This is a genomic window from Pseudoclavibacter sp. RFBI5, from assembly GCF_002931395.1.
Lineage (GTDB): Bacteria > Actinomycetota > Actinomycetes > Actinomycetales > Microbacteriaceae > Pseudoclavibacter.
The window spans coordinates 57,337-115,007 of sequence record NZ_PSYA01000008.1 but is presented as its reverse complement, the minus strand read 5'-3'; the positions used below and the strand labels follow the sequence as shown (position 1 = coordinate 115,007).

Annotated in this window: 46 protein-coding genes (2 of these 46 only partly in view); 12 read left to right on the top strand and 34 right to left on the bottom strand. The window is 68.7% G+C overall.

What is annotated here, in order from left to right; all coding sequences use genetic code 11:
- A protein-coding gene (gene hflX, locus C5E06_RS06505; protein WP_104240876.1) for a GTPase HflX crosses the window boundary here: on the bottom strand, positions 1 to 1,285 show its 5' portion. Its footprint begins 242 nt before the window's first position; the window shows 1,285 of its 1,527 coding nt (coding positions 1-1,285); it begins with the start codon at positions 1,283 to 1,285; its stop codon lies beyond the left edge, outside the window.
- 36 nt (positions 1,286 to 1,321) lie between these two features.
- Here hflX and C5E06_RS06500 point away from each other — a divergent pair, with 36 nt between their 5' ends.
- Positions 1,322 to 1,933, top strand: coding sequence for a class I SAM-dependent methyltransferase (locus C5E06_RS06500; protein WP_104240875.1), 612 nt, complete (start codon positions 1,322 to 1,324; stop codon positions 1,931 to 1,933).
- On the opposite strand, the gene dapF is transcribed toward C5E06_RS06500, so the two are convergent.
- Genes dapF through miaB form a run of 3 tightly spaced genes read right to left on the bottom strand, consistent with a single transcriptional unit; the run spans position 1,902 to position 5,306 of the window.
- Entirely contained in the window at positions 1,902 to 2,813 is a 912-nt protein-coding gene (dapF, locus tag C5E06_RS06495; RefSeq protein ID WP_104306366.1) for a diaminopimelate epimerase, read from the bottom strand. The two genes, C5E06_RS06500 and dapF, sit on opposite strands and share 32 nt — an antisense overlap.
- 55 nt (positions 2,814 to 2,868) lie before the next feature.
- Positions 2,869 to 3,786 (bottom strand): tRNA (adenosine(37)-N6)-dimethylallyltransferase MiaA, encoded by a 918-nt coding sequence (miaA, locus tag C5E06_RS06490; protein ID WP_104240873.1) that lies wholly within the window; start codon positions 3,784 to 3,786, stop codon positions 2,869 to 2,871.
- A complete protein-coding gene (gene miaB / locus C5E06_RS06485; RefSeq protein WP_104306365.1) occupies positions 3,783 to 5,306 on the bottom strand; it encodes a tRNA (N6-isopentenyl adenosine(37)-C2)-methylthiotransferase MiaB in 1,524 nt (507 codons plus the stop codon). The genes miaA and miaB overlap by 4 nt, the downstream gene beginning before the upstream one ends.
- Before the next feature lie 67 nt (positions 5,307 to 5,373).
- Here miaB and C5E06_RS06480 point away from each other — a divergent pair, with 67 nt between their 5' ends.
- A complete protein-coding gene (locus C5E06_RS06480; RefSeq protein ID WP_146081322.1) occupies positions 5,374 to 6,315 on the top strand; it encodes a hypothetical protein in 942 nt (313 codons plus the stop codon).
- On the opposite strand, the gene C5E06_RS06475 is transcribed toward C5E06_RS06480, so the two are convergent.
- The 10 genes from C5E06_RS06475 to lepA form a co-directional block, all read right to left on the bottom strand.
- Complete coding sequence (locus C5E06_RS06475) at positions 6,277 to 6,909, bottom strand: regulatory protein RecX (protein ID WP_181057868.1); 633 nt, start codon at positions 6,907 to 6,909, stop codon at positions 6,277 to 6,279. The two genes, C5E06_RS06480 and C5E06_RS06475, sit on opposite strands and share 39 nt — an antisense overlap.
- Positions 6,910 to 7,115: 206 nt before the next feature.
- The gene (recA, locus tag C5E06_RS06470) at positions 7,116 to 8,195 is read right to left on the bottom strand and encodes a recombinase RecA (RefSeq protein ID WP_104240869.1); all 1,080 of its coding nucleotides are present in this window, start codon (positions 8,193 to 8,195) and stop codon (positions 7,116 to 7,118) included.
- Positions 8,196 to 8,453: 258 nt separating this feature from the next.
- Positions 8,454 to 8,684, bottom strand: a complete 231-nt coding sequence (locus tag C5E06_RS06465) for a DUF3046 domain-containing protein (protein WP_104240868.1) — start codon at positions 8,682 to 8,684, stop codon at positions 8,454 to 8,456.
- A 72-nt stretch (positions 8,685 to 8,756) separates the two neighbouring features.
- Complete coding sequence (locus tag C5E06_RS06460) at positions 8,757 to 9,068, bottom strand: helix-turn-helix domain-containing protein (RefSeq protein ID WP_104240867.1); 312 nt, start codon at positions 9,066 to 9,068, stop codon at positions 8,757 to 8,759.
- A gap of 169 nt (positions 9,069 to 9,237) precedes the next feature.
- Positions 9,238 to 9,777: a CinA family protein gene (locus C5E06_RS06455; protein ID WP_104240866.1), complete on the bottom strand. Its 540-nt coding sequence runs from the start codon at positions 9,775 to 9,777 to the stop codon at positions 9,238 to 9,240.
- The gene (pgsA, locus tag C5E06_RS06450) at positions 9,774 to 10,406 is read right to left on the bottom strand and encodes a CDP-diacylglycerol--glycerol-3-phosphate 3-phosphatidyltransferase (RefSeq protein WP_104240865.1); all 633 of its coding nucleotides are present in this window, start codon (positions 10,404 to 10,406) and stop codon (positions 9,774 to 9,776) included. The genes C5E06_RS06455 and pgsA overlap by 4 nt, the downstream gene beginning before the upstream one ends.
- A gap of 14 nt (positions 10,407 to 10,420) precedes the next feature.
- Positions 10,421 to 13,276 (bottom strand): DNA translocase FtsK, encoded by a 2,856-nt coding sequence (locus C5E06_RS06445; protein ID WP_104306362.1) that lies wholly within the window; start codon positions 13,274 to 13,276, stop codon positions 10,421 to 10,423.
- Between the two features lie 85 nt (positions 13,277 to 13,361).
- On the bottom strand, positions 13,362 to 15,035 hold the full coding sequence (locus C5E06_RS06440) for a ribonuclease J (protein WP_104240863.1): 1,674 nt from the start codon (positions 15,033 to 15,035) through the stop codon (positions 13,362 to 13,364).
- A gap of 48 nt (positions 15,036 to 15,083) precedes the next feature.
- Positions 15,084 to 16,058 carry a 4-hydroxy-tetrahydrodipicolinate synthase gene (dapA, locus tag C5E06_RS06435; protein WP_104240862.1) on the bottom strand — a complete coding sequence of 325 codons (975 nt, stop codon included), beginning with the start codon at positions 16,056 to 16,058 and terminating at the stop codon, positions 15,084 to 15,086.
- A 55-nt stretch (positions 16,059 to 16,113) separates the two neighbouring features.
- Entirely contained in the window at positions 16,114 to 17,958 is a 1,845-nt protein-coding gene (gene lepA / locus C5E06_RS06430) for a translation elongation factor 4 (protein ID WP_104240861.1), read from the bottom strand.
- A gap of 109 nt (positions 17,959 to 18,067) precedes the next feature.
- On the opposite strand from lepA, the gene C5E06_RS06425 reads away from it, so the two are divergent.
- From C5E06_RS06425 to C5E06_RS06415, 3 genes are all read left to right on the top strand, one after another.
- Entirely contained in the window at positions 18,068 to 19,681 is a 1,614-nt protein-coding gene (locus tag C5E06_RS06425; protein WP_104306361.1) for an ABC-F family ATP-binding cassette domain-containing protein, read from the top strand.
- 114 nt (positions 19,682 to 19,795) lie between these two features.
- Positions 19,796 to 20,056, top strand: coding sequence for a 30S ribosomal protein S20 (gene rpsT / locus C5E06_RS06420; RefSeq protein WP_068493103.1), 261 nt, complete (start codon positions 19,796 to 19,798; stop codon positions 20,054 to 20,056).
- A 10-nt stretch (positions 20,057 to 20,066) separates the two neighbouring features.
- On the top strand, positions 20,067 to 20,657 hold the full coding sequence (locus C5E06_RS06415) for a DUF1697 domain-containing protein (protein ID WP_104306360.1): 591 nt from the start codon (positions 20,067 to 20,069) through the stop codon (positions 20,655 to 20,657).
- 287 nt (positions 20,658 to 20,944) lie between these two features.
- Here the strand turns inward: C5E06_RS06415 and holA are convergent, their stop codons facing one another.
- From holA to C5E06_RS06375, 8 genes are all read right to left on the bottom strand, one after another.
- Positions 20,945 to 21,958, bottom strand: coding sequence for a DNA polymerase III subunit delta (holA, locus tag C5E06_RS06410; protein ID WP_104298950.1), 1,014 nt, complete (start codon positions 21,956 to 21,958; stop codon positions 20,945 to 20,947).
- 99 nt (positions 21,959 to 22,057) lie between these two features.
- Positions 22,058 to 24,526 (bottom strand): ComEC/Rec2 family competence protein, encoded by a 2,469-nt coding sequence (locus tag C5E06_RS06405; RefSeq protein ID WP_104306359.1) that lies wholly within the window; start codon positions 24,524 to 24,526, stop codon positions 22,058 to 22,060.
- A 26-nt stretch (positions 24,527 to 24,552) separates the two neighbouring features.
- Positions 24,553 to 25,224: a ComEA family DNA-binding protein gene (locus C5E06_RS06400; protein ID WP_258063087.1), complete on the bottom strand. Its 672-nt coding sequence runs from the start codon at positions 25,222 to 25,224 to the stop codon at positions 24,553 to 24,555.
- A gap of 444 nt (positions 25,225 to 25,668) precedes the next feature.
- Positions 25,669 to 28,218, bottom strand: coding sequence for a leucine--tRNA ligase (gene leuS, locus C5E06_RS06395; RefSeq protein WP_104306358.1), 2,550 nt, complete (start codon positions 28,216 to 28,218; stop codon positions 25,669 to 25,671).
- Between the two features lie 111 nt (positions 28,219 to 28,329).
- Positions 28,330 to 30,009, bottom strand: a complete 1,680-nt coding sequence (gene cydC / locus C5E06_RS06390) for a thiol reductant ABC exporter subunit CydC (RefSeq protein ID WP_104306357.1) — start codon at positions 30,007 to 30,009, stop codon at positions 28,330 to 28,332.
- Complete coding sequence (gene cydD, locus C5E06_RS06385) at positions 30,006 to 31,679, bottom strand: thiol reductant ABC exporter subunit CydD (protein ID WP_104306356.1); 1,674 nt, start codon at positions 31,677 to 31,679, stop codon at positions 30,006 to 30,008. The genes cydC and cydD overlap by 4 nt, the downstream gene beginning before the upstream one ends.
- A gap of 3 nt (positions 31,680 to 31,682) precedes the next feature.
- Positions 31,683 to 32,711, bottom strand: a complete 1,029-nt coding sequence (gene cydB, locus C5E06_RS06380; protein ID WP_104240853.1) for a cytochrome d ubiquinol oxidase subunit II — start codon at positions 32,709 to 32,711, stop codon at positions 31,683 to 31,685.
- Positions 32,711 to 34,138, bottom strand: coding sequence for a cytochrome ubiquinol oxidase subunit I (locus C5E06_RS06375; protein WP_104240852.1), 1,428 nt, complete (start codon positions 34,136 to 34,138; stop codon positions 32,711 to 32,713). The genes cydB and C5E06_RS06375 overlap by 1 nt, the downstream gene beginning before the upstream one ends.
- A 249-nt stretch (positions 34,139 to 34,387) precedes the next feature.
- On the opposite strand from C5E06_RS06375, the gene C5E06_RS06370 reads away from it, so the two are divergent.
- Positions 34,388 to 35,125 carry a DedA family protein gene (locus C5E06_RS06370; RefSeq protein ID WP_104306355.1) on the top strand — a complete coding sequence of 246 codons (738 nt, stop codon included), beginning with the start codon at positions 34,388 to 34,390 and terminating at the stop codon, positions 35,123 to 35,125.
- A gap of 4 nt (positions 35,126 to 35,129) precedes the next feature.
- Positions 35,130 to 36,278 carry a phosphatase domain-containing protein gene (locus C5E06_RS06365; RefSeq protein WP_308471415.1) on the top strand — a complete coding sequence of 383 codons (1,149 nt, stop codon included), beginning with the start codon at positions 35,130 to 35,132 and terminating at the stop codon, positions 36,276 to 36,278.
- Here C5E06_RS06365 and C5E06_RS06360 read toward each other — a convergent pair.
- Both C5E06_RS06360 and C5E06_RS06355 read right to left on the bottom strand, forming a co-directional pair.
- On the bottom strand, positions 36,275 to 36,781 hold the full coding sequence (locus C5E06_RS06360; protein ID WP_104240850.1) for an HtaA domain-containing protein: 507 nt from the start codon (positions 36,779 to 36,781) through the stop codon (positions 36,275 to 36,277). The two genes, C5E06_RS06365 and C5E06_RS06360, sit on opposite strands and share 4 nt — an antisense overlap.
- 53 nt (positions 36,782 to 36,834) lie before the next feature.
- Positions 36,835 to 37,764, bottom strand: coding sequence for an AEC family transporter (locus tag C5E06_RS06355; protein ID WP_104240849.1), 930 nt, complete (start codon positions 37,762 to 37,764; stop codon positions 36,835 to 36,837).
- A gap of 262 nt (positions 37,765 to 38,026) precedes the next feature.
- Here C5E06_RS06355 and C5E06_RS06350 point away from each other — a divergent pair, with 262 nt between their 5' ends.
- Positions 38,027 to 38,371, top strand: a complete 345-nt coding sequence (locus C5E06_RS06350; protein ID WP_104306354.1) for an Lsr2 family protein — start codon at positions 38,027 to 38,029, stop codon at positions 38,369 to 38,371.
- A gap of 158 nt (positions 38,372 to 38,529) precedes the next feature.
- On the opposite strand, the gene C5E06_RS06345 is transcribed toward C5E06_RS06350, so the two are convergent.
- The 8 genes from C5E06_RS06345 to C5E06_RS06310 all read right to left on the bottom strand — a co-directional run bounded on the left by C5E06_RS06345 (position 38,530) and on the right by C5E06_RS06310 (position 46,296).
- The gene (locus tag C5E06_RS06345; protein ID WP_104306353.1) at positions 38,530 to 39,372 is read right to left on the bottom strand and encodes a universal stress protein; all 843 of its coding nucleotides are present in this window, start codon (positions 39,370 to 39,372) and stop codon (positions 38,530 to 38,532) included.
- A 31-nt stretch (positions 39,373 to 39,403) separates the two neighbouring features.
- A complete protein-coding gene (locus C5E06_RS06340; RefSeq protein ID WP_104306352.1) occupies positions 39,404 to 40,576 on the bottom strand; it encodes a hydroxymethylglutaryl-CoA synthase in 1,173 nt (390 codons plus the stop codon).
- Positions 40,577 to 40,602: 26 nt separating this feature from the next.
- The gene (locus C5E06_RS06335) at positions 40,603 to 41,649 is read right to left on the bottom strand and encodes a hydroxymethylglutaryl-CoA reductase (protein ID WP_104240845.1); all 1,047 of its coding nucleotides are present in this window, start codon (positions 41,647 to 41,649) and stop codon (positions 40,603 to 40,605) included.
- Entirely contained in the window at positions 41,646 to 42,731 is a 1,086-nt protein-coding gene (gene fni / locus C5E06_RS06330; RefSeq protein WP_104306351.1) for a type 2 isopentenyl-diphosphate Delta-isomerase, read from the bottom strand. Before fni ends, C5E06_RS06335 begins: the two co-directional genes overlap by 4 nt.
- A complete protein-coding gene (locus tag C5E06_RS06325) occupies positions 42,724 to 43,812 on the bottom strand; it encodes a phosphomevalonate kinase (protein WP_181062903.1) in 1,089 nt (362 codons plus the stop codon). Before C5E06_RS06325 ends, fni begins: the two co-directional genes overlap by 8 nt.
- Positions 43,809 to 44,816 carry a diphosphomevalonate decarboxylase gene (gene mvaD / locus C5E06_RS06320; RefSeq protein ID WP_219819561.1) on the bottom strand — a complete coding sequence of 336 codons (1,008 nt, stop codon included), beginning with the start codon at positions 44,814 to 44,816 and terminating at the stop codon, positions 43,809 to 43,811. The genes C5E06_RS06325 and mvaD overlap by 4 nt, the downstream gene beginning before the upstream one ends.
- Positions 44,813 to 45,760: a mevalonate kinase gene (gene mvk / locus C5E06_RS06315; protein ID WP_104306381.1), complete on the bottom strand. Its 948-nt coding sequence runs from the start codon at positions 45,758 to 45,760 to the stop codon at positions 44,813 to 44,815. The genes mvaD and mvk overlap by 4 nt, the downstream gene beginning before the upstream one ends.
- Before the next feature lie 125 nt (positions 45,761 to 45,885).
- Complete coding sequence (locus C5E06_RS06310) at positions 45,886 to 46,296, bottom strand: VOC family protein (protein WP_104240842.1); 411 nt, start codon at positions 46,294 to 46,296, stop codon at positions 45,886 to 45,888.
- Positions 46,297 to 46,409: 113 nt separating this feature from the next.
- Between C5E06_RS06310 and C5E06_RS06305 the strand changes: the two genes are divergently transcribed.
- Positions 46,410 to 46,838, top strand: a complete 429-nt coding sequence (locus C5E06_RS06305; RefSeq protein WP_104306350.1) for a YdeI/OmpD-associated family protein — start codon at positions 46,410 to 46,412, stop codon at positions 46,836 to 46,838.
- 33 nt (positions 46,839 to 46,871) lie between these two features.
- Here the strand turns inward: C5E06_RS06305 and C5E06_RS06300 are convergent, their stop codons facing one another.
- Positions 46,872 to 47,444, bottom strand: a complete 573-nt coding sequence (locus C5E06_RS06300) for a TetR/AcrR family transcriptional regulator (RefSeq protein ID WP_104306349.1) — start codon at positions 47,442 to 47,444, stop codon at positions 46,872 to 46,874.
- Positions 47,445 to 47,514: 70 nt separating this feature from the next.
- Here C5E06_RS06300 and C5E06_RS06295 point away from each other — a divergent pair, with 70 nt between their 5' ends.
- Positions 47,515 to 48,108 carry an NAD(P)H-dependent oxidoreductase gene (locus tag C5E06_RS06295; protein WP_104306348.1) on the top strand — a complete coding sequence of 198 codons (594 nt, stop codon included), beginning with the start codon at positions 47,515 to 47,517 and terminating at the stop codon, positions 48,106 to 48,108.
- Here the strand turns inward: C5E06_RS06295 and C5E06_RS06290 are convergent.
- Positions 48,072 to 50,840 carry a rhomboid family intramembrane serine protease gene (locus C5E06_RS06290; RefSeq protein WP_104306347.1) on the bottom strand — a complete coding sequence of 923 codons (2,769 nt, stop codon included), beginning with the start codon at positions 50,838 to 50,840 and terminating at the stop codon, positions 48,072 to 48,074. The two genes, C5E06_RS06295 and C5E06_RS06290, sit on opposite strands and share 37 nt — an antisense overlap.
- A 118-nt stretch (positions 50,841 to 50,958) precedes the next feature.
- Here C5E06_RS06290 and C5E06_RS06285 point away from each other — a divergent pair, with 118 nt between their 5' ends.
- Positions 50,959 to 51,195 (top strand): hypothetical protein, encoded by a 237-nt coding sequence (locus tag C5E06_RS06285; RefSeq protein WP_104240838.1) that lies wholly within the window; start codon positions 50,959 to 50,961, stop codon positions 51,193 to 51,195.
- Between the two features lie 105 nt (positions 51,196 to 51,300).
- Positions 51,301 to 57,671, top strand: the 5' portion of a protein-coding gene (locus C5E06_RS06280; RefSeq protein WP_104306346.1) for a non-ribosomal peptide synthetase. The gene runs 4,069 nt beyond the window's last position; the window shows 6,371 of its 10,440 coding nt (coding positions 1-6,371); its start codon is at positions 51,301 to 51,303; the stop codon falls past the right edge of the window.

The following is a 57,671-nucleotide window of genomic DNA, read 5'->3' as shown; positions in this document are numbered from 1 at the left end:
AGAGGCCGTCGGGGGCGAGCCCCTGGAGCTCGAGGCGTCGATCGCTATCGACCAGGTCGGCCTTCGTGAAGACCACGATCTCGGGAACATCGTGGGCTTCGACCTCTCCGATGACGTCTCGCACCGTGGCGAGCTGCGCGGCGGGATCCGGGTGGGAGGCATCGACGGCATGCACGATGACATCGGCAGCCTGCAGCTCCTCGAGCGTCGAGCGGAAGGCTTCGACCAGCTGGTGGGGCAGGTTACGCACGAAGCCGACCGTGTCGGCAATCGTGTAGGGGCGGCCGTCTTCCGTCGCCGCCTTGCGCACCGTCGCGTCGAGGGTCGCGAAGAGAACGTTCTCGACCAGGACGCCCGCATGCGTGATGCGGTTGAGGAGGCTCGACTTGCCGGCGTTCGTGTACCCCACGATCGCGACGGCCGGAACCTGGTTGCGCTGTCGGGTCGCGCGCTTCACGTCACGCGAATCCTTCATGTCGGCGATCTGGTGGCGAAGCTTGGCCATCTTCGTGCGGATGCGCCGACGGTCGAGCTCGATCTTGGTCTCTCCAGGGCCTCGTGACCCCATGCCGGCACCGCCGGAGCCGACCTGGCCACCGGCCTGCCGGGACATCGACTCGCCCCATCCGCGAAGGCGCGGGAGCATGTACTCCATCTGCGCCAGCTCGACCTGCGCCTTGCCCTCGCGGCTCTTGGCGTGCTGGGAGAAGATGTCGAGGATCACCGCGGTGCGGTCGATGACCTTCACCTTGATCTCGTCTTCGAGCGCGCGACGCTGGCTGGGCGCGAGCTCGGTGTCGGCGACCACCGTGTCGGCTTCGAGCGCCGCGACGATCTCCTTGAGCTCAGCGACCTTGCCTCGGCCGAGGTACGTGGCGGGGTCGGGGTTCGGCCGACGCTGCAGCACGCCGTCGAGGACGACGGCTCCCGCAGTTTCGGCGAGCGCGGCTAGCTCCTGCATCGAGTTCTCGGCCTCCTCGAGGGAGTTCCTGCGGTAGACGCCGACGAGCACGACCCGCTCGAGGCGCACCTTGCGGTACTCGACCTCGGTGACGTCCTCGAGTTCCGTTCGCAGGCTCTCGACTCGTCGCAGCGACTGCCTGGCTTCTCGTTCGAGCTGGTCGCCGTCGGCCTCGCCGTCATAGCTCGTGCTGGCGCCGTCCTGCAGCGCCTGCGCTCTGCCGGAGGAGAACAGGGTCATCGTGGCGCCCGGTTCCTTCGCGGCTCGGAGGATTCGGTCGATCGCGTCGTTGCTCTCGCCTGGAGGAGTCTCAGAATCTCGCATATTCGTACTATTCTACGCCGGTGCTAGCGTCTAGGGGTGACCGCTCAGCATTACTTCTCAGCAACCCCGGACGGGCCTCTCGAGCGGCGACGCGTCGTCGCCAACCTCCGGGGCCGAACGGTGACCGTCATCACGGCAGGCGGTACCTTCAGCCCTGAGCACGTGGACCGCGGCACCCAGGCGCTCCTGCACGCAGCACCCCCGCCGCCCTCGACCGGAACCGCGCTGGACCTCGGGTGCGGCTGGGGACCGATCGCACTCGCACTCGCACTCGAGTCGCCCGAACTGGACGTGCGGGCCGTCGACGTCAACGAACGGGCGCTGCTGCTCACCGGTGAGAACGCGCAGGCCCTCGGACTCGACAACATCACGCCGACACGCCCCGAGGATGTCCCCGAGGACACGACCTTCGACCTCATCTGGTCGAACCCGCCCATCCGAATCGGCAAAGAGGCCCTGCACGAGCTGCTCTCCGCGTGGCTGCCGCGCCTCAGCGCCGAGGGAGAAGCCTGGCTCGTCGTCGCCAAGAAGCTCGGCGGCGACTCACTGCAGTCCTGGATCGCGGCGCAGTTCGGACCAGAGCTGTCCGTCGAGCGGCACTCGACGGACGCGGGCTTCAGAGTGCTGCGGGTGAGGCGAGTTCGCTAGCGAGCTCGTCCTCGATACTGCCCGTGAAGGCGATCTCGGCCGGCCCCGCCAGGAAGACATGCTCGACGCCGTCGACAGCTCCGACCGTCACCTGCAGCACACCACCCGGCACACCGACCGACCAGGCATCCGGCGCGCCAGCGCCCGCCCAGTAGCGAACCGCCAGTGCTGACGCGACGGCCCCGGTGCCGCAGGAGAGGGTCTCGCCGACGCCCCGCTCGTGCACGCGCATCCGGATGTGCCCGACGCCGTCCTGCACGAGCTGGTCGTGCGGGACGACGAACTCGACGTTGGCTCCCAGCTCAGGGGCTGGATCGATGAGCGGTGCATGGAAGAGCTCGAGCCGCTCGAGCTCTTCCTCGCTCGAGAGCGCGACGACGACGTGAGGGTTTCCGACATCGATCCCGAGCCCCGGGCGTGAGACGCCGATGTGCGGGACGGTGACGAGCGGCTCGCCACCTTCGAGGCGCCACGGCCCCATGTCGACCTTGAAGCCCGTGCCGTCTCGCTCGACGACCCGCAGACCGGCACGCGTGCCGATCTCCAGCCGGTCACCCGCCTCAAGGGTCACCAGCCCTGTTTCCGTGAGGAAGCGCGCGAACGCGCGCACCCCGTTGCCGCACATCTCCGCGATCGATCCGTCGCCGTTGCGGTAGTCCATGAACCATTCGGCCAGGGGGTGGGCTGCCTGCAGCTCGCGCCCTTCAGCGAGGTTCTGCGAGCGAACCGCTCGGATGAGACCGTCTGCGCCGACACCGAAATTGCGATCGCACAGCCGCGCCACGCGCTGAGGCCCGAGGTCCAGCTCCCCGTCCGGGTCGGAGACGAGGACGAAGTCGTTGCCGGTGGCCTGCGCCTTGGTGAACGCGAGTTGTGTCATGGGGCCAATGCTACGGAACTCTCGATCCCCGTGTGCGCCGTGCGTGGTCTCCCGGTCAGAGTCCGGCGGCCTGGAGGATGCGCTGCGCTGCGAACCCCTCCCCGCTCTGGGCGCGGACCGCGCTCTCGTAGCGTCGGAACCAGGAGACCTGGCGCCTGGCGTACTTCCGGGTCAAGAGCTGCGCCTCTGCGATCGCCTCGGCACGGCTCATCTCGCCCCGAAGCTCCGCGAGTGCCTGCTGGTACCCGATCGCGCGCTTGGCGGTGCCGCCCTGCTCCAGCCCGGCCTCGGCAAGCGCCTGCGTCTCCTCCAGCAGCCCCGACTCCCACATGCGCTCGACGCGGGCGTCGAGCCTGGGGGTGAGCACCTCCCGGTGCTCTTCGACGACGGCGAACGTCACGTCCCGCCATCTGGCTTCCTGGTCAGGCAGCTGAGCGCTGAACGGCTCCCCCGTGACCTCGATCACCTCGAGCGCCCGTACGAGGCGCCGTCCGTTGCGCGCGTCGATGGTGGCCGCGGCCTGGGGGTCGAGTGCACGGAGCCGCGCGAAGAGCGGACCGGGACCCTCGAGCTGCAGCTCCGCCTCGAGTTCGGCTCGCACGGCGGGGTCGGTCCCTGGAAAGCGCAGATCGAAGCAGACGGCCGCGATGTAGAGCCCAGAGCCCCCGACGAGGATGGGCACATCTCCCTCGGCCTCGATCTCCTCGATCAGCCCTCGAGCCCGCTCTTGATACCAGGCGACACTCGCGTCTTCCGTGACATCGAGCACGTCGAGCAGGTGATGCGGCACCCCCTCACGGTCTTCGGGGGCGAGCTTGGCGGTTCCGACATCCATGCCCCGATAGAGCTGCATGGCGTCGGCGTTGATGACCTGAGCTCCGCGCCCGGAGGCACGCAGGCGGGCGGCGATGTCCAGCGACAGCTGCGACTTCCCCGTGCCGGTTGCTCCCCCGATGGCGATGAACACGCTCAGCCGCGCCGGATCGTCGGGAGTCCGAGCGAGACGCGAGCAGGTGCCCCGGCCGGCGCGGGGACTGCGCAGCTCTCGGCAAGCGAGCGGTCCCAGGCGTCCCCCGCTCTCGTGCGACGGACGTCGAGGCGGCTCGATGTGGCATCTGCGACGAGGTGGAACGATGCCGCTCCCGTGATCTCAGCGGTGACGACATCACCGGGTCGTGGACGTTCTGCGCCGTCTGGGAGCGAGAAGTGCACAAGCCGGTTGTCCTCCGAGCGTCCCGACATGCGGTGTGTCTCGTCGTCCTTCTTGCCTTCTGCTGCGCTGACCAGGATGCGCTGGACGCTGCCGATCAGCTTCTCGTTCTCTTCCCGGCTGATGCGATCCTGCAGCTTCATGAGTCGCTCGTAGCGCTCCTGCACGACTGCCTTCGGCACCTGATCGGGCATCGTCGCGGCCGGGGTTCCTGGCCGGATGGAGTACTGGAAGGTGAATGCGCTCGCGAATCTGGACGCCTCGACGACACGCATCGTCTCTGCGAAGTCTTCCTCGGTCTCGCCGGGGAAGCCGACGATGATGTCCGTCGTTATCGCGGCGTGAGGCATCTGCTCGCGGACGCTGTCGAGGATGCCGAGGAACTTGGCGCTCCGATAGGAGCGCCTCATGGCCTTCAAGATGCGGTCGGAGCCCGATTGCAGCGGCATGTGCAGCTGGGGCATCACGTTGGGCGTCTCGGCCATGGCATCGATGACGTCCTGCGTGAAGGCCGCCGGGTGCGGGCTGGTGAAGCGCACCCGCTCGAGCCCATCGATGTTGCCAGCGGCACGGAGGAGCTTGCTGAACGCCTGCCGGTCGCCGAACTCGACTCCGTACGAGTTGACGTTCTGCCCGAGGAGGGTGACTTCGATGGCGCCATCGTCGACGAGCGCCTGGATCTCGTTCAGGACATCGCCTGGCCTGCGGTCCTTCTCCTTGCCCCGCAGAGATGGGACGATGCAGAACGTGCAGGTGTTGTTGCAGCCGACGGAGATCGAGACCCACCCCGAGTAGGTCGAGTCACGCTTCGTCGGAAGTGTGGAGGGGAACACGTCGAGGGACTCGAGGATCTCGAGCTGTGCTTCCTCGTTGTGGCGGGCTCGCTCGAGGAGACTCGGGAGCGCACCCATGTTGTGCGTGCCGAACACGACGTCGACCCATGGGGCCTTGTCGAGGATCGTCCCGCGGTCCTTCTGCGCGAGGCATCCGCCGACGGCGATCTGCATGCCCTCGTGCTCGCGCTTGATCGCGGCGAGCTGGCCGAGGTTGCCGTAGAGCCGGTTGTCGGCGTTCTCTCGAACCGCACAGGTGTTGATGACGACGATGTCCGGGTCGGCTCCGTCGGCTTCGACGTAGCCTGCCGCACGAAGGGATCCGGACATGCGCTCGGAGTCGTGCACGTTCATCTGGCAGCCCAGAGTGCGCACCTCGTAGCTCCGCGGAGTACCGTCCGGCTTGAGTGCTGCCGGGGATGATGCGATGGGTGTGGCTGTCTCGCTCATGATCCGTCAATTCTACGTTCGCTTCACGCCTGACCATTCCCACCGCTACGCTGACGGGATGCGAGCCATGACCTCAGATGACGGCGTCACGCCAGCAACTTCTCTTGCTCTTCAGCGAGGTCTGCTGCAGACCGATGCCGGCCCAGTGGAGGCTCATGGTGCGCGGGTCGCTGCGATCTCGGCCCCGAGCGGGGCTCTGTACGTAGGTCCCGCTGGCGGTGAGAACGGTGTCGATGGCCTGGTCCTCCGGACGAGCGGCGGCCCGCTGGCTGCGACGACGACGGTGGTGTCGGATGCGTCTGGGGCCTCGCGAGTGGAAGCGCTCACGGTCTCGACGAACGACGAGCCCGAGCGCTGGCGCGATGCGCCCCGCGAGGAGGCGTACTGGCATTCGCTGCCTGGCGAGCTGCAGGGCGAGATACCGGTGGTCGAGCCCCGTCACGGTCTGCTGATCGTGTGCGACGCGGGGCTGCGCGACCAGTACCGGCAGAGTGATTTCGCGTGGGATCGCTGGGTCGACGAGGTCGTGGCCCCCGCCGCAGCCGCGAGCTCGGAAGCGGCGGTTGCTGTGGCGTTCGCTGGTCGAAGTGAGGTGCTCCTGGCCCTGTCGTCCGTCTCGTTTCCGTCGGGTGCCGCGGTTTTCGCCGGGTTCGATGCTGGCCTGCAGATCGCTGCAGTGCATCTTGCGCCGGTTGCCGAGCATGAGCAGGAGGCTGCGATCGTTCTGGTGCGGCGAGCGCGCGCCTCGTTGCGTGACGGAGACCCGGCAGGGGCGACGGCTCAGGCTATGGCGGCGATCTCTGCGCTCGAAGCGGAACGTGATCTGCGCGCCGCTGGCCGAGTCGGATTCGTGCTCGCAGAGGCGCATGACCGTGCCGGTGCCCCGGCTGCCGCCCGCCGAGCCCTCGAGGAGGCGCTTGTCCGCCTCGAGGTGACGCGCGACGCCGAGGGCCAGCGAGTGGCGCTGGCGCTACTCGACGGGCGTGGCGCCGAAGAACACGCCGGCTGAACCGCTCGAAGACCTGCCTGACCTCGGTCCGCCCTGCACGACTTCGCGTGCCGCGTTGAAGGCAACACCAGCGGAATAGCCGCGTCGTGACAGGAAACCGGCGATGCGCCGGATCGCGACGTCGGGCTCCAGGCCCTTGACACGTCGAAGCCGGTCGGCGGCGAGGTCGCGAGCCCGTTCGAGCTCGTCGTCACGGTCGACTTCGGCGAGGGCCTCCGTCATGGCCTCAGCCGAGATGAAGCGCTCTCGGAGCGCGCGCTCGACTCCCTGGATGCCGGAGTGCTTCTTGTCTCGCGCCTTGTGAACAAGCAGCTCGGCGAGCCGCAGGTCGTCGAGGTAGCCGAGTTCCGTGCACCGTTCGATGACCTGTTCGATCTCGTCGTCGTCGAGGCGAAGGGACTCTTCGAACTCGGCGGCTTCCTCGGTGCCGTCCTCCGGAGCATGCGCACCCTTGGGATCTTCACCACGCCAAGCCCGGAGGAGGCGTCGCGCCTCCTCCGTGGACCGGTCGCTGCGAGCAAGGGCCCGCACGAGCGTCTCCTGCGCCTCCGCGGTGAGCCGCTCTCGAGCTTCCGAGTCCATCCCAGCGGGCACGACGGCCGTGAAAGCCTGTGTATCGCCTTGCCCGCCAGGGATGGAAACGAGTCTTGGAGCGCTCTCCGCTGCGGTGTGAACGCCCGACGCCGGGGCCTCAGGCGCCGAGGGGCGTGTTTCAGCCGGAGCTTCAGCGGCAGCGGGGCCGCGTTTGCGCCCCTCCGGTGACGCCCCGAAGAGGGGCGTCACCGGAGCGAGGTCGTCGGTCATGCGCCGCGCCGCTGAGCGACCTTCGCGTCGGCGACGGGCGCCAGTGGTGCCTCGACTGCCTCGGCAGGAGCCTCGGCAGACTGCCCGACGCCGAGCTTCGCCAGGATCTTGCGTTCGATCTCCTCAGCGATCTCGGGGTGCTGGATGAGGAAGTTGCGGGCGTTCTCCTTGCCCTGGCCGAGCTGGTCACCCTCGTAGGTGTACCAAGCGCCGGACTTGCGCACCAGGCCGTGCTCGACACCGAAGTCGATGAGCGAGCCCTCGCGAGAGATTCCGACGCCGTAGAGAATGTCGAACTCCGCCTGCTTGAAGGGCGGCGCCATCTTGTTCTTGACGACCTTGACTCGCGTGCGGTTTCCGACGGCTTCCGTGCCGTCCTTGAGGGTCTCGATACGACGGATATCGAGGCGGACGGAGGCGTAGAACTTCAGCGCCTTGCCACCGGCGGTCGTCTCGGGGCTGCCGAAGAAGACACCGATCTTCTCGCGCAGCTGGTTGATGAAGATGGCTGTGGTCTTGGTCTGGCTGAGACCACCCGTCAGCTTGCGGAGCGCCTGGGACATGAGGCGTGCCTGCAGGCCGACGTGGCTGTCGCCCATCTCGCCCTCGATCTCGGCCTTCGGCACGAGTGCTGCGACGGAGTCGATGACGACCAGGTCGACCGAGCCCGAGCGGATCAGCATGTCGGTGATCTCGAGCGCCTGCTCTCCGGTGTCTGGCTGAGCGACGAGGAGGGCGTCGATGTCGACACCGAGCTTCTTCGCGTACTCGGGGTCGAGGGCGTGCTCGGCGTCGATGAACGCCGCGATGCCGCCCGCTCGCTGGGCGTTCGCGATGGCGTGCAGCGTGAGGGTCGTCTTACCCGAGGACTCGGGACCGTAGATCTCGACGATACGTCCGCGAGGGAGTCCGCCGATGCCGAGGGCGACGTCGAGCGCGACGGAGCCGGTCGGGATGGTCTCAACGGGTGCGCGCTCGTCGCTTCCGAGGCGCATGACCGACCCCTTGCCGAACTGGCGGTCGATCTGAGCGAGTGCGGCGTCAAGCGCCTTTTCGCGGTCTGCTGGGTTTGGCATGGTGGTGATCCTCTCGGGATGTGGCGGTCGCCTCTCGGCTGTCGCGCGCTGATGGAGAGCGCTGACGACAAGGCGGATCGGGTTCCTTGGCTACTCGAGTTTCACGGTAGAGGCGACCACCGACATTCGGTGATCGAGACCCTGCAACTGTGGACAAGTCTCCGAGGAGTCCGACAGGAACACCCTACGCGCTTAGAACACGACTTCGAACATTCCGCAGGCGTGTCGGATCCGACACGGAGTCGCGCGGGCCGGAGATCAGCCTCGACGGTCGGGATCTATCGTGCCGACTCCGTGGCGCCTACCCTCGGGAACACCGGTGTCGATGCAGAGCGCGAGCCAGATCGCACGCGGCTCGACGCCATCGTCGAGGGCCTGCTTCGCGGTGCGATCGCCGAGGGCCCCCAACACGAGGTCTCTCATCAGCGAGCGCCCGTAGGCCTCGCCGAACTCATCGACCACGGCCCTGTCGAACTCGCTCTTGCGCATCCCCCAAGCGTACGCCGACGGCGCCGCAGCAGATGCTGCGACGCCGTTGGACGTACCTTCGAAGCCGTCCCGCTAACGAGTGACGAGCGGCTTGCGCATGCCGAGCAGCAGGTCGTCCGGAACCGTGTCCGGGATGCTCGTCTCAAAGCGCTCATGAACGGCCAGACGGTCGCCCACTTCGCGGTAGATGGTTGAGAGGGGGGTCTCGAGGGCTTCGGCCACCGAAGCGAGGATCTCGCTCGAGGCTTCCTTCTGCCCGCGCTCGACCTCACTCAGGTACCCGAGTGCAACCGAGGCGCGACCCGCGACCTGCCGGAGCGTGTGCCCCTTGCGCAGGCGCACATCGCGCAGGACTTCACCGATCTCTTGACGCGCTAGGACCATAGCGGGGTCCTCCTTACTGCCGTGTGCCAAGAACTGTAACTTACGAGACTTCGTGGAGACTTCGTCACGCTGAGAACAACCAAGCAAACCCCGATGGTATTCCTGAAAGAAAGCCGAATGTTGAGGCGATCCGACTCAACCTTCGTGTGGCTCCGACCACGATACCTCGTCAGTGTTCCACGAGCATTTCGAGCACGTTGTGAACAGCCGCCTCGACCGTCGCCCCACGCACGCGCTGCCGACTGCCCTCGGGGTCGTCGAGTCGAACGAGCGAGGAGAAGTCCAGGTCGATCACCCGATCGCCGAAGAGCGAGGAGATACCCACGAAGACGATGCCGGGCGCTCGCCCGGCCTGCGCCTGCGGACCGGCGACCCCCGTCGTCGACAGCCCGATGTCGAGGCGATCGGCGCGACCCGCTGCGAGCGCTGTCCGAGCGCCGAGCGCCATCGCCGCAGCGACGTCAGGATCGACCGGGCCCCGCTCCGCGAGCAGGTCCTCGTCGACTCCGAGCAGCGAGTGCTTGAGCTCTGTGCGATAGGCAACGATTCCGCCCGCCAGCGACGCCGAGATCCCAGGGATCTTCACGAGTTCGGCGACGAGCGCCCCGCCGGTCAGGGACTCCGCGACGCCGATGCTGAGGCCGGCCTCGAGGAGGACACGCCCCAACTCGACCGTCTGTGGGAGTGCTGGTGTGATTCCGCCGGTCATCGCAGGGTGCTCCCATCATCGGCCCGCAGTTCGGGCGCCTTCTTCTTCTGTGGCCGGTAGGCCTCCCACAGGTAATCGAGACCAGACCACACCGTGAGGATGAACGCCGCGGACATGAGGATCCCGTTGACCCAGTGCACCCAATCCCCGAACACGACCCAGAGCGGGAGCAGGGCGAGCGAGATGGCGATGGCCTGGACCAGGGTCTTGAGCTTCCCGCCGCGTCCGGCCGGGAGCACGCGCTTCTTGGCGACGGCGAGACGCCAGAAGGTGATGCCGAGCTCGCGGACGAGGATGATGATCGTCACCCACCACGGCAGCTCTCCGAGCACCGACAGCATGACGAGTGCCGTGCCGGTGAGCGCCTTGTCTGCGATGGGGTCGAGCAGCTTGCCGAGGTCCGTGATGAGGTTCCTGCTGCGCGCGATGTGCCCGTCAAGGCTGTCGGTGGCGATCGCGACGATGAAGAGCACCGCGGCCGCCCAGCGCCAAGGGCCATCGCTCGATTCGTCGAGGAGGAGGAACCAGACGAAGACCGGCACGAGCAGGATGCGCGCGATGGTGATGAGGTTCGGCACGCACCAGTTGCTCACCGGTCCATCGCCCCCGCGGAGTATTCGGCCGGTCATCGTTATGCCTCTCGCTAGTCGCGCCCTGTCAGACTCCAGGCGTCGTCGTCGCCGCTTTCGGCTTCGACTTCTTCCAGCCCATCGTATTGGGCCGCGACGGCGTCGAACGACGCGGCCATGCCATCCTGCTCGGCCATCGACGCCGCATTGGATGCCGGAGCACCTGCCGCCGGGTCCTGGCCGCGGATGCGCGCGAGCACGCCGGGGAGTTCCTCGGCGGTGACGAGGACGTCTCGCGCCTTGGACCCCTCGGAGGGACCGACGATCTCTCGGGATTCCATGAGGTCCATGAGCCTGCCGGCCTTCGCGAATCCGACGCGCAGCTTGCGCTGCAGCATAGAGGTCGAGCCGAACTGCGAGTTCACGACCAGCTCGGCTGCCGCGAGCAGGAGCTCGAGATCGTCGCCGATGTCGGCATCGATCTCCTTCTTCTCCACGACCTGCGCGACGTCGGCTCGATATTCGGGCTGCGCCTGGCGCTTGACGTGCGCCACGATCTCCATGATCTCTTTGTCGTTGACCCAGGCACCCTGCACGCGGGCGGCCTTGTTGGCTCCCGATGGGAGGAAGAGGGCGTCGCCCTGGCCGATGAGCGACTCGGCGCCGACCTGGTCGAGGATGACGCGCGAGTCGGTGGAGCTGGTCACCGCGAACGCGAGGCGGCTCGGCACGTTGGCCTTGATGAGACCGGTGACGACATCGACGCTGGGGCGCTGCGTCGCGAGTACGAGGTGGATTCCGGCGGCACGCGCGAGCTGGGTGATGCGGACGATCGAGTCCTCGACGTCGCGCGGGGCAACCATCATCAGCTCGGCGAGCTCGTCGACCACGACAAGCAGGTAGGGGTACGGCTTGAGCTTCCGCTTCGAACCCTCAGGGAGGACGATGCCGCCCGAGCGGATGGCCGCGTTGAAGTCGTCGACGTGGCGGTAGCCGAAGCTCTCGAGGTCGTCATAGCGCATCTCCATCTCCTTCACGACCCACTGCAGCGCTTCCGCCGCCTTCTTGGGGTTCGTGATGATGGGGGTGATGAGGTGCGGGACGCCGCTGTACGGCGTGAGCTCGACGCGCTTCGGGTCGACGAGGACCATTCGCACCTCGGCAGGGGTCGCGCGCATGAGCAGCGACACGATCATGGAGTTGACGAAGCTCGACTTTCCGGCCCCCGTGGCACCCGCCACGAGGAGGTGCGGCATCTTGGCGAGGTTCGCGAGCACGAAGCCGCCCTCGACGTCCTTGCCGACGCCGATCGTCATGGGGTGGCGCGCTGCGATCGACTCCGGGGACTGCAGGACGTCTCCGAGCGAGACCACCTCGCGGTCGGAGTTCGGGATCTCCACGCCGATGGCGCTCTTTCCGGGAATCGGCGAGAGGATGCGGACCTGATTGCTCTTGACCGCGTAGGCGATGTTGTTGGAGAGCTGAGTGACGCGCTCGACCTTGACGCCGGGGGCCACCTCGACCTCGTAGCGCGTGACGGTCGGGCCGCGCGAGAAGCCCGTGACCTTCGCGTCGACCTTGAACTGCGCGAACGTCGAGTTGAGCGCCTCGACGATGAGGTCATTGGCTTCGGTGCGCGCGAGTGCCGGCGCACCGCGCGAGAGCATCGACTGCACCGGGAGGCTGTATGCCTGGCCCGGGGCGCCCGCGTCGCGGGAATCCCACTGCTCGGCTCCGTCTTCCGCCGAGGCCGAAGGCTCTGCCGTCGCGGCTGTCGGCGCCGGTGTGGCCGGCGCCGCGGCTGCGGGTGGCCCGAAGAGATCGGCGAACTCGTCCGGATCGGTCGGCGTCGAGTCGTCCTGGATCCCTGTGGCCGAGAAGAGCGTGGGCTCGGCGACGTCGATGACATCGGTGGCGTCGTCCATCCGCACTCCGGAGAGGACCGCGGTCGGCTGCGGTCCGGTCACCGCGTTGTCCGGGTCCTCGGAGGTGAGACCGCGCAGGACGGTCGTCGTCGCCTCCGGGTCGATGCGGTGGTGCTCGTGCTTCTTGGTGTCGGCGACAGCGGTGTCGTACGGCTGCTCCTCGTAGTCGACGTCCTCTTCGCGGCCGGAGTCGTTGCGTCGCCACCACGGGAGGCGGTCCGACTCCGACGAGCGTCCGCGGTCTTCTCCGCCGAGCAGGCTCTCGTCGTCGCCGGACGCCGCCTTGCCGGCCTTCGCCGAGCGGGCGTGGGCTGCGGACTCCTCGTCGATGCCGAACATCCAGGCCCACAGCTCGCGAAGCCTGACGACGACCTTGTGCGGCGGGGTCTTCGTGATGATGAAGACGGAGAGCAGGATGAGGAGACCCGCGACGATGGCCGCACCGATGGGGGTGATGACAACACCGAGAGTGCCGCCGAGGAGCCAGCCGAGGACTCCGCCGCCCAGGGCGAGCGCTGGCATGCCGTTGACGGGGTCGGGGCTGTCCGCGAGCACGTGGCAGATCGCGGAGCTCGAGACGATCCCGAGGAAGAGGCCGACGCCGATGCGCCCGTTGTCGCTCACGGAAGAGGGATGCCGGAAGAGCCAGAGCGCGAAGAACGCGAGCACGACGGGCAGCGCATAGGAGACGCGGCCGAAGAACCCGCCGAACGTGTAGTCGTTCAGGGCCGTGGCGACGCCGTTCCCGGGGAAGAACCAGACGACCACGCCGCCGATGACCGCGAGCAGGAGGAGCAGGAACGGGAATCCGTCGCGCCGCTGGTCCTTCTCGAGCGTCTCGGGCCCGAGCGCCCGAGCGGTCTGGCCGGCGACGTTCGCGGCGGCCATCCAGGCGCGGGTCGCGATGCCCGGCTTCTCGGTCTCCGCCGGCGCCTTCGCGGCTGCCGCGCTCGCCCGCTTCTTGGGCGCGGGGGTTCGCTTGGTGTTGGACGGAGTTGTGGCCATGGTGCCCAAGGTACCTGCGGCCACCGACAGGATCGAGGATGACGCCCCGAGAGCCGCCGAGATCGGCGACTCCCGGGGCCTGAGGTCAGGCCTCGATGACCACCGGGATGATCATCGGGTGACGGCGGTGCTTCGTGTTGACCCAGCGGCCGATCGTGCGTCGCACGACCTGCGAGAGCTGGTAGGAGTTCGAGTTGCCCGCCTCGACGGCTTCCTTGAGCGCCTTCTGGATGCCCGGGATGATGTCGTCGAAGACGGCCTCGTCCGGCGCGAACCCGCGCGCGTGGATCTCCGGGCCGACGAGGATGTTGCCGGTGGCCGCCTCGACGACGGTGAAGATGGAGATGAACCCCTCTTCAGCGAGGATGCGGCGGTCCTTGAGATCCGCGTCGGTGATGGTGCCGACCGTGGATCCGTCGACGTAGATGAAGCCGATGTCGAGCTGCGCGACCTGGCGCGCGATGCCGTCCCGCATATCGATGACGGCGCCGTTCTCGACGACCAGCACGTTCTCGTCCGCGATGCCGGACTTCTTCGCGATCTCGGCGTTGGCGACGAGGTGTCGGATCTCGCCGTGCACGGGCATGACCTGACGCGGCTGCAGGATGTTGTAGCAGTAGAGCAGCTCGCCTGCCGCGGCGTGACCAGACACGTGCACGTTCGCGTTCGCCTTGTGCACCACGTTCGCGCCGAGCTTGATGAGCGCGTTGATGACGCGGAACACCGAGTTCTCGTTGCCCGGGATGAGGCTCGAGGCGAGGATGACGGTGTCGTCCTCCCCCACCTCGATGGCGTGCGTCTTGGACGCGATGCGGCTGAGGACGGCCATGGGCTCGCCCTGCGACCCCGTCGACATGAAGACGATCTGGTCGTCGGGCAGATTGAGCGCCTTCTTGTGGTCGATGAGCACGCCCTGCGGCACGTTGAGGTAGCCGAGCTCGGACGCGATGCCCATGTTGCGCACCATGGAGCGGCCCATGAGCGCGACGCGACGACCGTTGGCCGCGGCGGCGTCGATGACCTGCTGCACGCGGTGCACGTGGCTCGAGAAGCTCGCGACGACGACCTTGCCCTTGGTCCGCGAGATGACGTCCTCGATGACCGGGCCGATGTTGCGCTCGGTCGGCGTGAAGCCCGGGACCTCGGCGTTGGTGGAGTCGGCCATGAAGAGGTCGATGCCCTCCTCGCCGAGGCGAGCGAAGGCGCGGAGGTCCGTGAGGCGACCGTCGAGCGGCAGCTGGTCCATCTTGAAGTCGCCCGTGTGGAGCACCGTGCCGGCGTCCGTCGTGATGTGCACGGCGAGCGCATCCGGGATGGAGTGGTTGACGGCCACGAACTCGAGCGTGAAGGGCCCCATCTCCTCGATCTGCCCTTCGGCGACCGTGAGCGTGTACGGCTTGATGCGGTGCTCCTTGAGCTTCGCCTCGACGAGGGCGAGCGTCAGCGTGGAGCCGATCAGCGGGATGTCCGGCTTGAGGCGGAGGATGTACGGCACCGCTCCGATGTGGTCCTCGTGTCCGTGCGTCAGCACGATGCCCACGACGTCGTCCAGACGAGCGCGGATCGAGTCGAAGTCGGGCAGGATCAGGTCGACGCCGGGCTGCGTCTCTTCTGGGAAGAGCACGCCGCAGTCGACGATGAGGATCTTGCCGTCGATCTCGAACGTCGCCATGTTGCGGCCGACCTCGCCCAGTCCGCCGAGCGGGATGATCCGCATCGAGCCTGGTGCGAGCTTGGGAAGGTGTTCGGTCTTTGTCATATGAGCCTTCAGGAAGTCAGCGTTGCCGCTGGTGAGGTGAGGGTCGAATCAGCGGGTTGTGCCTGGGATGCGCGGGAGCGCACCACCCGCGGCCGCGTTGCGGTCAGGCCGGAAGTTCGTGAAGCTCGCGCCTTCGACGTCGCGAACCAGGTCGAGCTCGTCCTCGATGAGGGCGGCTTCCCACTCCTCCGGGCCGACGAGCGGCAACCGGACGCGGGGGGACTGGATGCGGCCGAGGCCGTGCAGGATGTACTTGGTCGCCACGGTTCCCGGAACGTGGGTCATGGTGGCTCGCACGAGCGGCTCGAGGCGCTGGTGCGCGTCCGTCGCGGTGCGCAGGTCGCCCGCGTTGACGGCGTCGACCATCATGCGGTACGGCTGCGACGCGATGTTGGCGGTCACGCCGATGAGGCCCGTCGCGCCGATCGAGAGCAGCGGGAGTGTGTTGGCGTCGTCTCCCGAGAAGTAGAGCAGCTCGGTCTGGTTGAGCACGCGGGACACCTGAGCGAGGTCGCCCTTCGCGTCCTTCACCGCGATGATGTTCGGGTGCTTGGCGAGGCGCAGGATCGTCTCGTAGGTGATCGGGATGCCCGTGCGGCCCGGGATGTCGTAGAGGATGAGCGGCAGGTCGGTCGCGTCCGCGATCATGCGGAAGTGCGTGAGCACCCCAGCCTGCGTCGGCTTGTTGTAGTACGGCGTGACGGCCATGACGCCGTCGGCGCCGGCATCCGCCGACTGCTTCGCGAGCTGGATGGCGTGTGCCGTCTCGTTCGACGGTCCACCCGTGATGATCTTCGCGCGCCCGGCCGAGACCTCTTTGCCCACGACGACGAGCTTGAGCTTCTCGGCGTCCGTGAGCGTCGACGTCTCACCGGTCGTGCCGGTGACGACGATGCCGTCAGCGCCGGCCGAGATGACGTCGTCGATGTGCTTCTCGACTCCCGCCCAATCGACTTCGCCGTCGTGCGTCATCGGAGTCACGAGTGCAACGAGCACCTGGCCGAAAGGGTTGTCCTGTTCCATCACGTCTCTCAGGCTACTTCCACTAGGTAAAGACTGGGTCTTGGTGTCGAGCTTGCTATTTCTTCTTCTCTACATCGCCGCTCAGCGCCGCGATGAAGGCTTCCTGCGGCACTTCCACGCGTCCGACCATCTTCATGCGCTTCTTGCCGGCCTTCTGCTTCTCCAGCAGCTTGCGCTTGCGGGAGATGTCGCCGCCGTAGCACTTCGCGAGCACGTCCTTGCGGATGGCGCGGATCGTCTCGCGGGCGATGATGCGGGCGCCGATGGCGGCCTGGATGGGCACCTCGAACTGCTGGCGCGGGATGAGCTTGCGGAGGCGCTCGGTCATCAGCAGCCCGTAGGCGTACGCCTTGTCCTTGTGGATGACGGCACTGAACGCGTCCACGCGCTCGCCCTGCAGCAGGATGTCGACCTTCACGAGGTCGGCGACCTGGTCGCCCATCGGCTCGTAGTCGAGGGACGCGTACCCCTGCGTCCGGCTCTTGAGCTGGTCGAAGAAGTCGAAAACGATCTCGCCGAGCGGCATCGAGTAGCGCAGCTCGACGCGCTCCTCGCTGAGGTAGTCCATGCTGATGAGCGCTCCGCGCTTGCCCTCGCACAGCTCCATGATCTTGCCCACGTAGTCCTTCGGAGCGAGGATCGCGGCGCGCATCATCGGCTCGCGAACCTCGAGGATCTTGCCCTCTGGGTACTCGCTGGGGTTCGTGACGGTGTGGAGCTGCTTGTCCTCCGTCTTGACCTCGTAGACGACCGAGGGCGCGGTCGTGATGAGGTCGAGATCGAACTCGCGCATGAGGCGCTCGGTGACGATCTCCAGGTGGAGGAGGCCGAGGAATCCGACGCGGAACCCGAAGCCGAGCGCCACCGATGTCTCGGGCTCGTAGTTGAGCGCCGCATCCGAGAGCTTGAGCTTGTCCAGCGCCTCGCGGAGCTCGGGGTAGTCGCCCGCGTCGATCGGGTACAGGCCGGAGAAGACCATCGGCTTCGGCTCCGTGTAGCCGGGGAGCGGGTCGTCGGATGGACGCGTGCTGCCCGTCACGGTGTCGCCCACCTTCGAGAGACGCACGTCCTTCACGCCCGTGATGAGGTAGCCGACCTCGCCGACGCCGAGGCCCTTGGCCACGGTGGGCTCTGGCGACGAGACGCCGATCTCGAGCATCTCGTGCGTGGAACCGGTCGACATCATCTTGATCTTGTCGCGCGCCTTGAGCTCGCCGTCGACGACGCGGACATACGTGACGACGCCGCGGTAGGCGTCGTAGACCGAGTCGAAGATCATCGCGCGAGCGGGGGCATCCGCCACACCGACCGGCGCTGGGATGCGCTCGACGACACGGTCGAGCAGCTCCTCGACTCCCATGCCGGTCTTGCCGCTCACGCGCAGCACGTCGTCGGGGTCGCCGCCGATGAGGTTCGCGATCTCTGCCGCGAAGCGATCAGGGTCGGCGGCAGGCAGGTCGATCTTGTTCAGGACCGGGATGATCTCGAGGTCGTTCTCCATCGCCAGGTACAGGTTCGCGAGCGTCTGGGCCTCGATGCCCTGCGCCGCATCCACCAGCAGGATGGCTCCTTCGCAGGCCGCGAGCGAGCGCGAGACCTCGTAGGAGAAGTCGACGTGGCCGGGCGTGTCGATCATATTGAGCGCGAACGTGTCGCCCTCGACGGCCCACGGCATGCGGACCGCCTGGCTCTTGATCGTGATGCCGCGCTCCCGCTCGATGTCCATGCGGTCGAGGTACTGTGCACGCATGGCGCGGTCGTCGACGGAGCCCGTGAGCTGCAGCATCCTGTCGGCCAGGGTGGACTTGCCGTGGTCGATGTGGGCGATGATGCAGAAATTGCGGATCCGGGCGGGGTCGGTCTGAGCCGGCTCGAGCGGAGTGGAGGCGCGTGGTGACATGGTGTCGCCTATTCTCCCATGAGCCGCGCACCCAGCGCTCATCGCCCGGCGCTTCAGCGCGCAGCCAGCGTGCGCACCGCCAGAGAACGGCCCAGGAAGGCACCACCGCATGAGTCTCATCCGCCTCAACGACGTCGAGGTCGGCTTCGGCCCCTCCCCCGTGCTCAAGGAGATCTTCCTCACCCTCGACCGGGGGGATCGAGTCGGACTCATCGGGCAGAACGGCTCAGGGAAGTCGACGCTGCTGAAGCTCATCCTCGAGCAGGTCTCGCCCGACACGGGCACCGTCTCGATCGATGACGGCGTGCGCATCGGCTACTTCTCGCAGTTCTCCGAGCTGGACGGCTCGTCGACGATCCTCGAGACGCTGGAGACGCTCTTCTCGCACGTGCACGACATGGAGGCGGAGCTCGCCGAGATCGACGCCGCCATCGCCGCCGAGCCAGACGCCGATACGCTCGACCGCCTCATCCTGCGCCAATCCGAGCTCTTCGAGGAGATGGACCGCGCGGACGGCTGGGACTACAAGCGCCACATCGACACCGCCCTCACGAAGCTCGGCTTCAACGAGGCACACCGCACGAGCCCCATCGAGAAGCTCTCCGGCGGCTGGCGCAACCGCGCGGCGCTCGCCAAGCTCCTGCTCGAGCAGCCCGACGTGCTGCTCCTCGACGAGCCCACCAACTTCCTCGACGTCGCAGGCGTCGAGTGGCTCGAGACCTGGTTCCGCTCGTTCCGCGGCGCCGCGATCATCGTGTCGCACGACCGCACGTTCCTGGACGCGGTGGTCACGCGCATCCTCGAGGTCGAGAACCTGCACCTGCACGAATACCCGGGCGACTTCGGCGAGTACGTCATCCAGAAGCAGTTCCGGCTCAAGACCCTGCAGGCGCAGTTCGTCCACGAGGCCGAGCTGCTCGCCTTCGAGGCGGAGGGCATCTCCGACCGCCGCGAAGCAGCGAAGGCTGGCGGCAAGGGACTCGGCAAGCGCCTCTCGAGCATCAAGAAGAAGCGAGCGCCGCGGCCCGTCGACGAGATCGTGACCGAGATCTACGGCTCGCTGCACGTCAAGGATGTGCTCGCCCGCGTCTCGGGCCTCGGCAAGAGCTACGGCGACCGGACCCTCTTCGACGACGTGACCTTCGAGGTGCACCGCGGCGACCGCATCGCCGTCATCGGGCCCAACGGCAGCGGCAAGTCGACGCTCCTGCGCGTCCTCACGGGCGAGGAGTCCGGCGACGTCGGCCGGGTCGACTGGCCGAACGGCGTGAAGGTCGTCTCGTACAACCAGGTGCTCGCGGAGCTCGACGAGTCCGACACGGTGTCGCACTCGGTGAACGCCATGCCGGACAGCATCGCGCTGCGGGCGACGAAGAAGTCCGTCGCCCGGTTCCTCAGCATGTTCCGCTTCAGCGAGGCCGAGCTGAAGTCCCGCATCGGCACCCTCTCGGGTGGCCAGCGGGCGCGAGTCGCGATGGCGCAGTGCCTGCTGTCGGGCGCATCCGTGCTGGTGCTCGACGAGCCGACGAACCACCTCGACCTGCCGAGCACGCAGGTCATGGAGCGCGCGCTCGTGCACTTCCCCGGCGCCGTCATCGTCGTCAGCCACGACCGGTTCTTCATCGACAAGGTCGCCACGGGGACCGTCGTGTTCGGCACGAAAACGGATGCTCCAGCCGAGCTCGAGATCACCATCGCCGATTCAGGTACCGACGTCGCCTGAAGCCTGGTAGAGTTTCTGTTTGGCTTACGCGTCGCCCACTCGGCGCGGATTGGCGGCACGGCCCTCTTCCGTGCGGCACCGTTCCAGTACACCTTCCTGTAAGAAAGAAGCAACGTGGCAAATATCAAGTCGCAGATCAAGCGCATCGGCACCAACCGCAAGGCGACCGAGCGCAACCGCGCCTACAAGAGCGAACTCCGCACGGCTATCCGTCGCGTTCGCTCGGCTGTCTCCGAGGGCAACAAGGAGCAGGCTGAGCTCGCGCTCACCTTCGCTGCCAAGAAGCTCGACAAGGCCGTCTCCAAGGGCGTCATCCACAAGAACCAGGCAGCGAACCGCAAGTCGGCCATCGCCAAGACGGTCGCAGCGCTCTAAGCCTCCTGTCATGCCGACATCGACCCCCGCATCCTCTTCCGAGGTGCGGGGGTCGATTCGTCGTATCGCGCTCCTGCAGAGCATCAACCTCGGCCAGCATCGAAAGCTGCCGATGGCCGAGCTCAGGCATGCCCTCGAGGCCGCCGGGCACACCAGCATCGCGACGGTCCTGCAGACCGGCAACGTGCTGCTCGACGCTCCGGCAGCGGTCACGAACACCGAGCTCGAGACGCGGCTCCGGACCGAGATCGCGGCCGCCTTCGACCTCGACGTGCCCACGCTCGTCCGCGACGCCGACGAGTGGCGGGCGGTCGTCGAACACGATCCGTTCCGCCAGTTCGATCCCCACCCGAGCCGCCTCGTCGTCGTGTTCTGCGCCGAGCCGCCGCTGGAACGTGTCGAGGCGCTGCTCGAGGGCATCGACCTCAAGGATGATCGGTGGGTCGCGCGCGGACGCGAGCTGTACGTGTCCTGCCCGAACGGGCAGATCGAGAGCCCGGTGCTGCAGCGCCTCGGCCGCCCGAAGAGCTCGGACACGTCGAGCGGGCCGGCCACGGTGCGCACCTGGGGCACGGTGCTGCGGGTCGCGGCCAAGCTCTAGCGTCAGTGCATCCGCGGCCCACCTTCAGGCGACGGAGCATCCCGGCCACCACCTGACCAACTTGCGTGATCAGAAGCGCTCCCAGCGACGCTGGTGCCCCGCGAGCGCCGTTCCATCACGGAAGTTGGCCCGCGGACCCGCCGGAGGTGGCCGGAACCGCCGCACAGACCATCCCGGCCACCACCAGACCACCTGACCAACTTGCGTGATCAGAAGCGCTCCCAGCGACGCTGGTGCCCCGCGAGCGCCGTTCCATCACGGAAGTTGGCCCAGGTGCGCGGCTGCGGTCAGACGTCGCGCAGGGCGATGCAGCGCAGCATCCGCTCGACGGCGAACTGCGGGTCTCTCCCCGCCCCCTTGACGGCGTGGTCGGTCTCAGCGACCAGCGTGATCGCGCGTCCGAGGGATGCGTCGTCCCAGTCGCGGAGTTCGCGGCGAGCCTGGCCGACCTGCCACGGCGACGCGCCTGCGCGGCTGGCGATCTGCGCGTCCGAGCCGCTGAGTCCCTGCACCTTCGCCATGATGCGCAGCTTCGAGGCGACGGCCGAGACGATGGGCACCGGGTGCAGGCCGGTCGAGAAGCCGTGGCGCACCAGCGCCAGCGCGTCGCGGACTCGCCCAGCGAGTGCGGCGTCCGCGATCTTGAACCCGGTCGTCTCGACGCGGCCGCCGAAGTACTTGTCGACGTGCTCGTCGGTGATGGTGTCACTCGTGACGGTCAGCAGCTGGCGAGCAGCGCCGATGAGCTCAGCGAGGTCGGTGTTGAATGCGGCAACAAGCAGCGAGGCAGCCTGCGGCTCGATGCGTCGGCCAGCGTTGCGCACCTCGGCGACGACGACGTCCACGAGCTCGCTCGGCTTTGGCTTCTGGCAGTCGATCTCGACGGCGACATCCTTCGCGCCCCGCACGGCATCCAGGAGCTTCTTCCCGCGCACTCCCCCACCGTGCCGGAGCACGAGCGTCGCGCCTTCGACGGGCATCTTCGTGTAGGCGACCACGTCGGCGATGAGTGCGTCCGTGCACTGCTGCACGCCTCGGATGATGACCAGGCGCGGTTCGAAGAACAGCGATGGGCTGACGAGGGTCGTGAGGTGCCCGCCTGCGTAGCCGGAGGCCTCGATCTCCGTGATCTCGAGGTCAGGTGACTCTGCACGGAGCACATCGCGGAGCCGTGTGATCGCGGTCTCGGCGAAGTAATCCTCCGGGCCGCTCACCAGCACGATGCCAGCAGGCCGCACCTCCCGGTGGGTGAGGACGGGAATCGCCCTCTTGGGGGTGCTCGCCCGCTTCGCCTGTGCCATAGCTCAATGGTAACGACGCGCATCTGGCCGTGCGACCGAGGCCTCGATCTGTTGAACCGGGCTAGGAGGATTCGACGCGTCGGTTGTGGGCGGCGAGGATCACCCTGACCGCGCTCTGAGTGCGGGCGGCGGCGCGAATCGCCCTCGGGCTCGCGGGGCCGTGGCGACTCCCGCCACAGCGGGAGGGTCCGAACCTCCGTGACCTCCCTCGCCGATGACGATGGTGCCGAGCTCGTCGGTGCGCAGCGGCCGCGTGCCTGCCGCGGTGAGCATCCCGAGGGCCGCGTCCGTCGGGTGGCCATAGCCGTTGTCTGCTCCCACCGAGACGAGTCCGATCGACGAGGAGAGCTCTTCGTAGAGCTGCGCGCTCTGGTCGCGCGAGCCGTGGTGCGCCATCTTGACGATGTCGGCCCGCGGGTGCGGGTGCTCGCGCAGCAGGCCGCGCTGCGCTTCCTCTCCCAGGTCGGCGAGGGCGGCGAGCGACAGGCAGACCGTCACGCAGGACGTCGTCGGTTCGAGCAGCGTCACGAGACTCCCCTCGTTGCCACCGACACTCGCCGGTTCCCCGCCGCTCCCGCGCTTCGGCCACAGGACGCTCCATGCGAGGTCGCCGAGCGTCCAGGAGTCGCCACTGGCGGCGTAGTGCACCTGGGCACCGGTCACGCGCAGCTCGTCGACGAGCGGCTCCGCTCGCGCCTCGGCAGTATCGGGGACGACAAGCGACCCGACGCCGACGCCGGACTCGAGCAACGCCGTCGCCGCCCCGGTGTGGTCCAGATCAAAGTGCGTGAGCACGAGCAGACGCAGCTCGTCGACGCCGAGCGTCCTCAGACAGGCCAGCAGCGCTTCGGGCTCCGCACCGGTGTCGATGAGCGCCGAGCCGCTCCACGTGGTGACGAGCAGCGCATCCCCCTGTCCGATATCGCACGCCGCATAGCGCCATGCACTTGGGATGCTTCTGCTGAGGTGGACCGCCTGCCCGATGACCGTGCCGACATACGCCACCAGGGCGACGCAGAGCAGGAGCGCCAGCCACGCTCTCCAGCAGTGGAGCAGGACGATGAGCGCGACGACGACGGCGAGACAGAGCAGCGCCCCCGGGAGTCCGCCAGGCCACGGCAGCAGCGCCCCGGGCCAGTCACTGACCGCCATCGCCACAAGTCCGATCCACTGCGCGGGCAGCCAGGCGACCCACAGAAGCGCCTGGCCGAGCCAGGGAGCGGCCCACAAGAGCAGGCAGCCGACCAGCCCGGCGAGCGTCGCCACGGGCGCTGCTGGGGCGGCCAGCACGTTCGCGAGAATGCCGTAGAGCGGCAGTTCCGGGGTCAGGAGCAGCAGCACCGGTTGACACGCGAGCTGCGCCGAGGCGGGCACGGCGAGCATGAGCGCGACGGGCCGTGGCATGACGCGTGCGAGGCGATCGCCGGTCGGGTTCGCGAGCGTCAGCAGCCCGACCGTCGCGAGCACCGAGAGCGCGAAGCCGTAGTCTCGGCTCCGCCAGGGGTCGGCGACGAGCACGACCACCGTGGCGAGGGCGACGAGCGCAAGACCTGTCGACCGACGCGGAGTGGCTTCGAGCACCAGGACGACCATGGCCATGATGCTCGCCCGGATGACGCTGCCCTCCGGGGTGACGAGCGCCACGAACACGGCGAGAACCGCGGCTGCGAGTGCGAGGCGCACTCCTCGCCGCAGCCCGCAGAGGCGAGCGAGGACCAGGGTCGCGGCGACCACGACCGCGCAGTTCGCCCCCGAGACGGCCGTGAGGTGCGTGAGCGCGGCCGTCTTCATCCGCTCGTCCAGCTCGGCCCCGACCAGGCGCGTGTCGCCGACGGACAGCCCCGGGAGCAGCTGCGCTCCGAGACCAGGGAGGGTTCGCGCCGCGTCGACGAACCGGTCTCGCGCCCCTGCGGTGACCTCAAGCAGCCCGCCAGGCGCGGCGACGACGTGCGCCGGAGCATCGAGGAAGACCAGAGCGGCGACGCTGTCGCCCGCGTCCGCAGGACCGAGGACCCCCTCGAGCTCGACCCGTGAGCCGATGGCTGGGAGCCGCTCCCCCGCCGACGTCGGCATGCTCAGCTGGCCGAACGCGAGCAGCGAGGCGCCACTGCCTCCGCTTCTCCCATCGACCTCGAACGAATCGAGGCGCACCTCGAAGTGGGACGGCTCCTGCAACTGCGCGCCGGACCAGCGCCCACGGTCGTCGCCTGGAGCAGCGACGGCACCCTCCCCGACGAGGGTCGTGAGGGTGCCCGTCGCCTGCACCCGAAGCCCCTCCACGGCGCCCGCGCGAAGCGCCTCGGGAGACCTCACGGGATGCTGAGCGCCTGCGCTCACCGCGAGCAGCGCCATGACGGCCGCGACAACGGCGAACGTCGCGAGCGCTGGCCGCAGACGCGCCGCGGCCAGGAGCACGATCGCGAGCAGTGCCAGACCGATGCCGCACACCCAGGCGAGGGAGGGATGCGTGACGCAGATCCAGGCCATGACCCAGGCGCCGGCCGCCGCCGGCACGAGACGCGCGTCTCGACCATCGAGCCGCTCGGCCAGCGCTCCCAGATTCCCCACCTGAACGGCACGATCTTTCCGAGTCGTCACACGGTCACCAGGTCGACGAGCCCCTCGTAGGTGGCGTCCCCGATGCCGGCGACCTCCTTGAGCTCCTCCACAGCACCGAATCCGCCGTTCTGCTCACGGTGGTCGATGATGCGCGACGACATGGCCGGTCCGATCCTCGGCAGCTCTTCGAGCTCGACCGCAGACGCCGTGTTCAGGTTCACGAGGCCACCGCCGGCCGCACCCCCGGCACCGGTCGGCGCCGCTTCCCCTCCGACGGGCTCGGAGGGGGCCTCGCCGATCCGCGGAACCCGCAGCTGCTCGCCGTCGACGAGCGTTCGAGCCATGTTGAGGAGCGACGGGTCGGCGTCGTCGGCAAGACCACCCGCCGCGGCGATCCCGTCGACCACCCTGGCCGTCGACGGCACCTCGTAGACCCCGGGACTCGTGACGGCCCCGACGACGTGGACCAGCAGCGTCGACCCCTCGGAGCTCGGTACGCCGGCAGGCGGTTCCGTTGCGCTCAGCTGGAGGCTCTCGGTCGGCGACACCTCCCCGAGGGCACCGAGACTCGGTGTGGGACGCAGAGCCGCGAGCGTGATCGCCCCGGCGAGCACGACGAGGACAAGCACGACCGCAGCGCCGACCCCGATCCGCAGACGCGGTCGGGGCGGACGCTCGAAGAGGTCGGCCAGCTCGGATTCGGACACCCTCGGACGCTACGACGGCGCGCGCATCCGCTGGCCCGCGAAGTCCCCGCCTGTGGAGAGCGACTCTCGCACAGGGCAGGTGACTGCAGAGTGGGCCGCGAGCGCCCGACGCCCTTCAACCGACCACGCTGTGGAAGCCGTCGATCGCAAGTCTCGGGATGGCTTTCTCGCTTCGGGATGGGTTGCAACCCATCCCGAAGCGAGAAAGCCATCCCGAAACGGGAAAAGAAGCCGATCAGAGGAAAGAAGCCACCTCGAGCGAAGCCACCGCGAGGAAAGCGCCTGCGAGCGAAGCCGCCTCGAGCAAGGCCACCTCGAGGAAAGCGCCTGCGAGGAAAGCCACCGCGAGAAGGCGGTAGACCGGTAAACGCGCAGACGCAGACGCGCCCTCGCTCGGCTGAGCGGGGGCGCGTCTGGCGCCAGGCTTTGGGCGACTGGCTGCTGCTAGCCCTTGACCGCGATGTTCACGAGCTTCGGGGCCCGCACGATGATCTTGACGATCTCGCGGCCGTCGATGGCGGCCTGCACCTTCGGCGAAGAGATGGCGAGCTGCTCGAGCGACGCCTCGTCGATCGTCGGGGGCACATCGAGGCGGTGCCGCACCTTGCCGTTGATCTGGACGACCGCCGTCACCTGGTCCTGCGTGAGCAGCGAGCGAGCCGCGGTCGGCCACTTGACGTGCGAGATGCTGCCCTCGTGGCCGAGTCGCTCCCACATGTCCTCGGCCGCGTGCGGCGCGTACATGTCCAGCACAACCGCGATGGCCTCGGCGGCCTCGCGCACGGCGGGGTCAGCCGGGCCAGCACCCGAGTCGATGGCCTTGCGCGTCGCGTTGGTGAGCTCCATGAGGCGCGCGATCACGACGTTGAACTTGAAGCCGGAGGCCAGCTGCGGGACGTCGGCGAGGAAGCGGTGCGTCTCGCGGCGCAGACCACGGTCGCCCTCGCCGAAGTCGACGCCGACGGGGCTCGTGACCTCGCCGGAGATGCGCCAGGCGCGCGCCAGGAACTTGCCGGAGCCTGCGACGGAGACATCCGCCCAGTCGACGTCGTCTTCCGGCGGGCTCGCGAAGAGCATCGTCAGGCGCACGGCGTCGACGCCGTACTGGTCGAGCTCGGCCGAGAGGCTCACGACGTTGCCCTTGGACTTCGACATCTTCTTGCCGTCCATGACGACCATGCCCTGGTTGAGCAGTGCCGAGAAGGGTTCCGTGAAGTCGACGTGCCCGAGGTCGTAGAGCACCTTCGTGATGAAGCGCGCGTAGAGGAGGTGCAGGATGGCGTGCTCGACGCCGCCCACATACTGGTCGACGGGCGCCCAGCTCGCGGCCGTCTTCTCGTCGAACGCGGCGAGCTCGTTGTTCGGCGAGAGGAAGCGGAGGAAGTACCAGGAGCTGTCGACGAAGGTGTCCATCGTGTCGGTGTCGCGCAGCATCGGCTCGCCCGTCTCCGGGTCGACCGTGTTCACCCAGTCGGTCGCGCCGCCGAGGGGCGAGGCTCCCTTCGGGCGCAGGTCGAGCCCTTCGGCCTCGGGGAGGCGCACGGGCAGCTGGTCCAGCGGCACGGGAACCTCCTTGCCGTCCTCGCCGTGGAGGATCGGGATGGGCGTTCCCCAGTAGCGCTGGCGGGAGATGAGCCAGTCGCGGAGTCGGTAGTTCTTCGCGGCCCGGCCCGTGCCACGCTCGTCGAGGAGCTCGATGGCAGCCTGGATGCCCGAGCGCTTCGAGAGCCCGTCCAGCGGCCCCGAGTTGGTGAGGCGTCCGTCGCCGGACAGCGCCTCCCCGGTCTTGGCGGGGTGGAGGTCTTCGAACTCCGGCATCGACCCGTCTTCGGGGATGATCGGGATGACACCCGTGACGGCCTGCGTGACGTCGACGACCACCTTGACGGGCAGGTCGAACGCGCGTGCGAAGTCGAGGTCGCGCTGGTCGTGTGCGGGCACCGCCATGATCGCGCCCGTGCCGTAGTCGGCGAGCACGTAGTCGGCGGCCCAGATGGGCAGGCGCTCGCCGCTCAGCGGGTTGATGGCGAAGCGACCGAGGTCGACGCCGGTCTTGGGGCGGTCGCTCGACTGGCGGTCGATGGAGTCGAGCGCGCGGGTGTCGGCGAGGTACTTCGCGAAGCGCTCGCGAACCTCCTCGCTCGCGCCCTCGGCTAGCTCGGAGGCGAGGTCGGAATCGGGGGCCACGACCATGAACGTCGCGCCGTAGAGCGTGTCGGGGCGTGTCGTGAACACGGTGACGGGCTCATCCCGCCCCTCGACGACGAAGTCGACGTCAGCGCCGAGCGAGCGCCCGATCCAGTTGCGCTGCATCGTGATGACCTTCTGCGGCCAGTGCCCCTCGAGCTGGTTGAGGTCGTCGATGAGCCGGTCTGCATAGTCGGTGATCTTGAAGTACCACTGGTTGAGCTTCTTCTTCACGACGATCGCGTCGCAGCGCTCGCAGTGCCCGTCGATGACCTGCTCGTTGGCGAGCACCGTCTGGTCGTTGGGGCACCAGTTCACGTCGGAGTACTTGCGGTACGCGAGACCTCGCTCGTACATCTGCAGGAACAGCCACTGGTTCCAGCGGTAGTACTCGGGGTCAGAGGTGTGGATGACGCGGTCCCAGTCGAAGGACGCCGCGTAGCGCTTCATCGACGCGCGCTGCTGCGCGATGTTCTCGTACGTCCAGTCCTTGGGGTCGCCACCGTTCTTGATGGCGGCGTTCTCGGCCGGCAGCCCGAAGGAGTCCCAGCCGATGGGGTGCAGGACGTTGAAGCCCTGGTGGCGCCAGTAGCGAGCGACCGCATCGCCGAGTGCGTACTGCTCGGCGTGACCCATGTGCAGGTCGCCCGACGGGTACGGGAACATGTCGAGGACGTACTTGCGCGGGCGATCGTCACCCTGGAGGTTCGTCGCGAAGGGCTGCAGCTTGTCCCACTCAGCCGACCACTTCGCCTCGAGAGCCTTGAAGTCGTATTCCTGGGGCTCAGCGCCTGTCGCTTCGGTCACAGATTTCTTCTTTCGCGTTGCCGGTTGCTGCACGGAGGGTGGTTCTCGTCGCGGTCGTCTGGCGTCGTCGCGAAGCGCGGGGCTCCTCGCGTCGGACACCAACGACCAAGACTACTCGCCGACGAGCCGAAGCGCGCGTGTGACGAGGGCGGGGTCGAGCGGGGTGTGCGAGATGATCACGACGGAGCGCTGGTCACCGGATGCGGCGAGCAGCTCGGCGACGAGCCTGTCGGCGAGACCCGGGTCGACGTTGGCCGTCGGCTCGTCGAGGATGAGCACCGGGAAGTCGGCCAGGAGGCCGCGGGCGAGCGCGATGCGCTGCGCCTGACCGCCGGAGACGAGCGCGCCGTGCTCGCCGACGCGCGCCTCCAGCCCACCCCGCTCGTCGAGCCATTCGCCGAGGCCGACTCGTTCGAGGACGGCGCTGAGCTCCTCGTCGTCGGCCTCCGGCTTGGCGAAGAGCAGGTTCTGCCTGATGCTCTCGTCGAAGATGTGGGGCCGTTGCTCGATGAGGCCGACGACGGACCGCACCTGCGCGGGCGCGTACGCCTTCGCCTCCACGCCGTTGACTCGGTACGAGCCCTCGTAGTCGAGGAACCGCACGAGCACGTTGGCGAGCGTCGTCTTGCCTGCGCCGGACTCGCCCTCGACCAGCAGCCGATCGCCGGGAGCCAGCTCGAGCGAGACGGAGCTGATCGCGGGCTCGGGCGCACCTGGCCACGCTGCCGAGACGCCTTCCAGGGTCAGCGTCACCGGCAGGCTCGGGTCGGCGCGAGGGGCGGGCAGCGGCTGAGCATCCGGGAGCTCCCTCGGCGCTGACGCCGGTGCCACATCGGCGACTCTGGCGGCGCTGGCCCTGACCTGGCGCCAGGCGGCGACCGCCTGCGGCACCTGCGCGAAGATCTCGAAAAGCGCCATCGGCACGAGCGCGATGAGGGTCAGCATCGGCGCGAGCAGCGTGCCGTCGACGGTGGGGTCGATGCCGACGGCAAGCGCACCCGCCGTCGCGAGTCCGGAGAAGAGCATGACGAGTCCGGCGACGGCGCCGCTCCCCCGTGCCCGGGAGACGAGCGCGTCGCGGAGTCTCGCGTCCGCGGCATCCACCTCGGCGAGCTTCGCGTCGAGCGCCCCGTAAGCCTCGAGCGTCTCGAAATTGGAGACGGTCTCGTAGATGCGGTCGTTGAGGGCCGCCCGGAGCGGCGCGGCTTCGCGGTCGGCGCGCCCCGAGATCGCGAGGTTGGTGGTGGTCGCGACGATCCCCGCGAGCACGAGGCAGATCGCGAGCACGAGTGCGGCCGGGGCGCTCACGAGCCAGATGCCGATGACGGCGAGCGTCGACGTGAGGCCGGCGATGATGAGCGGCTGCGCGACGCGCAGGGGCAGGAACTGCAGCTCGTCGACGTCGCTCACGAGTCGTGTCAGCAGGTCTCCCCGGCGGTGCGTGGCGAGGCCAGCGGGAGCCAGCGGGATGAGACGTTCGAGCACGCCGACGCGCAGCTCGGCGAGCTGCCGGAACGAGGCGTCGTGGCCGAGCAGCCGCTCGACGTAGCGGAACGCCGCTCGCCCGATGGCGAAGGCGCGCACGCCGACGATCGCGATGCCCAGGAGCAGGATGTGGATGATCTCCGACGCCCGGGTCAGCAGGTAGGCGCTCGTCGCGAGCAGCGCCACGGCGCAGATCGCGCTGAGCAGGCCGATGGCGATCGAGGGCCACAGGCGCCGAGCGGAGGGCATCGCAAGACGGAGGATCCGCCGCTCGTCGTCGGAGACGCGTTGCTGATTCCCGGTCATGCGTTCGCCACCGTCTCGAGTCGTTCGATGGTGTGCACCGAGTCGGCGGAGGCGACGAGCGCGCGCCGGTGGCTGACGACGAGCACGGCCCGCCCTTCCTGTGCCAGGCTCCGGAATGCGGCAGCGATGCGCTGCTCCGTGTCGGCGTCGAGCGCCGAGCTCGGCTCGTCGAAGAGCACGACGGGGCAGTCGAGTCGGCGGGCGCGCAGGAGCGTCCGCGCGAGCGCGACGCGCTGGGACTGCCCACCGGACAGACCCGCGCCCGCGACCCCGAGCATCCGGTCGCCGTCGAGGAACTCGAGGCCGGCATCGGCGAGGGCCGCACGGACCTCGTCTGGCCCTGCATCCGGCTGGCCGAGCGCCACGTTCTCGGCGACGGTCCCCTCGATCAGCGAGGCCGACTGGCCCATCCAGGCGATCGCGGCCCTGCGGCGATCGCCCGTGAGCTGCTCGCCGTCGATGGTCACGACACCCGAGGCGCCCACGGTGCCGCGCGCGACGCCGAGCAGCGTCGACTTGCCGGCGCCTGAGGGGCCGACGATGGCCGTCACCTCGCCCGGAGGCACGACGAGGCTGTAGTCGCGGAGGACCGTGCGTCCCTCGTAGCCGACGGTGATGCCGGTGAAGGCGAGGCCTCGGTGCTGGAGGCCTGCGCTGATCGGGCCACCTGCACCTGCTGCAGCAGCAGCGCGCGCATCGCTCGGCGTAGCCGCCCTCTCGGCTTCCTCGATGATCGAAAACACGTCGTCGGAGGCGGCGACGCCGTCCGCGGCCGCATGGAACTGAGCTCCGACCTGGCGCAGCGGCAGGTACACCTCGGGAGCGAGCAGCAGCACGAAGAGCCCGACCTCGAGCGTCATGTCGCGGTTGATGAGCTGGATGCCAATCGTGACGGCGATGAGGGCGACGGACAGGCTCGCCAGCAGCTCGAGCGCGAAGCCGGACATGAAGGAGAGCCTGAGGACCTTCATGGTCGCGACCCGATAGCCGTCGGTGACCTCGCGGATGCGCGCCGGCTGGCGTTCCGCACGGCCGAAGATCTTGAGCGTCGACAGCCCTTCCACGACCTCGAGGAACCCGGTCGCGAGCGTCGACAGCGCAGTCCACTGCCGCTTCTGGACCTTCTCGGTCGCCCAGCCGATGAGGATCATGAAGACGGGGATGAGGGGCAGCGTGATGATGACCGTGATGGCGGATGGGAGGTCCCAGAGCGCCATCACGACGATCAGCACGGGGGCGGCGATCGCCGTCAGGATGAGCTGCGGGAGGTACTTGGCGAAGTACGTGTCGAGGGCGCCGAGGCCTGGGCCGGCAAGCGTCGTGAGCCGGGAGCTGGATGTGCCCGTGAGCCAGGCAGGGCCGAGCTTCGCGATGGACGCGAGCAGCTTGGAGCGCAGCTCGCTCTTCACCTTCGCGGCCGCGCGCGCCGAGATGGCCTCCATACCCCAGGTCGCCGCGCTTCTGACGGCGATCACGACGAGCAGGGCGCCGAACCACGGCAGCAGCTCCACGACGCGCTCGCCAGCGATCGCGGACACGATGAGGTGCGTGACGAGCCAGGCGAAGCCGATGATGGAGGCGGTCTGGACTGCGCCGAGCGCCGCGCCGAGCACGAAGAAGCTTCGTGCCGACGCGGCGTGGCTCAGGAGGCGGGGGTCGAGGGGTTTCACGGGTCAGGCGGCGACGACCGCTGGCTCCTCGTGTGCGTCTCCCGTGATCGTCTTCCTGCTGATGCGCTTGCGGAAGACCCAGAAGGTCCAAGCCTGGTAGCCGAGGACGAACGGGACGATGATGAGCGCCGCCCAGCTCATGATGCCGAGCGTGTAGTCGCTGGACGAGCCGTTGGTGATCGTCAGCGGGTTGGAGGGGTCGAGCGTGTTGGGCAGCAGGTTCGGGAAGAGCGAGGCGAAGAGCGTCAGCACCGCTGCGGCCACGGTCAGCGCGCCGAGCGCGAAGGCGATGCCGTCACGCCCCAGCAGCGTGCTGATGTAGGAGCCGACGAACGCGAGGACGGCGACGAGCGCGAGGGCAAGACCTGCGACCGAGAAGTGCGCGACGACGGTCCAGCCGAGGAAGGCGATCGCGAGCACCGCGACGACGACGCCGACCTTCAGCGCGAGGGATCGTGCACGGTCGCGGATGTCACCTTCCGTCTTCCGAGTGATGAACACCAGCCCATGGTAGAAGAACAGCGTGAGCGTCGTGAGCCCGCCAAGCAGGGCGTACGGGTTCAGCAGGTCGAAGAACGAGCCGATGTAGTTGAAGTTCTCGTCGAGAGCGAGGCCCTGCGTGATGTTCGCGAACGCGACACCCCAGAGGAGGGCCGGGACGGCCGAGCCGACGAAGATCATCCAGTCGAACCACCTCGTCCATTCCACGCCCTTGCCCTGGTGGCGGTACTCGAACGAGACGCCGCGCACGATGAGCGCGAGCAGGATGAGCAGCAGCGGCAGGTAGAAGCCGGAGAAGATCGTCGCGTACCACTCCGGGAAGGACGCGAAGAGTGCCGCTCCGGCCACGATGACCCAGGTCTCGTTGAGGTCCCAGATGGGGCCGATCGTGTTGATGAGCACGCGTCGGTCGGTGTCGTCCTTGCCGATGAACGGGAGGGCGATGCCGACGCCGAAGTCGAAGCCGTCGAGCACGAAGTAGCCGACGAAGAAGAAGGCGACGATCCAGAACCAGAGGACTTGCAGATCCATCAGTAGACGCTCGCTTTCACCTTGACGGCGGCAACGTCATCGACGGTGCCATCTGCGTTGGAATCGAAACTCGGCGGGTCTTCTTGCGCGGCCTTCAGCAGCAGCTTGACCTCGACGACGGCGAGGATCGCGTAGACGAGCGTGAAGGCGACGAGCGAGATGAGCACGCTGAGTCCGCTCACGTTGGGCGAGACGCCCGCCTCCGTCTTGAGGAGGCCGAAGACCAGCCAAGGCTGGCGGCCCATCTCGGTGAAGATCCAGCCGACCGTGATGCCGAGCGTCGGGAACAGCACCGTGAGGATCGCGAGGTTCCACATCCACTTCTTCGGCGGGTTCTTTGCTTTCTTGCGCGTGACCCAGAGACCGGCGACGGCGACCGCGATGGAGGCCATGCCGAAGCCCATCATCCAGCGGAACGCCCAGTAGGTGACCCAGATGACCGGGGCGTAGTCGCCAGGGCCGTAGAGCGCCGTGTACTGGGCCTGCAGGTCGTTGATGCCCTCGACGGTGCCGTCGAAGGTGTGCGTCGACAGGAAGGAGAGGAGGTAGGGGATGCGGATGGAGAACAGCTCGGACGAGCCGTCCGGGGTGCCCCACGTGAAGATCGAGAAGGAGGCGTCTGCGCCGGTCGCGGTCGTGTAGAGCGCCTCGGCCGCGGCCATCTTCATGGGCTGGGCCTCGACCATGGCGAGGCCCAGCTGGTCGCCGCTGAGCATCGTGCCGACGCCGCCGACGAGCATGAACCAGAGGCCGAACTTCAGCGCTGGCTGCATGACGTCGTGGTTCTGGTCGCGCTTCAGGTGCCAGGCGGCGGTCGCGATGATGATCGCCGCGCCCACCATGAGGGAGGCGAAGATCGTGTGCGGCAGCGCCGCCATCGCGACGGGGTTGGTGAGCACCGCGCCGAAGTCGACGAGCTCAGCTCGCCCGTTGGCCTCGTTCATCTCGTAGCCGACCGGGTTCTGCATGAACGCGTTGGCGGCGAGGATGAAGTAGGCGGAGGTCCACGTGCCGATCATCGTGAGCCAGATGGTCGCGAGGTGCAGCTTCGGCGGCAGCTTGTCCCAGCCGAAGATCCACAGGCCGATGAACGTGGCCTCGAGGAAGAAGGCGACGAGCCCCTCGAACGCGAGCGGCGCACCGAAGACGTCGCCGACGAAGCGCGAGTAGTCGGACCAGTTCATGCCGAACTGGAACTCCTGCACGATGCCGGTCACGACGCCCATGGCGAAGTTGATCAGGAACATCTTGCCGAAGAGCTTCGTGAGGCGAAGGTAGGTGACCTTGCCCGTGCGGACCCAGGCCGTCTGCCAGATGGCGATGGCGAGGACCAGCCCAAGAGTGACGGGCACGAAGAGGAAGTGGTAGATGGTCGTGACACCGAACTGCCACCGCGCGAGTATGAGTGGATCCAGCAGGGCGTCCACAGTGCCTCCTGATGCGTCTGAGGTTGGGCGTGATGCCCCGGGATCGCAGCGCGACTCCTGGCCCAATGCTACGCCGCCCCGACTACTACATCGTGTCGAATAGGACACCCTAAGTTCTGCTGTTTTCTCCTTCGGACCAGGTACTTCTACATATTGTAGTGGATGTAACGAAATGATAACGGAGGGGAATCTCCAGGGATGCCAAAGTTCGGGCCCTAGAGTCTGCGACATGGATGCGGGGAGCAGAGCATGAACGAGCTGATCGAGACCGCCCTCCAGTACATCGAGTCCGTGCCTCCGGTGTGGCGGATCGTGCTGGTCGGCGTCGCGATCCTGCTCGAGACGAGCGTGCTCATCGGCCTCATCGTGCCCGGCGAGACGGTCCTGCTCGCCCTGAGCACCGGCATCGACGCACCGCTCCCCTGGGTCCTGACGATCGCAGCCTCCATCGTGGGCGCGCTGCTCGGCGAATCCTTCGGGTTCTGGCTCGGTCGCACGTTCGGCCCGAGGATCCGAGCGTCACGCGTCGGCCGGTGGCTCGGCGACGAACGATGGCAGCGTGCGGAACTCCTCATCCAGCGTCGCGGCGGCCCCGCAGTCCTCATCTCCCGCTTCCTGCCCGTGCTCCACTCACTCGTGCCGCTGACGGCAGGGATGGGCGGCATGCGCTACCGCCGCTTCCTCGCCTGGACCATCCCCGCCTGCGTCATCTGGTCGACGGCCTACGTGAGCGCCGCAGCCGGAGCGTCCGCGAGCTTCCGCGAGCTCTCGTCGTCACTGCATTGGGCTGGCTACCTCTTCGTCGGCGTCATCGTCGTGTTCCTCCTGATCATGTGGCTGGTCAAGCGCGCCGTCGGCAAGGTCATGAACCGCGATCTCGACGAAGCGAACGCGCAGGCTGCCGCTGCATCAGCCACTCCAGCCGCCTCCGACGCCCCGACGGGCCACGACGGCTCAGACGCCGAGACCGCGGGCGTGCGAGGATGAGCGGGTGACGCCGACCTCCGACGCCCAGTCCCCGCTCGAGCGCTGGCTTCTGAGCCTCAAGCCCGTCAGGGCCGTGATCGACAACGCCTTCCGCATCGAGGACCGAGTGCGCCTCGTGCGCGTGAAGCTCGTCCGCAAGCGCGGCTACCTCACGGTCCTCGAGCCCTATACCGGGTACGGGACAACGTCCTGGGTTCGCGCCCTCGCGCGGGTCCACATGGCGCCTCCAGGCAACCGGCGCCGATTCAGCCTCACCAGGCTGCTCAGGCGCAAGCGCCGCGAATCGGTCGTCCGCGGATGGCGGAGCTTCGCGCGCGTCTCCGCAGGCAACGTCCCCGCGACCGTCATCATCGACGGCGTTCGACACTCGGTCAAAGCCGACCGCGGCGGCATCGTGGACATCAACCTGCCCGCGAACCTCAAGCCCGGGTGGAACACCATCACGTTCGAGAGCTTCGACCGCCAGACGAGCACCGCGCCTGTCTTCATCGTCGCCGACGAGCAGCGCGTCGGGCTGCTCTCCGACATCGACGACACCGTCATGGTGACGGCGCTGCCTCGTCCGATGCTCGCAGCCTGGAACACCTTCGTCCTCGACGTGCACGCGCGCACACCGACCCCGGGCATGAGCGTGCTCTCCGAGCGCATCCTGACCTCATTCGGGCGCAGCGAGACCCCCGTCGTCTACCTGTCGACGGGCCCCTGGAACGTCGCCCCGACGCTCGCGCGCTTCCTCGGGCGAAACCTCTACCCCGCCGGTCCGCTCCTGCTCACCGACTGGGGGCCAACCCCGGATCGCATCTTCCGCTCCGGGCTCGAGCACAAGGTCTCCAACCTCGACCGCCTCGCGCGGGAGTTCCCGGACATCAAGTGGATCCTCGTCGGCGACGACGGACAGCATGACGAGCAGATCTACGGCGAGTTCACGAGCCGCCACCCAGATCGCGTGCTCGCGATCGCCATCCGTCAGCTGTCCACCAGCGAGGCAGTGCTGGCGGGTGGACGCGCGGCCAGTGCGCACTGGCGCAAGAACGCGCCCATTCCGTGGGTCTACGCTCCGGACGGCGCGGGACTCGCCAAGCAGCTGACCGAAGCTGGCATCCTGCCCGACCTCACGCAGGCACCGGCACAGGCACCCGACGCGACCCGCTAGGCGGGCTCCTCCCGCGGGGATTGCGCCCTACCCAGGGCGAGCGTGAAGTTCAGGGAGTCCATCTCCGAGTACGGGCGGTACATGCCGTTGAAGACCCTCGAGCCCTCCGGAGTCAGGATCACCCGCACCCCGAGCCACTCGGCGACGTCGTCGCGCACGAGCGGAGTCCCGATCTCGCAGCTGGCGAAGTCGATGAGCTCGCCGCCCTCACCCTGCACGACGAGCCTCGCGTCCTCACCCTCGAAGACGAGCTGCGGGTTCCGGAAGCTGACGTCGAGCATGCCGCCGTGCCCGGTGAGGCGAACGGCTCCGGTGAAGGAGGCGCTGCCCATGGGGGCGTCGCCGGCCAGCCACGCCGAGTCGGTGGCTCCGCGCGGGTAGGCGAACTCCTCGTCGTCGACGAACGCGCCACCCTCGAGCAGCACCTTGCCGCCGGAGCGACGCACGTACTCGACGAAGGACGACTTGATCGGCCATCGCAGTTCCCCGCGCCAGAGCTCCATGCCCCCACGCTAGCCCGCCTCGAATTCGAAGCGCCAGCGGCAATCTGCTCTCGTTACTTCGAGAGCAGCAGCGAGACGACGAAGATGACCGGAACCGACAGGAACGTCGACGCCAGGATCGCTTCGCGCGCGACCCTCATCCCCACCCCGTAGTTGCTGGCGTAGGTGAAGACGTTCTGCGCGGAGGGCAGGGCCGCGGTGACGACCACGATGAGCAGAGCCGCCCCATCGAGGCCGAAGAGCCACGCCCCGATGAGCCAGGCGAGCGCCGGATGCACGAATACCTTGAGCACGGTGGCCACGATCGCAGGAGCCCGCTCTGGCTCCCGGAAGGGGATCGCGTTGCCCCACAGGGACATGCCAAACGCGAGCAGCATGGCAGGAACGCTCATGCCCCCCAGCAGCTCGAGCGGATCAAGCAGGAAGGGCGGGATGGTGATGCCGGATGCGCTCACGACGATGCCGGCGAGCGCACCGATGACGATGGGGTTCCGGAACGGACGCAGCACGATCTGCCACCAGCGGAGCCTCGGCGCGTCCTCGGCCCGCGAGGCGATATCGAGCAGGGTCATGAAGATGGGACCCATGATGAGCTGCTGTCCGAGCATCACCGGAGCGACCAGCGTCGCATCACCGAGGACATACACGGCGATGGGGATGCCGAGGTTGCCGGCATTGACGTAGCTTGCCGCCATCGCACCTGAGGTCGTCGTGCCGAGCCCCCACTTGCGCAGCGCGCCGATGGCGCCGTACACGAGCGCCACGGCGGTCATCGCGATCGCGGTCACGACGAACTGGCTCGAGTAGAGGACCTCGAGGTGCGCGTCGGCCATCAGCGTGAAGAGCAGCGCCGGCGTCGCCACGTTGAACGCGAGCTTCGAGAGACCGGTCTGCCCGGTCTGCCCGAGCACGCCACTGCGTGCCAGGAACACGCCCACCGTGACGATGACGGCGATGACCGCGAATCCCTGAAGAACATTCATAGCTGTCGAAATCGTATCCTGCCTGCACCAGTCGCCAGCCCGCTCTGAGGTGCCGTCATTCGCTCCCGAGCGCCCGAGTGGCATTCCGGCGGGCCGCGGGATCGGCAACCGAAATCCCTTCGGCTGTGCGTGACCTCATCGTGTCGTCACCTAGTGTTCGGGGAATTCGGCACCGACTTCGGCCTTCTGGACGAACCTGGATTCAAATCACCGGATAATCATCTAGCATGTATTCGCTCTGCAATAACCGAAGGGGATCCACATGGCTCGGAAAGTCATCTATCAGCTCGTCGACGACATCGACTCGAGTTCACTCGCCGAAGGCGAAGGCGAGACCGTTCAATTCGCCCTCGACGGAACCGACTACGAAATCGATCTCTCGGACGCGAACGCCAAGAAGCTGCGCGACGCCCTCGCTGACTACGTGTCGGCGGCTCGCACGGTAGCAAAGACCCGCAAGAACAAGTCGACGAGTTCCAGCTCCAGCCGCCCGAAGCGCGACCTCGCGGCAATTCGCGCCTGGGCGCGCGCTGAAGGACACAAGATCTCCGACCGAGGCCGCATTCCCGGCTCGATCATCGAGGACTTCGAAGCGGCGAACTCCTAAGCTGCGGGATTGAGCGGCCGCAGGGGCAACCTAGTTCGGACCGCACGCAGAGAAGAGGGCCAGACGGCGAATGCCGTCCGGCCCTCTTTTCGTCACTCACCCGCTGCATTCAAGCTTCTCCCCGTGAAGACGCTCGGGAAACGCGGCAGCGAGACGCCCTACTTGGCGACGATGGTCGGCGTCTCGAGGTGCGCGAGGACCCCGTGGCTCACGGAACCCAGCAGGAGACGAGCGAAGGTGCCGCGTCCACGACTGCCGACGACCACGAGCGACGCCGAATGGGCGGCATCGATGATCGCCATGTCCGGGATGCCCTCCACGACCACCGGCGTGATCTCGAGATCCGGGTAGCGCCCCCGCAGCCCGGCGAGGGCCAGTGAGAGCGTCTCTTCCGCCGAGAGGCGGAGCTCATCGAAGAAGTCACCGGTCACGATGACGCCGCCGCCGTAGACGTTCGGGGCGTGCCAGGCGTGCACCGGGATGAGCGGCTCTCCGCTCAGGCTCGCCTCCTCAGCCGCCACGGCAAGAGCGTGCTCCGAGAGGTCGGAGCCGTCGACCCCGACCACCACCCCGCGCCGGCCCGAGAGATCGACGTCGGGGATCACGGCGACCGGAGATTCGCTGGCTGCGGCCACGCGCACGCTGTGCGTGCCACTCGCACGCCCGGAGGACTCCCCCCGGTTGCTGCCGACCACAAGGAGGCCGGACGTCTTGGACAGCTCCGTGAGGGTCTCGATGATGGCGCCGGTCATGACGGCCGTCTCGACCTCGAGCGCCGCGTCCACGGCAAGCGCCGCCTCCGCGGCCTCCTGGAGGATGCGAGCCGCAGCGCTCTCCGCTTCGATGAGGAGGTCTGGGTTTCCGGCCCCCGCGATCCTCGGATCGACGATGTGCACGAGCTTCAGACGTTTCCGACCGCGAGAGGCTCGCGCGGCCGCCCATCGCGTGGCGACGATTCCAGGCTGGTTTCCGGCGACTCCGACGGTGATGTTCTCGCTCATACCCGAATGCTAACGCCGTCGGCCAGTGGAATCACTGCGTAGAGGTGTACTCCCGCTTGAGATCCGTGAATCCCGCCAGTCGGAATGGGCCGGGCGTCTCGTTGGGGAGCGTGAACTCGCCGAGTCCGCTCGGGTCGCGTCGCTCATGCCACACGAGGTATTCCGCGGCGTCGATGGGGACTCGCGCCTCGAGAACCGCCCGATTCTCCTCGGCACGCAAATGCTGTCGATATCCGGGCTGCACCGTCCCCGCGAAGAACTCCGCGACACTTCCGGAGCCATAGCTGAGGAACCCGATCTTGGCCCCATCGAGCTCCTCATCGCTGTCCAAGAGGCTGAGGAGCGCCAGATAGATCGATGCGGTGTAGGTATTTCCTATGATTCTGTTGTATTTCAGCGTCGACGCGATCTGCGCGTCGAGCACCCCGGCGTCGAGATCGCCACCCGCCGTCTTGATGAGATGACGGTGCGCTTTCGACGCCATCTTGGTGAACGGCTGGTGATAGCAGAAGCGGCTGAATTCGCCGATCGGGAATCCGCCCTGCGCTGCGTAATCGCTCCAGGCGTTCTCGACGGCCTGCAGGTAGGCGCGAATGGAGTACTTTCCATCGACGAGGGCGGTGACGCGCCCATTCGGCCGCCAGAAGTCCATGATGTCGCTCGTGAAGACGCCGGAGCCTGGCTCGATGACCACCAGGTCCGGGTCCGCAGCGACGAGCATCGCGACAGCCCCCGCGCCCTGCGTGGGCTCCCCGCTCGAGCCGAGCTCGTAGCGCGCGACGTCGCTGGCGATGACGAGCACCCGCTGACGGGGATCACGGGCGACCAGGGCGGTGGCGAACTGCAGCGCGGCGGTCGCCGAATAGCAGGCCTGCTTGAGCTCGACGACGCGGCAGGTCGCCGGAAGGTCCAGCAGCTGGTGCACGTACACACCGGCGGCCTTCGACTGGTCGATGCCGGTCTCCGTCGCGAAGAGCACCGTCCTGATGCCCTCGACGCCGTGCCGGTCGATGATCTGCTTGGCCGCGGCCGCACCCATCGTGACGACGTCCTCGTCGGCCGCGGTGATGCTCATCCGCTCCTGGCCGATGCCGATCGTGTACTTCTCGAGTTCGGTCCCGAGCCGCTCGGCGATGACCGAGAGGTCGAGCACGCGTGACCCCGTCGCGAACGCGAGGTCGTGGATGCCGATTGGTGTAGTCATAGTCTTCGATCGTCTCCGAGCGTCGCTCAGTTCGCGGCGCGTTCCAGCTTGATGTGCGAGGCCATGAGCTCGCCTTGGTTCGTCTGGGCGGCCATGAGGGAGAGCTCGCCGCAGAGAACGGTTGCCGCACACAGTACGGCCAGTCTCCGAGCGTTCGCTCCGGGCTCTCGCTCTTCCTTGCAGCCGAGTCGGGCGAGGTTCGCCTCGATGAAGTCGAGGCCCTTGCCGTTTCCGACGCTGCCGACGATCAGATTGGGCAGCGTGCAGGAGAAGTACAGGTCGCCGTCGCGCACCTCCGCATGGGTGATGCCCTGCGAGCCCTCGACGATGTTCGCCGCATCCTGGCCGGTCGCGAGGAAGAACCCGAGGAGCATGTTCGCGTAGTGCGCGTTGCCCGTCCGGAGACCGCCGGCGAGCATCGTGCCGATGAGGTTCTTGCGGACGTTGAGCTGGGCGATCTTCTCAGGGGTCGATCGCAGCCACCGCTCGACGGTGCGGCGCGGGAGCACCAGCTCGGTGACGACGTTCTTGCCCCGGCCCAGGATGCCGTTGACGGCAGTCGCCTTCTTGTCTGAGCAGAAGTTGCCAGAGATGGACTCGTAGCGAAGCTCGGGCCAGCGACGCAGGATGAAGTCCATGAGTCGCTCAGAGGCGAGCGTCACCATGTTGTGGCCGGAAGCATCCCCGGTCGTGAGCTCGAAGCGCAGGAAGAGCAGGTTGCCGGCGATCTGCGCGTGCAGGTCGATGAGGCGCGCGAATCGGCTGCTGGTCGCGACCACCTCCTGCAGCAGGTGCATGTGCGCCTCGATCTCGCGGAGCGCCTTGAGCGCGACGCCGGCGTCGTCTGCCTCGAAGAGCACCGAGCGGCTCATGCGCTCATCGATGAGCGTCGCCTTGATGCCGTCGGGCACCAGCATCGACATCTTGGCACCACGGCCGACCGACGGCCACAGGGGTTGCTCGTAGGTTGCGAGCGGCACGAGCTGCTCACCCTCCATGACGTTGCCGGTCACGCGAACCGGACCGACCCACTTGAGCGGAACTGGTGCGTGGTCGAGGAGCTCGGTGCTCATCGCTGTCCTTTCGATGGGAGGGTGCCCCGCCCGCGTGCACGCGAGACGGTGGCCGGGTCGATGCCGCGGGAGGTGCAGAAGTCGAGGAGGGCGCCGTGGAGGACCAGCTCCTGCTGGCTGAGCGCGCCAGGGGTGACGGCGCCGAGCATCGTCTGGAGCGATGTGAGCTGTTCCTGCCAGGAGCGGATGTGCTCGATGAGCGTCTCGACCCCGTGCTCGACGAGCACCTCGAGGAAGTGCCCGGAGACCCCAACCGCCCGCGCGCCCAGCGCGAGAGCGCGGAGCACGTCGAGGGGCGTGCGCACTCCCCCCGACGCCAGGAGGACCGGCAGAGCGGCAGTGCTCGAGTCAGCCTCGATGAGCGCCTCCGGCGTCGACTGGCCCCAGCCCACGAGGGACGCGTAGTCGCCGAGGCGGCGCCGGGAGTTCTCGATCCTGGCGAAGTCAGTGCCGCCGCGCCCGCTCACATCGGCGTACTGCACGCCGAGCTGGGCCAGCCGCTCCAGGGTGCTCGCGCTGAGTCCGAAGCCGACCTCCTTCACGATGACCGGCACGCTCACGCGCTGCACGATCGACTCGATCGCGGCGGGCCACGCGGCGAAGTCCCGGTCGCCTTCCGGCATGACCGTCTCCTGCACCGAGTTGATGTGGATCTGCAGCGCGTTCGCCTCGAGCAGGTCGACGGCGCGCTGAGCGTCATCCGGCGACACGGTCGCGTTGACGTTCGCCATGACGAAGCCGGTGGGGTTCTCGTCACGGATGACGCGGAAGCTGGCGGCCGTCGATGCGTCCTTGAGGTAGGCGGAGAGCGAGCCAGCGGCCATCGCGATCCCGGTCTCGCGAGCTGCGCGCGCCAGGTCGCCGTTGATGATGCCCGTGCGCTCGCTGCCGCCCGTCATCCCGTTGAGGTAGAACGGCACCGGCCAGCTCGCGCCAGCCACCTGCACGGCCGTCGAGACGGTCGCCCGGTCGACCCCGCCGAGCGCGTGATGGATGAAGCGGACATCGTCGAAGTCGTTCCGGACGATGCCGGAACGCTGCGCGAGTGCCAGGTCGACGTGCTCGTCCTTGCGGTTAGCCATGTTCTCGAACTCCAACTCGACGGTGCGGTACGACGTGCAGATCCAGGACCTCGATGCCGGCGGCGCGCCACGCGGCATCGAGCTCCTCGTTGTGGGCGGGTGCCAGGGCGATGCCGCAGTCTCCGCCACCGGCCCCGGAGGTCTTCGCGGGGATCCCGACCGAGCGTGCTGCCGAGATGAGCGCCGAGAGCGCCTCGGTGCGGATGCCGATGCCGCTCAGCTCGTCCAGCGCCTCGAGGTTGGCCTCGGCGTCGCGGATGGCCGCGAGGGCCAGCTCGCTGCGCTCGGCACGCACGGCGGCGACGAGCGCGGCCGTTATGCGGTCGCTTTCCGTCAGGAAGGCCGCGTACTGCTCGGTCGATCGCCAATCTCCGGCGTGCAGGGTGCTGACGAGCTCGGCGGTCGAAGCCGGCGCCGAGGTCCACCCCACGTGCAGGACGACGGAGCTCGGGGACGGAAGCGCCTCGAGGACGAGTCCGGGCCAGGCCTCGACCAGGCTCGCCTCGACCCCGCTGCGGCGTCGGAGCTCGCGAGCGGCGAGGCGATCCGGTGAGGCATAGTGCACCCACCCGCCGAGTGTGCTCGTCGCGATGTCGGCGCACGATGCGGCGGGGCGCAGCTCGATCGTGGCGAGGCTCGCGAGGCGGTACACCGCGTCGTCGCCGACGTTGATGCCGAAGTGCTCCGCCACGGCGCGGACGGTGACGACGGCGACCGCGCCGCTCGAGCCGAGGCCGAACTTGCGACCGCTGACGTCGTCGAGCTCGCTCTCGATGTCGAGCGCGAAGGGCTGCGGCTCGATGCCACGCTCGTGCGCCAGCTGGACCAGCACTCGGATGCACTCCCGGACGAGGTCCGCCCCGGGGGCATCGATCGAGACGAGGTCGCCGTCGATGTTCACGGGGACCGGCTGCGCGCCGAACTGGTGCGAGCTGACGGTGCTGCCCTCGTCGGCCGAGGCAGCCCGCAGGCTCGCTCGGATGAGTCTCGACACGCCGACGATCACGGCGTGCCTGCCCGGTTCGACGACCGCGTATTCGCCGTTGACGAAGAGCTTGCCCGGTGCCTCGGCGACGATCACCGCACCACTCCGGGGGCGGCGTCTGCCTGTGCGTCGGCGTTCGTGACCGCCACACCCGGACCGGCCGGGGCGATCACGAACTCGGTGCCGGGGGCCGCGGATGCGAGCGCGTCACGCACAGCCGGGGCCTCGGAGGCCCTGCACAGCGTCTTCACGTTCGGCCCGGCGTCCATGGTCGCGTAGGCCTCGAGGCCACCGCGTCGGAGGGCGGCGACGGCATCGAGCAGCGCCATGCTGCCCGCCGTGAGGTAGCGGACCGGGGGCACGGCCCCGAGCATGGCCGCGTGCATGCGGAGGGCGTTTCGCTCGGAGATCTCGCCGACCTCCGTGAAGTCGCCACGGCGGAGCGCATCGCGCATGAGCGCCAGCTCGCCTGGGTTCGTCTCGACCCATGGCGCGTTGTATGGGGAGGTCTCAACGGTCCGGCGCATGGCCTCCCTGCTCGAGATCGACTTCGCCCCCGCGTTGACGATGCCGAGCACCATGGCGGCGTCGATGTGCGCATCGTCGACCGGCTCGGCGTACGAGCTGAGGTCGTCGGTGCCCGCGTTCCAGACGGCGAAGCCGCCGAAGATCGAGCGTGAGGCCGAGCCAGAGCCGCGCCGTGCGAGCCGCGACAGCTCCCTCGGCGACAGGTCGAGGCCGTACGCCGACGATGCTGCCGCTGCGAGCGCGGCGAAGCCGGAGGCGGAGGATGCGAGACCAGCGCCCGTCGGTCCCGCGTTGCTCGTCTCGACCCGCGCTGACCGCACGCTGCCGGCGAGTTCGCCGACGTGGTCCAGGAAGCGCGCGACCTTGGCGGCCGCGGCCTCCGGCATAGCCGTGCCGTCCTGGAGGATCTCGTGGGACTGGCCCTCCCCCAGGAGCGAGACGGTCGTCGTCGTCGGGTAGACCGCGAGCGTCAGCGACAGGCTCGAGGTCTGCGGGATGATGAGCGCCTCATCGCGCTTCCCCCAGTACTTGATGAGCGCGATGTTCGGGTAGGCGACGGCGGTCGCGGTCACAGCGGCGTGCCAGTGCTGGTGACGCTCCAGGTCTGGATCGCACCAGCGCTCTGCAGCGCAGCCGCGACGACCGCTGCGTTTCCCCGATCGACGACGGCGACGATGCACCCGCCGAGCCCGCCTCCCGTGAGCTTCGCGCCGAACGCGCCAGCGCCGGTCGCAGCCTCGACCAGCTCGTCGAGGGCTGGGTGGCTCACGCCGAGACTGGAGAGCAGCACGTGCGCCTCCGACATCCGGGAGCCGAGCGAGCGTGCCTCGTTGGTCTCGAGGTCGGTGATGGCCAGGTCGGAGAGGTCCCCGAGGGCGTCGATGATCGACATCGTGGCGTCGTGGTCGCGTTCGAGCGAGGTGCGCACGTCGTCGACAGCCTGGCGCGTGGATCCGTGCACACCGGTGTCGGCGATCACGAAGCAGGCGTCGAGGGCGACCGGCACGGGCACGGCGCTCGCGTTCTGGAAGCGGATGGGCGACGGGATGGTCGTTGCGAGCGCATCGAGCCCGCTCGGCTTGCCGTGCGCCACCTGCTCGGCCAGCTGGACAAGCGCGAAGTGCTCACCACCGGAGAGCGTCACATTGTGCAGGCGGGAGACGGCGTCGACGATCGCGCCGGCCGCCGCGGCACTCGACCCGAGTCCTCGTCCGAGCGGGATGTTGCCGCGGACCGCGACCGTGAGTCCCGCGAGCTCGCCCCCGATCGCGCGCAGCGTCTCCTCGATGGCCTTCCTCGGAGCCTCCACGATCTCCGGAGCTGCCGCGAGCGGCCCCGTGTAGTGGTCGGACTCGAAGCGCGGCTCAGTGCCCTCGCGCCAGGCGGTCGCTCGCATGCGCATGGCACGCAGCGGAAGCGCGACGGCCGGCTTCCCGTAGACGACGACGTGCTCGCCGAACAGGATGAGCTTGGCGTGCGCGCTTCCGCGCCCAACGGCTCGTCCGATTCGCGGCAACGCAGAAGTGTCGAGAGAAGCAAGCGACGTCACGTCGAAACTCGATGGCACCAGGGTCACTCACCTCGCAGTAGGTCGGCGTCAAGTGTACGGCGCAGCCAGGCCGAACGCATTTCGGGCACTCGTCAGCTTCCCAGGATGTTGACCATCCATGCGACCCCGAAACGGTCGACCAGCATTCCGAAGGTGTCTCCCCACGGCGCCTGCACGAGCGGCTGCTCGATCTCGCCGCCGTCGGCCAGCTTGTCCCAGTATCCGCGAAGCTCCTCGGCGGCGTCGCCGCTGAGCGAGATCTCGACCGTTCGTCCGGGGTTGGGCTCGATGAAGGAGGGCGTGTCGGAGGCCATGATGGTGAACCCGCTGGCAGTCGTCAGCTGGCCGTGCATGATCTTCTCCGACTCGGAGGGGTCCATCGGCATGCCGGAGCCGCCGAACGTGCTGAGCACGAGCTCGCCCCCGAACACCTCCCTGTAGTACTCGAGCGCCTCGCGCGCGTTGTCGAGGAGGTGGATGTACGGGTTGAGGATGACGGCCATGGTCGTCCCTTTCTCTCCTATGGACGACGGGCCTCGTCACACCATCCGATCGTGGCACAGGCCGCCGACATTTCGAGGCATCCCGGCAGGGAATACCGTGAAACAATCTCGGCATGGCATTCACGACGACCATGAGCCTCATGGGGAGGAGCACGGGCATCGAGGTGCCGGTGGAGGTCATCGAGCGGCTCGGCGCAGGAAAGAAGCCGGCCGTCGTCGTGACCGTCAACGGCTACACGTACCGGAGCACTGTCGCGGTCATGGGCGGGCGCTTCCTCATCTCGTTCAGCGCAGAGAAGCGCAAGGAGACGGGCATACAGGGTGGTGACCCGATCACCGTCGTCATCGAGCTCGACACCGAGCCGCGCACCACGGAGGTGCCGGCGGACCTCGCCGAGGCGCTCGACGACGCGGGCGCGCTGGCGCGTTTCGATGCCCTCTCACCGAGCGCCAGGAAGGCCCACGTCACCAAAGTCGAGTCCGCGAAGGCCGACGCGACTCGCGAACGCAGGATCGCCGCCGTCGTCGCGTCGCTGGCATAACTCCTGAGTCACATCCGGGTTCTGCATGACCGCCTAGCGTCGAAGCGACTCGGCGAGCGCTGGCTGGACCTGGGCGAGCGTGAGGTGGCCCGCGATCACGAGGTGGGACAAACCCTGCACGGTTGCCCAGAGCGCCGTGGCACGTGCCTCGATCCTGGCGGCGCTCGCCTCCGGGTCGAGGCCGGCGGCCGCATTCCCGAGCAGCCCCTCGAGCTCCTGGATGAGTGGCGCCATCGTGGCACTTGGCGCCCCCGGGATGCAGACCTCCGGGTCGTAGATGAGCGTGAAGGCGTGTGGATGCTCGACGGCGAACTCGACGTAGGCGACGGTGAGCGCGAGGGCACGCTCCTGTGGGGCGGCCCCGGGAGCATCCGCCGAGCTGACCGCGTGCACGAGGTGCTGCATGCTCACCTCGCCGAGGCGCTTGAAGAGCCCGGCCTTGTCTCCGAAGTGGTGGTACGGCGCGTTGTGGCTGACACCCGCCTCGCGGGCCAGCTCCCGGAGGCTCATCGTGGCGTGCGACTTCTGCGCGAGCAGCTCCATGCCTGCGGCCTCGAGGACCGGGCCGAGGTTGCCGTGGTGGTACGGCGCATCCGATCTTGACATGAGCAACATCATAGCTAAGCTGGCTGTCGTCCCATCTTGACACTGTCCACTTCAAGGCTCTGGAGCCCGAATGCACACCCTCGTCATCGACGGCCACCCCAACCCCGACTCGCTCTGCGCGGCCCTCGCCGCGCGCTATGCCGACGCCCACGGCGACGCTCAGGTCCTCGCAGTCCGCGACCTCGTCTTCGATCAGAATCTCCGACGCGGCTACACCAGGCGCCAGGAGCTCGAACCAGATCTGCAGCAAGCCTGGAGCGCGATCCAGGACGCCGCACGCATCGTGATCGTCACCCCGGTCTGGTGGGGCTCGGTCCCGTCACTCCTGCAGGGGTTCTTCGACCGGCTGCTCCTGCCGCGCATGGCCTACGACGCCTCCGGCCCGCTGCCGAAGGGCCTGCTCAAGGGACGCAGCGCGCGCATCATCCTCACCGCAGACAGCCCAGGCATCTACCTGCGCCTGACCGGCAACACGCCGATCAGGCAGCTCAAGACCCACGTGCTCGGATTCGTCGGCCTCGGGCCCATCGCGGTCACCCGCTACTCCCCCGTCAAGACCTCGACCGAGCGGCGTCGCGAGGAGTGGCTCGCCGACGCGGCCCGGCTCGGCGCGAAGGACGCGAGACGCTACTTACCCGCGCCGAGACCCGCCCTGATGAGCTGACCCGTCGTCGCCGTCGGGAGGTAGGCGCGCGTCAGGCCGATGCCGATGCGCGGGAGGTCGGCCTCGTCGCGGTAGAGCAGGTACATGGGCTCGTATCGCGGATTGAACTTCGTCTTGAAGCTGTGCAGCGAGGAGAAGCCGTAGAGCGGCTCCAGGAGCTCGGAGACCTGGCTCAGCACCTGGTCGAGCGCCGTCGCCTCCGCCTGCCCCGACCCCGCGAGCGGCGCTCCGGAGAGCGAGGCGAAGGCGGCGCCCTCGTCCCGGAAGGCGAGGGCCGACGAGATGATGAGGAACTCCATGACGGGCTTGAAGCCACCGTCACGTCGACGCATGAGGTCGAGCGTCCAGCCGCGGACCGCGCCATCCTGTCCGTACACCGGCAGCCACGACGTGACGCCGTGCACGCTGCCGTCGTCGTCGATCGCGATGCCGAGGCGCACGGCCGGGTCGAGGGCCTCATCGACGCCGCCGAGCGTGAAGCCCATCTCCGGCAGTCCCTTGTCGCCGACCCAGTCCTCCGAGATCGCGCGCACCTGCGCGAGCACAGCCCATGGCTCCTCGGCGAGGGTCGTCATCTTGAAGCGGATGCCCTCGCGCTCTGCACGGTTCACGGCCGAGCGCACCGGCTGCCACGGCTTGCCCTTGAGCTCGAGCCCGGGGAGGTCGATGATCGTGTCCTCCGCGACCTGCACGCGCTGCCAGCTCGCGGGGGCCGCATCCACCGTCGCGCGGGTCGCCGAGAAGAAGGCGGGCGTGTGCCCGGCCAGCTCGGCCCGAGAGGCGAAGTCGTGGATGAGGTCGCTGAGCTCTTCCTTCGGCGCGACCGGGTCGCCGAGCGCGAGGGCGACGCCCGAGTACTCCTGGTAGGCGATGTAGCCGTCCTTCTTCGCACTCAGCAGGTAGTGGTTGCGCGGCCAGAGCGTCATCCACGAGATCGTGCTGCCGCCGACCCTCGGGAGGATCTCGCGAGCCTCCTCGACCGTTCCTCGGCGCTCGCCTGAGAGGGAGTTCTTCGACGGCCGCACGCGGACCGCGAACGAGCGGCGGGCGACGATGAGGAAGACCACGACGAGCACCCAGAGCAGGGAGCCGGCGAAGTTCATGGTGAGGCCCTCGTCGAGGCTGCCGGAGGTCGCGACCACGACGACGATGAGGGCGAGCTCCAGGAGGTTGAAGACGCCGAGCGCCACCGCGACGACCCAGGCGAAGCGCTGGCCCCGCCTGATCCCGTTGGCGACGAGGAGGATGACGACGACGTCGATGGCGACGCCCACCCACGTCTCCGTCTCCGCGTCCGTCTTGCCGAGCGGGCCGTCGAGCGAGAAGAACGCGGCGACGACCTGGGCCGTCCCGAGCGCGATCAGGGCCGTGAACGCGATCAGCCGGTCTTCGCGCGTGCTCGTCGCGAGGCCCGTCTTGCGATGGCGCTGCACGGCGTAGATCGTGAAGATGACGGTGACCGGCAGGAAGTGCTCGATGTCGGCGAGGTCGCCGACGTAGAGGAGGCGCAGGGAGACGAGCGCCCCGAGCGCGAGCCCGAGTCGAAGGCGCCACGGCGGACGCAGCACCCAGACCAGCGCCGCGGTGAGGGCGGCGATGCCGCCGGATGCGCCGACGTCGAGGTCGTCGGCGAGGCGCGTCGCCCACTCCCAGCCGGTCGGGGCGAGCGCCGCGACGATGGCGAGGGTGCCGAGCACCGCGAGGGTCTGGCCGCCGAGGAACACGAGTGCGGTGCGCTTCCAGCCGAAGCGGAACTCGAAGACGCCGCCGACGATGAGCAGCTGCACGATGAGGAGCGCGTAGTGCCAGGCGCCGCCGCCGAGCAGCGATCCGGTGATGGGGGTCCACCACATGCCGGCCTCCAGCGGCGGGATGCCGAAGGCGACATCGCCGTACCAGGGCTGCGCCCGTGAGAGGTGCCACATGGCCCCCGTCGCGATGCCGATGGCGATGATGACGAGCGAGAGCGCGGTCGTGAATGGGGCCCGGCGAGCGAAGGTGACGATCGGGCGCACGGCTGCGGCAAGGGCGTCGCGAGCGGCGGCGTCTCCCGGGGTGGAGTCCTGCGCGTCCTTCGCCGCGGGGATGAGGAGGTCGAGCTCCTGCTCGGTCTCGCTCGTCGCCTCCGCACCCTCTGGTCGGCGCCGGGCTCGATAGACGACGATCGCGACGAGGACGATGACCAGGACCGCGGCGACCGCGAGCGCGGCCCAGCCGAAGGCGTGGATGAGTGCGAGGGCGCTCTTCCCGAGCGCGACGGTGATGGCGGTGACGCCCGTGGCCCAGGCGATACCGCCGAGCGCGTTCGCGAGCAGGAAGCGCCCGTACGGCATGGCCATGGCACCGGCGAGCGGGCCGGCGAAGACTCGGAGGAGCGCGATGAAGCGTCCGAAGAAGACCGCGTACGCACCCCACTTCTGCATGAGACCGACCGCCGCGTTGATGCGCGCGACGCCGAAGTACTTCGGGTACCGCTGCGAGAGGTAGCGCAGCAGGCGTGCGCCCCAGCGCTTGCCGATGTAGTAGCCGATCGAGTCGCCGACGATGGCGCCGACGGCGGCGGCGGCGGCGAGCAGCCAGGGGTCGACACCCGTGCCCGCGACGCTCATGAGCACGGCTGCGATGAGCACGCTCTCGCCCGGGAGGGGCAGGCCGAGGCTCTCGAGCGTGACGATGACCGCCACGAGGAGGACGACAAGAAGTGGGGGGAGCGCTATGAGCCAGTCGAACACGGGTTCAGGCTAGCTGTGAAATGCCCGAGAGACGCGGGATTGTTGCCAAACCGCCGCCAGATGCGCTCCGAACGACCCCCGTGACCAACCCCGGACACAGCGAATTGAGGAGCAACACATGAAGAAGACGACGACTCGGACCATCGCCAGCCTCTCCACGGCCGCAGCCCTCTCCCTCGGCGCCGTCGCCCTGACGGCCGCTCCCGCGAGCGCCGCCGAGCTCGCACCCGCGTCGGCTTCGAGCTCCGTGTCGACGCTGGCCGGCGGTGCCCTCATCAACGGCCCCCTGATCGACGGCCCGCTCATCGACCTCGGCGGTCTCCTCAACTCTCTCCAGATCGGCCAGTTCCAGTAGCGGGTCCGCCTCCGTCCGAAGGAGGCAGCCCAGCGGCCAGCGCCGCACGCCGAGCAGGACATCAGGTGCCGAGGGAGACCTCGGCACCTCTATGAGGAGCGCACAGTGACCGAGACCAGCCGCCGCATCGAGACGAACCAGCAGACCACCGCGGGTTCCCCAGATCGCCTTCCCCTCACGGCAGCGCAGCTGGGCATCTGGTATGCCCAGCAGCTCGACCCCGAGAACCCCAGCTACCAGATCGGGCAGTACCTCGATCTCCGTGGCCAGGTCGATGAGGGGCTGCTGCGGATCGCGTTCACGAAGACGGTTGCCGACCTCGACGCGATGAGCCTCGTCCTGGCCGAGGACGGCGACGGGCCGTACGCCGTGCTCGAGCGCCCCTCCCCGACGGCTGACCTCCTCACGACGTCCGATCTCCGTCGCCTCGGCGAGGAGGAGGCGGTCCGGGTCGCCCGCGAGCGGATGGACCTCGAGCTGGAGACGCCCCGGTCGATGACCGGCGGCGACCTGCTCGGCACGACGCTGTACCGCGTCGCCGAGGAGCGCTGGCTCCTGTTCCAGCGCGTCCACCACGTGCTCCTCGACGGCTACTCGGCCGTCGTCGGCCTGCGCTACCTCGCCGGCGCATACACCCGGCTCGAGAAGAGCGCCCCTCGCGGCGTGCTCGGCACGCTCCTGTCCGGGCCCATCGCGCACCTCGCCGCGAGGAGCGCGTCTCCCTTGCCCGGCCTGCACGAGCTCCACGAGCATCTCGATGAGTACGCGTCGTCGGAGAAGCACGAGGCGGATGCCGACTACTGGCGCGCCCAGCTCGCCGACGACAGCGTCGTCACGGGCCTCGAGGGCACGACCGGACGCGCCGCCAAGCGCGTCGTGCGCGTCTCGACGAGCATCCCGGAGGCAGACGCGGCTCGGCTCCGAGCGCTGGGCCGCGACCTGCCGAAGACGGCCGTGGGCCTCGTGGCCCTGTACCTGTCGAAGATGACCGGACAGGCGCGGGTCTCCCTCGGCCTCCCGGTCACAGCGCGGCGCGGCAAGGTCGCGAAGACGACCCCCTCGATGCTCTCGAGCATCCTCCCCCTGCGCGTCGACGTCTCCGCGGGGCTCAGCCTCTCCGACGTCATCGCCAATGCCGGTGACGCGGTCCGCGGCGCCGTCGCCCACCAGCAGTTCCGAGTCGAGGAGGTGGCCCAGACGCACGCGCTCGCGGGCCCTTCCGTCAATCTCCTCCCGGTCATCGACGAGCTGGTCTTCGGCCGCGCTCGCGGCACCGTGAACATCCTGTCGACGGGACCGGTGCATGACCTGTCCGTCGTCATCTCGGGGCTCACGAGCGAGGCCGCCGCGCCGACGCTCCAGCTCGAGGGCGACGCGGAGCTGTACACGAGCGGCGTCCTGCGCGAGCACGCCTGGCGGATGCTCGAGCTGCTCTCGCAGGTCCTCGACGAGCCGGCGACCACCACCGTCACCGACGCCAACGTCGTGCGCGCCGACGAGATCGCGGGACTCCTCGAGCAGGGCTCAGGCGACGATGTCCCGATCGGCCAGGAGTCCGTGCTGCGTGCCTTCTCGAAGGTCGCAGCGGTGCGAGACGCGGAGACGGCGGTCGTCGCCGCAGACGGCACGCTCACCTTCGCCGAACTGGACGCACTCTCGACGAGGCTCGCCCACCACCTCGTTGGCGAGGGCGTCGGTGCGGGGCGCACGGTCGCCGTGCGCATCGAGCGCAGCCGTCACCTCCCCGTGCTGGTGCTCGCGGTGCTCAAGGCCGGCGGCGTGTACGTCCCCCTCGACCCCGAGTACCCCATCGACCGAGTCGGCAACATGATCGAAGACGCGCAGCCAGCGCTCCTGCTCACGAGCAAGGCGCAGGAGCAGCGCGACCTGGCGGCGGGAGCGCAGTGGCGGGTCGCGACCCTCCCGATCGACGCCGACACGTCGGTCGCCTGGCGTCGGAAGACGGCGGACCCCAGCGGCCTCCCGACCGTTGCCCCCTCCGAGCTGGCCTACGTCGTGTTCACCTCGGGCAGCACCGGCCGCCCCAAGGGCGTCGGCGTCGACCGCCTCGCCCTCCGGAACCTCTTCGAGCACCACCGGGCAGAGATCTTCGACCCCGCAGCCGAGCGCCTCGGCAGGCCGGCGCGGGTCGCGCACACGGCTGGCCTCTCGTTCGACGCCGCCTGGGACCCGCTACTCTGGCTCTTCGCCGGCCACGAGCTGCACATGATCGACGACGACGTCCGTCGTGACCCCCAGCGGCTCGCCGCGTACTTCGCCGAGCACGGGATCGACGCGATCGAGACGACCCCGTCGTTCGCCGAGGCACTGATCGCTGGCGGACTGTTCGAGCAGGACCGCTACCCAACCGAGATCGCGCTCGGCGGGGAAGCCGTCGGACCCGCGCTCTGGGATGTCCTGGCGGCCCAGCCGGACGTCCGCGCACTCAACCTCTACGGGCCGACGGAGACGACCGTCGACAGCCTCATCGCGCCGATCGAGAGCGGCTCCGAGCCGCACATCGGCACCTCCGTGCGCAACACGCGCCACTACCTCCTGGATGCATCGCTCACGCCCGTTCCCGACGGCGCGATCGGCGAGCTGTACCTTGCCGGCGCGAACGTCGCCTCCGGCTACGTCGGGCAGCCAGGCCTCAGCGCCGAGCGCTTCCTCGCCGACCCCTTCGCCGGCGACGGGACGCGCATGTACCGCACCGGAGACGTCGTGCGTCGCCGCCGCAGCGGCTCGCTCCGCTTCCTGGGCCGCATCGACGAGCAGATCAAGATCCGCGGCTACCGAGTCGAGCTCGCCGAGGTGGAGGCCGCGCTGCGTCGGCAGCCCGGCGTCTCGGCCGCCGCCGCGATCGTGGTCGGCGAAGGCGCATCCGCGCGCCTCGTCGGCTACGTGACCGGTGACAGCGAGATCACGGACCTGGCCGCTCGCACCAGGGCCTCCCTCGCGACCGAGCTGCCGGGCTACATGGTTCCGAGCAGCGTGCTCGCGCTCAGCGAGCTGCCGATGACGCCGAACGGGAAGCTCGACCGGCGCGCACTTCCCGCGCCGGACCAGGCGCCGAGCGACCCCGTGCAGCAGCCCCGCACCCGCGCGGAGCGCGTCACGGCCGAGGCCTTCGCCGACGTGCTCGGCATCACCTCGATCGGCGTCGACGAGGACTTCTTCGCCGCGGGAGGGCACTCGCTGCTCGCCACGAAGCTCGCCTCGAAGCTCTCCGAGCGCCTCGAACGCCAGGTCACGGTGCGCGACGTGTTCGAGCGGCCCACGGTCGCAGGCCTCGCCTCGCTCGATGCCGAGGATGCCGACGCCGCTCGGACGCTCCCGCTCGTTCCGACACCCCACACGGACGAGCTCCCCGTCTCACTCGCCCAGCGTCGCCTGTGGTTCCTGAACAGCCTCGAGCCAGGCTCGAGCGCCTACAACATCCCCGTCGTTCTGCACCTGGACGGCGAGCTCGACGTCGCCGCCCTCCGCTGGGCGTTCCGGGACGTCGCGGAGCGCCACGAGCCGCTGCGCACCGTCTTCCCGTACATCGATGGGGAGCCGCGCCAGCGCATCCTCCCGATCGACGAGGGCGCCCCCTCCTTCACGGCCGTCGAGGTCCCCGCGGACCGCGTCGACGAGATCGTCAGGCAGGAATCGCTGCGCCCCTTCGACGTGACCGTCGAGGTTCCCCTGCGCGCTGTGCTCCTGCGCCGCTCCGCGACCTCGCACGTGCTCGTCGCGACCATGCACCACATCGCCTCGGATGGCTGGTCGCTCGCGCCCTTCGCCGCCGACCTCTCCGCCGCCTACACGGCGCGCACGGCTCCCGAGTCCGCCGGCTCGAGCGCCGCCCCGTCCCCCGCGCTGCCCGTCTCCTACGCCGACTACACCCTGTGGCAGCGGGAGTCGCTCGGCTCGGAGGAGGACTCCACGAGCGCCATGAGCACTCAGCTCGACTTCTGGCGCCGGGCGCTCGCGGGCGCACCGGACGAGATCGACCTGCCGCGAGACCGCGAGCGCGGGAGCCGGCCGAGCGACATCGGGCACCTCGCCTTCGAGCTCGACGCCGAACGCCACCTCGCGCTGCGCCGCGTCGCCTCGGAGCACCGCACGAGCCTCTTCATCGTCCTCCACGCCGCGGTCGCAGCCGCGCTCGGGCAGCACGGCGCTGGCACCGACATCGTCCTCGGCACACCTGTCGCGGGCCGCGTCGACCCCAAGCTCGAGCGGCTCGTGGGCTTCTTCGTCAACACGGTCGCACTGCGCACCTCGCTCGTCGGCAACCCGACCCTGGAGGAGCTCATCGAGCGGGTCCGGGCGGGGAACACCGACGCCTACGCGCACCAGGACGTGCCCTTCGATGCTGTCGTCGACGCCGTCCGCCCCGCTCGCGTCGCCGATCGCCACCCCGTCTTCCAGGTGCTCCTGACGCTGCAGAACACAGAACCAGCGCGGCTCGACCTCGGCGACGTCGAGGTCACCGTCCCTGGCCAAGTGACGACGGCGGGCGTGAAGACCGACCTCATGCTCGACTTCTCGACGCCCGCTGGCGACGAGGGGCCGCTCGAGGCCGCGCTCGCCTACGACCTCGCCCTCTTCGACGAATCGACGATCGAGCGCATGCGCGACACGGTCGACCGGATGCTCGCCGCCATGGTCGAGTCGGTCGAGCGCCCCCTCTCGGAGATCCCCGCCGTCGACGCCGCGACGCGGCACCGCATCGACACGCAGGCCCGTGGCCGCTCGCTGACCGTCGAAGGGACCGTCCTCGACGTGCTCGCGGCCAGCATCCGCCGCGCACCCCGGGCCTCTGCGCTCGAGGACGAGCACGAAAACCTCTCGTTCGCCGAGCTCGGAGCCCGCGTCGACGCCGCGGCCCTGGGGCTCGTCGCCTCCGGCGTGCGTCCCGGCGATCGCGTCGCCGTCGCGCTTCCGCGATCGGGCGACGCGGTGACGCTCGTGCTCGCCGCGCTCCGCAGCGGAGCGATCGCCGTTCCCATCGACATCGACTACCCGGACGCGCGCATCGCGCAGATCCTCGAGGCGAGCACGCCCGCGCTGCTCGTCGCGAGCGATGCGGACCGCCTCGCCGCCCTCGCCGCTGACTCCGGCACTCCGGCAGCCTCCCCCGCCGCGCTCGTCGCGCTCGGGGAGAGCGCCGAGGACACGAGCCTGCCAGAGCTCCCCCGCCCCGAGCAGCCCGCCTACCTCGTGTTCACCTCGGGCACGACCGGCACTCCCAAGGGCGTGCAGGTCCCGCACTCCGCGCTCGCCAACGTCCAGGCGCAGCACGAGGACGCCATGATCGCCCCGCTGCGCTCGCGCCTGGACGGGCGAGCCCCGCGTGTCCTCCACGTCGCCGGCCTCGGCTTCGACGCCGCCTGGGACCCGATCCTCTGGCTCGCCGCCGGGTCAACGCTCGTGATGGCCACGGACGGCACGCGACGAAGCGCCGACGAGCTCGTGCAGCGCGTCGACGACGCCGCGATCGACGTGCTCGAGACCACGCCCTCCTACGTCCGACAGCTCATCAGCACGGGACTCCTCGACCGGGCCGCGCACCGGGAGACGCCCCTGCTCATCGCGCTCGGCGGCGAGGCCGTCTCGCGAGAGCTCTGGGATTCCCTCCTCGCCGCGGTCGGCGTCGAGGCGTGGAACCTCTACGGCCCGAGCGAGTTCGCCGTCGACTCCGTCGTCACCCGCATCAGCGAACCAGGACACGTGCGGATCGGCCGCCCCGTCGCGAACGTGACCGCGCGAGTGCTCGACGCATTCCTCAGGGATGTGCCGGACGGAGTGCCGGGAGAGCTGCACCTCGCCGGCGCCTCGGAGGCGCACGGCTACCGCGGGCGAGCCGCCGAGACCGCGACCGCCTTCATCGCCGACCCTTCCGGCAACGGCACCCGCCTCTACCGCACCGGCGACATCGTCCGCCGCCACGGATCGGGCGAGCTCGAGTTCCTCCGCCGCGACGACGACCAGATCAAGCTGCGCGGCTACCGCATCGAGCTCGGGGATGTCGAACGCAGCCTCGAGCGCACGGCTGGCGTGGATGCCGCAGTCGCGACCATCCACGCGCCTGCCGGACAGGACAGCGCGCGGCTGGTCGCCTGGGTCGCCGGGACCGCCGATGCCCGGACCGTCACCGCCCACGCCCGTGCCGCACTGCCCGACTACATGGTGCCATCGAGCGTCACCGTGCTCGAGCGTCTGCCCCTGACCCCGAACGGGAAGGTCGACCTCGCAGCGCTGCCCGCGCCCGAGTCCGCCGCGGGTTCGCGGCGCCCGCAGACCGAGGACGAGCGCGCCATCTGCGCGGCGTTCGCCGCCGTCATCGGCCTCGACGAGGTCGGACTGGACGACGACTTCTTCCGCCTCGGCGGGCACTCCCTGCTCGCCGTCGCGCTTGCCGGGGAGCTGCGCACCCGCTTCGGCACCGCACCGGCGCTCCGCGCGATCTTCGACGCCCCCACGCC

Excerpts from the sequence above, each read along its gene's own strand:
- dapF (WP_104306366.1), bottom strand. The coding sequence starts at position 2,813 with ATGACACAACTCGCGTTCACCAAGGCGCAGGCCACCGGCAACGACTTC.
- miaB (WP_104306365.1), bottom strand. The coding sequence starts at position 5,306 with ATGAGCGAGACAGCCACACCCATCGCATCATCCCCGGCAGCACTCAAG.
- C5E06_RS06480 (WP_146081322.1), top strand. The coding sequence starts at position 5,374 with ATGACCTCAGATGACGGCGTCACGCCAGCAACTTCTCTTGCTCTTCAG.
- recA (WP_104240869.1), bottom strand. The coding sequence starts at position 8,195 with ATGCCAAACCCAGCAGACCGCGAAAAGGCGCTTGACGCCGCACTCGCT.
- C5E06_RS06465 (WP_104240868.1), bottom strand. The coding sequence starts at position 8,684 with ATGCGCAAGAGCGAGTTCGACAGGGCCGTGGTCGATGAGTTCGGCGAG.
- C5E06_RS06460 (WP_104240867.1), bottom strand. The coding sequence starts at position 9,068 with ATGGTCCTAGCGCGTCAAGAGATCGGTGAAGTCCTGCGCGATGTGCGC.
- C5E06_RS06455 (WP_104240866.1), bottom strand. The coding sequence starts at position 9,777 with ATGACCGGCGGAATCACACCAGCACTCCCACAGACGGTCGAGTTGGGG.
- pgsA (WP_104240865.1), bottom strand. The coding sequence starts at position 10,406 with ATGACCGGCCGAATACTCCGCGGGGGCGATGGACCGGTGAGCAACTGG.
- C5E06_RS06445 (WP_104306362.1), bottom strand. The coding sequence starts at position 13,276 with ATGGCCACAACTCCGTCCAACACCAAGCGAACCCCCGCGCCCAAGAAG.
- C5E06_RS06440 (WP_104240863.1), bottom strand. The coding sequence starts at position 15,035 with ATGACAAAGACCGAACACCTTCCCAAGCTCGCACCAGGCTCGATGCGG.
- dapA (WP_104240862.1), bottom strand. The coding sequence starts at position 16,058 with ATGGAACAGGACAACCCTTTCGGCCAGGTGCTCGTTGCACTCGTGACT.
- lepA (WP_104240861.1), bottom strand. The coding sequence starts at position 17,958 with ATGTCACCACGCGCCTCCACTCCGCTCGAGCCGGCTCAGACCGACCCC.
- C5E06_RS06425 (WP_104306361.1), top strand. The coding sequence starts at position 18,068 with ATGAGTCTCATCCGCCTCAACGACGTCGAGGTCGGCTTCGGCCCCTCC.
- C5E06_RS06415 (WP_104306360.1), top strand. The coding sequence starts at position 20,067 with ATGCCGACATCGACCCCCGCATCCTCTTCCGAGGTGCGGGGGTCGATT.
- holA (WP_104298950.1), bottom strand. The coding sequence starts at position 21,958 with ATGGCACAGGCGAAGCGGGCGAGCACCCCCAAGAGGGCGATTCCCGTC.
- cydC (WP_104306357.1), bottom strand. The coding sequence starts at position 30,009 with ATGACCGGGAATCAGCAACGCGTCTCCGACGACGAGCGGCGGATCCTC.
- cydB (WP_104240853.1), bottom strand. The coding sequence starts at position 32,711 with ATGGATCTGCAAGTCCTCTGGTTCTGGATCGTCGCCTTCTTCTTCGTC.
- C5E06_RS06370 (WP_104306355.1), top strand. The coding sequence starts at position 34,388 with ATGAACGAGCTGATCGAGACCGCCCTCCAGTACATCGAGTCCGTGCCT.
- C5E06_RS06360 (WP_104240850.1), bottom strand. The coding sequence starts at position 36,781 with ATGGAGCTCTGGCGCGGGGAACTGCGATGGCCGATCAAGTCGTCCTTC.
- C5E06_RS06355 (WP_104240849.1), bottom strand. The coding sequence starts at position 37,764 with ATGAATGTTCTTCAGGGATTCGCGGTCATCGCCGTCATCGTCACGGTG.
- C5E06_RS06350 (WP_104306354.1), top strand. The coding sequence starts at position 38,027 with ATGGCTCGGAAAGTCATCTATCAGCTCGTCGACGACATCGACTCGAGT.
- C5E06_RS06345 (WP_104306353.1), bottom strand. The coding sequence starts at position 39,372 with ATGAGCGAGAACATCACCGTCGGAGTCGCCGGAAACCAGCCTGGAATC.
- C5E06_RS06340 (WP_104306352.1), bottom strand. The coding sequence starts at position 40,576 with ATGACTACACCAATCGGCATCCACGACCTCGCGTTCGCGACGGGGTCA.
- C5E06_RS06335 (WP_104240845.1), bottom strand. The coding sequence starts at position 41,649 with ATGAGCACCGAGCTCCTCGACCACGCACCAGTTCCGCTCAAGTGGGTC.
- fni (WP_104306351.1), bottom strand. The coding sequence starts at position 42,731 with ATGGCTAACCGCAAGGACGAGCACGTCGACCTGGCACTCGCGCAGCGT.
- C5E06_RS06310 (WP_104240842.1), bottom strand. The coding sequence starts at position 46,296 with ATGGCCGTCATCCTCAACCCGTACATCCACCTCCTCGACAACGCGCGC.
- C5E06_RS06305 (WP_104306350.1), top strand. The coding sequence starts at position 46,410 with ATGGCATTCACGACGACCATGAGCCTCATGGGGAGGAGCACGGGCATC.
- C5E06_RS06300 (WP_104306349.1), bottom strand. The coding sequence starts at position 47,444 with ATGTCAAGATCGGATGCGCCGTACCACCACGGCAACCTCGGCCCGGTC.
- C5E06_RS06295 (WP_104306348.1), top strand. The coding sequence starts at position 47,515 with ATGCACACCCTCGTCATCGACGGCCACCCCAACCCCGACTCGCTCTGC.
- C5E06_RS06285 (WP_104240838.1), top strand. The coding sequence starts at position 50,959 with ATGAAGAAGACGACGACTCGGACCATCGCCAGCCTCTCCACGGCCGCA.